General features: G+C 31.9%; 53 protein-coding genes, 1 other RNA gene, 2 pseudogenes and 1 riboswitch (2 of these 57 only partly in view). Of the genes and pseudogenes, 51 read left to right on the top strand and 5 right to left on the bottom strand.

Translation table 11 applies throughout. The features are described from left to right. From KI230_RS07430 to KI230_RS07415, 4 genes and pseudogenes are all read left to right on the top strand, one after another. Positions 1-18: pseudogene (locus KI230_RS07430) on the top strand (hypothetical protein); its annotated part reaches 382 nt to the left of the window's first position; the annotation flags it as partial. A 113-nt stretch (positions 19-131) separates the two neighbouring features. Further along, on the top strand, positions 132-1,058 hold the full coding sequence (locus KI230_RS07425) for a DUF1672 domain-containing protein (RefSeq protein WP_072384888.1): 927 nt from the start codon (positions 132-134) through the stop codon (positions 1,056-1,058). A 77-nt stretch (positions 1,059-1,135) separates the two neighbouring features. Further along, a complete protein-coding gene (locus KI230_RS07420; RefSeq protein ID WP_025174270.1) occupies positions 1,136-2,062 on the top strand; it encodes a DUF1672 domain-containing protein in 927 nt (308 codons plus the stop codon). Positions 2,063-2,472: 410 nt separating this feature from the next. Continuing rightward, positions 2,473-2,607, top strand: a riboswitch (FMN riboswitch). Between the two features lie 61 nt (positions 2,608-2,668). After that, a complete protein-coding gene (locus KI230_RS07415) occupies positions 2,669-3,214 on the top strand; it encodes an ECF transporter S component (RefSeq protein WP_001186912.1) in 546 nt (181 codons plus the stop codon). Between the two features lie 105 nt (positions 3,215-3,319). Here KI230_RS07415 and KI230_RS07410 read toward each other — a convergent pair whose 3' ends face one another. Continuing rightward, the gene (locus KI230_RS07410) at positions 3,320-3,568 is read right to left on the bottom strand and encodes a ferredoxin (protein WP_001151997.1); all 249 of its coding nucleotides are present in this window, start codon (positions 3,566-3,568) and stop codon (positions 3,320-3,322) included. A gap of 107 nt (positions 3,569-3,675) precedes the next feature. On the opposite strand from KI230_RS07410, the gene KI230_RS07405 reads away from it, so the two are divergent. From KI230_RS07405 to ypdA, 5 genes are all read left to right on the top strand, one after another. Continuing rightward, complete coding sequence (locus tag KI230_RS07405) at positions 3,676-4,629, top strand: YpbB family protein (protein WP_001163801.1); 954 nt, start codon at positions 3,676-3,678, stop codon at positions 4,627-4,629. Continuing rightward, positions 4,619-5,998 carry a RecQ family ATP-dependent DNA helicase gene (locus tag KI230_RS07400; protein WP_000902121.1) on the top strand — a complete coding sequence of 460 codons (1,380 nt, stop codon included), beginning with the start codon at positions 4,619-4,621 and terminating at the stop codon, positions 5,996-5,998. Before KI230_RS07405 ends, KI230_RS07400 begins: the two co-directional genes overlap by 11 nt. Before the next feature lie 152 nt (positions 5,999-6,150). After that, positions 6,151-7,611: an elastin-binding protein EbpS gene (gene ebpS, locus KI230_RS07395; RefSeq protein ID WP_045177167.1), complete on the top strand. Its 1,461-nt coding sequence runs from the start codon at positions 6,151-6,153 to the stop codon at positions 7,609-7,611. 124 nt (positions 7,612-7,735) lie between these two features. Beyond that, positions 7,736-7,852: a hypothetical protein gene (locus KI230_RS07390; RefSeq protein ID WP_031864479.1), complete on the top strand. Its 117-nt coding sequence runs from the start codon at positions 7,736-7,738 to the stop codon at positions 7,850-7,852. A gap of 160 nt (positions 7,853-8,012) precedes the next feature. Beyond that, positions 8,013-8,999 (top strand): bacillithiol disulfide reductase YpdA, encoded by a 987-nt coding sequence (gene ypdA, locus KI230_RS07385; protein ID WP_001174260.1) that lies wholly within the window; start codon positions 8,013-8,015, stop codon positions 8,997-8,999. A gap of 114 nt (positions 9,000-9,113) precedes the next feature. Here ypdA and KI230_RS07380 read toward each other — a convergent pair whose 3' ends face one another. After that, positions 9,114-10,082: an asparaginase gene (locus KI230_RS07380; RefSeq protein WP_045177170.1), complete on the bottom strand. Its 969-nt coding sequence runs from the start codon at positions 10,080-10,082 to the stop codon at positions 9,114-9,116. A gap of 76 nt (positions 10,083-10,158) precedes the next feature. Between KI230_RS07380 and cmk the strand changes: the two genes are divergently transcribed. From cmk to KI230_RS07240, 28 genes are all read left to right on the top strand, one after another. Next, complete coding sequence (gene cmk, locus KI230_RS07375; protein WP_000644391.1) at positions 10,159-10,818, top strand: (d)CMP kinase; 660 nt, start codon at positions 10,159-10,161, stop codon at positions 10,816-10,818. A gap of 30 nt (positions 10,819-10,848) precedes the next feature. Then, positions 10,849-10,965, top strand: a complete 117-nt coding sequence (locus tag KI230_RS07370; protein WP_001789945.1) for a hypothetical protein — start codon at positions 10,849-10,851, stop codon at positions 10,963-10,965. 116 nt (positions 10,966-11,081) lie between these two features. Continuing rightward, on the top strand, positions 11,082-11,273 hold the full coding sequence (locus KI230_RS07365; protein WP_001789944.1) for a hypothetical protein: 192 nt from the start codon (positions 11,082-11,084) through the stop codon (positions 11,271-11,273). Positions 11,274-11,529: 256 nt separating this feature from the next. Then, positions 11,530-12,705 (top strand): 30S ribosomal protein S1, encoded by a 1,176-nt coding sequence (gene rpsA / locus KI230_RS07360; RefSeq protein ID WP_000133954.1) that lies wholly within the window; start codon positions 11,530-11,532, stop codon positions 12,703-12,705. A gap of 221 nt (positions 12,706-12,926) precedes the next feature. Beyond that, positions 12,927-14,237: a ribosome biogenesis GTPase Der gene (der, locus tag KI230_RS07355; protein ID WP_000165530.1), complete on the top strand. Its 1,311-nt coding sequence runs from the start codon at positions 12,927-12,929 to the stop codon at positions 14,235-14,237. A 16-nt stretch (positions 14,238-14,253) separates the two neighbouring features. Beyond that, the gene (locus KI230_RS07350; protein WP_000161751.1) at positions 14,254-15,252 is read left to right on the top strand and encodes an NAD(P)H-dependent glycerol-3-phosphate dehydrogenase; all 999 of its coding nucleotides are present in this window, start codon (positions 14,254-14,256) and stop codon (positions 15,250-15,252) included. Between the two features lie 170 nt (positions 15,253-15,422). Further along, complete coding sequence (gene hbs, locus KI230_RS07345; RefSeq protein ID WP_001043863.1) at positions 15,423-15,695, top strand: non-specific DNA-binding protein Hbs; 273 nt, start codon at positions 15,423-15,425, stop codon at positions 15,693-15,695. 430 nt (positions 15,696-16,125) lie between these two features. Further along, positions 16,126-16,698, top strand: coding sequence for a heptaprenyl diphosphate synthase component 1 (locus tag KI230_RS07340; RefSeq protein WP_000450555.1), 573 nt, complete (start codon positions 16,126-16,128; stop codon positions 16,696-16,698). A gap of 2 nt (positions 16,699-16,700) precedes the next feature. Continuing rightward, positions 16,701-17,426: a demethylmenaquinone methyltransferase gene (locus tag KI230_RS07335; protein ID WP_000774684.1), complete on the top strand. Its 726-nt coding sequence runs from the start codon at positions 16,701-16,703 to the stop codon at positions 17,424-17,426. A 1-nt stretch (position 17,427) separates the two neighbouring features. Continuing rightward, positions 17,428-18,387, top strand: a complete 960-nt coding sequence (locus KI230_RS07330; RefSeq protein WP_001096479.1) for a polyprenyl synthetase family protein — start codon at positions 17,428-17,430, stop codon at positions 18,385-18,387. A 91-nt stretch (positions 18,388-18,478) separates the two neighbouring features. Then, a complete protein-coding gene (gene ndk, locus KI230_RS07325; protein WP_000442480.1) occupies positions 18,479-18,928 on the top strand; it encodes a nucleoside-diphosphate kinase in 450 nt (149 codons plus the stop codon). Positions 18,929-19,136: 208 nt separating this feature from the next. After that, positions 19,137-19,337 (top strand): hypothetical protein, encoded by a 201-nt coding sequence (locus KI230_RS07320; RefSeq protein WP_000789522.1) that lies wholly within the window; start codon positions 19,137-19,139, stop codon positions 19,335-19,337. A gap of 387 nt (positions 19,338-19,724) precedes the next feature. Continuing rightward, a complete protein-coding gene (aroC, locus tag KI230_RS07315; RefSeq protein ID WP_001269921.1) occupies positions 19,725-20,891 on the top strand; it encodes a chorismate synthase in 1,167 nt (388 codons plus the stop codon). 25 nt (positions 20,892-20,916) lie between these two features. After that, positions 20,917-21,981, top strand: a complete 1,065-nt coding sequence (gene aroB / locus KI230_RS07310) for a 3-dehydroquinate synthase (RefSeq protein ID WP_045177482.1) — start codon at positions 20,917-20,919, stop codon at positions 21,979-21,981. Positions 21,982-21,990: 9 nt separating this feature from the next. Next, complete coding sequence (gene aroA, locus KI230_RS07305) at positions 21,991-23,289, top strand: 3-phosphoshikimate 1-carboxyvinyltransferase (protein WP_000245899.1); 1,299 nt, start codon at positions 21,991-21,993, stop codon at positions 23,287-23,289. A 6-nt stretch (positions 23,290-23,295) separates the two neighbouring features. Beyond that, on the top strand, positions 23,296-24,540 hold the full coding sequence (locus KI230_RS07300) for a tetratricopeptide repeat protein (protein ID WP_000389534.1): 1,245 nt from the start codon (positions 23,296-23,298) through the stop codon (positions 24,538-24,540). A gap of 13 nt (positions 24,541-24,553) precedes the next feature. Then, complete coding sequence (locus tag KI230_RS07295) at positions 24,554-25,129, top strand: YpiB family protein (protein WP_000005212.1); 576 nt, start codon at positions 24,554-24,556, stop codon at positions 25,127-25,129. Then, the gene (locus tag KI230_RS07290) at positions 25,119-25,706 is read left to right on the top strand and encodes a DUF1405 domain-containing protein (protein ID WP_000154685.1); all 588 of its coding nucleotides are present in this window, start codon (positions 25,119-25,121) and stop codon (positions 25,704-25,706) included. The genes KI230_RS07295 and KI230_RS07290 overlap by 11 nt, the downstream gene beginning before the upstream one ends. A 71-nt stretch (positions 25,707-25,777) precedes the next feature. Beyond that, positions 25,778-26,458 (top strand): zinc metallopeptidase, encoded by a 681-nt coding sequence (locus KI230_RS07285; protein ID WP_001827022.1) that lies wholly within the window; start codon positions 25,778-25,780, stop codon positions 26,456-26,458. A gap of 335 nt (positions 26,459-26,793) precedes the next feature. After that, on the top strand, positions 26,794-27,111 hold the full coding sequence (locus KI230_RS07280; protein WP_000839926.1) for a nucleotide pyrophosphohydrolase: 318 nt from the start codon (positions 26,794-26,796) through the stop codon (positions 27,109-27,111). Positions 27,112-27,354: 243 nt separating this feature from the next. Continuing rightward, positions 27,355-28,497 carry an N-acetyl-alpha-D-glucosaminyl L-malate synthase BshA gene (gene bshA / locus KI230_RS07275; RefSeq protein ID WP_000690025.1) on the top strand — a complete coding sequence of 381 codons (1,143 nt, stop codon included), beginning with the start codon at positions 27,355-27,357 and terminating at the stop codon, positions 28,495-28,497. 4 nt (positions 28,498-28,501) lie between these two features. Continuing rightward, the gene (locus KI230_RS07270; RefSeq protein WP_045177480.1) at positions 28,502-29,704 is read left to right on the top strand and encodes a CCA tRNA nucleotidyltransferase; all 1,203 of its coding nucleotides are present in this window, start codon (positions 28,502-28,504) and stop codon (positions 29,702-29,704) included. Next, a complete protein-coding gene (locus KI230_RS07265) occupies positions 29,691-30,662 on the top strand; it encodes a biotin--[acetyl-CoA-carboxylase] ligase (RefSeq protein ID WP_000049914.1) in 972 nt (323 codons plus the stop codon). Before KI230_RS07270 ends, KI230_RS07265 begins: the two co-directional genes overlap by 14 nt. A gap of 23 nt (positions 30,663-30,685) precedes the next feature. After that, positions 30,686-33,379 carry an ATP-dependent DNA helicase DinG gene (locus KI230_RS07260; RefSeq protein WP_001837941.1) on the top strand — a complete coding sequence of 898 codons (2,694 nt, stop codon included), beginning with the start codon at positions 30,686-30,688 and terminating at the stop codon, positions 33,377-33,379. Positions 33,380-33,700: 321 nt separating this feature from the next. Then, the gene (gene asnS, locus KI230_RS07255) at positions 33,701-34,993 is read left to right on the top strand and encodes an asparagine--tRNA ligase (protein ID WP_000858789.1); all 1,293 of its coding nucleotides are present in this window, start codon (positions 33,701-33,703) and stop codon (positions 34,991-34,993) included. Between the two features lie 328 nt (positions 34,994-35,321). Next, positions 35,322-36,008, top strand: coding sequence for a DnaD domain-containing protein (locus KI230_RS07250; RefSeq protein WP_045177479.1), 687 nt, complete (start codon positions 35,322-35,324; stop codon positions 36,006-36,008). After that, entirely contained in the window at positions 35,998-36,657 is a 660-nt protein-coding gene (gene nth / locus KI230_RS07245; protein WP_000253765.1) for an endonuclease III, read from the top strand. Before KI230_RS07250 ends, nth begins: the two co-directional genes overlap by 11 nt. 4 nt (positions 36,658-36,661) lie before the next feature. After that, positions 36,662-37,003, top strand: a complete 342-nt coding sequence (locus KI230_RS07240; RefSeq protein WP_000182026.1) for a YpoC family protein — start codon at positions 36,662-36,664, stop codon at positions 37,001-37,003. Between the two features lie 564 nt (positions 37,004-37,567). Here KI230_RS07240 and KI230_RS07235 read toward each other — a convergent pair. Both KI230_RS07235 and recU read right to left on the bottom strand, forming a co-directional pair. Further along, the gene (locus tag KI230_RS07235; RefSeq protein ID WP_000138343.1) at positions 37,568-39,751 is read right to left on the bottom strand and encodes a transglycosylase domain-containing protein; all 2,184 of its coding nucleotides are present in this window, start codon (positions 39,749-39,751) and stop codon (positions 37,568-37,570) included. Further along, complete coding sequence (gene recU / locus KI230_RS07230) at positions 39,748-40,374, bottom strand: Holliday junction resolvase RecU (protein WP_001108889.1); 627 nt, start codon at positions 40,372-40,374, stop codon at positions 39,748-39,750. The genes KI230_RS07235 and recU overlap by 4 nt, the downstream gene beginning before the upstream one ends. A 305-nt stretch (positions 40,375-40,679) precedes the next feature. On the opposite strand from recU, the gene KI230_RS07225 reads away from it, so the two are divergent. The 7 genes from KI230_RS07225 to KI230_RS07195 all read left to right on the top strand — a co-directional run bounded on the left by KI230_RS07225 (position 40,680) and on the right by KI230_RS07195 (position 44,390). Continuing rightward, positions 40,680-40,859, top strand: a complete 180-nt coding sequence (locus KI230_RS07225; RefSeq protein ID WP_001788819.1) for a hypothetical protein — start codon at positions 40,680-40,682, stop codon at positions 40,857-40,859. A gap of 54 nt (positions 40,860-40,913) precedes the next feature. Next, positions 40,914-41,264: a YppE family protein gene (locus KI230_RS07220; protein ID WP_001000805.1), complete on the top strand. Its 351-nt coding sequence runs from the start codon at positions 40,914-40,916 to the stop codon at positions 41,262-41,264. Then, a complete protein-coding gene (locus KI230_RS07215; protein ID WP_000241308.1) occupies positions 41,257-41,820 on the top strand; it encodes an SLOG family protein in 564 nt (187 codons plus the stop codon). Before KI230_RS07220 ends, KI230_RS07215 begins: the two co-directional genes overlap by 8 nt. A 13-nt stretch (positions 41,821-41,833) precedes the next feature. Further along, positions 41,834-42,178, top strand: coding sequence for a cell division regulator GpsB (gene gpsB, locus KI230_RS07210; RefSeq protein ID WP_001286320.1), 345 nt, complete (start codon positions 41,834-41,836; stop codon positions 42,176-42,178). Between the two features lie 62 nt (positions 42,179-42,240). Further along, positions 42,241-42,620, top strand: an RNA gene (gene rnpB / locus KI230_RS07205) — RNase P RNA component class B. 208 nt (positions 42,621-42,828) lie between these two features. Next, complete coding sequence (locus tag KI230_RS07200) at positions 42,829-43,974, top strand: THUMP domain-containing class I SAM-dependent RNA methyltransferase (RefSeq protein ID WP_214958244.1); 1,146 nt, start codon at positions 42,829-42,831, stop codon at positions 43,972-43,974. Between the two features lie 83 nt (positions 43,975-44,057). Next, entirely contained in the window at positions 44,058-44,390 is a 333-nt protein-coding gene (locus KI230_RS07195; protein ID WP_000516795.1) for a DUF4889 domain-containing protein, read from the top strand. A 205-nt stretch (positions 44,391-44,595) separates the two neighbouring features. On the opposite strand, the gene KI230_RS07190 is transcribed toward KI230_RS07195, so the two are convergent. Further along, a complete protein-coding gene (locus tag KI230_RS07190; RefSeq protein ID WP_000798991.1) occupies positions 44,596-45,936 on the bottom strand; it encodes a PepSY-associated TM helix domain-containing protein in 1,341 nt (446 codons plus the stop codon). A 303-nt stretch (positions 45,937-46,239) separates the two neighbouring features. On the opposite strand from KI230_RS07190, the gene KI230_RS07185 reads away from it, so the two are divergent. The 7 genes and pseudogenes from KI230_RS07185 to ebh form a co-directional block, all read left to right on the top strand. Beyond that, the gene (locus KI230_RS07185) at positions 46,240-49,680 is read left to right on the top strand and encodes a dynamin family protein (protein WP_045177471.1); all 3,441 of its coding nucleotides are present in this window, start codon (positions 46,240-46,242) and stop codon (positions 49,678-49,680) included. A 19-nt stretch (positions 49,681-49,699) separates the two neighbouring features. Then, the gene (locus tag KI230_RS07180; protein WP_001133025.1) at positions 49,700-50,578 is read left to right on the top strand and encodes a 5'-3' exonuclease; all 879 of its coding nucleotides are present in this window, start codon (positions 49,700-49,702) and stop codon (positions 50,576-50,578) included. 475 nt (positions 50,579-51,053) lie between these two features. After that, positions 51,054-52,172, top strand: coding sequence for an alanine dehydrogenase (ald, locus tag KI230_RS07175; protein ID WP_045173285.1), 1,119 nt, complete (start codon positions 51,054-51,056; stop codon positions 52,170-52,172). 94 nt (positions 52,173-52,266) lie between these two features. Then, positions 52,267-53,307, top strand: coding sequence for a bifunctional threonine ammonia-lyase/L-serine ammonia-lyase TdcB (gene tdcB / locus KI230_RS07170; RefSeq protein WP_000210828.1), 1,041 nt, complete (start codon positions 52,267-52,269; stop codon positions 53,305-53,307). A gap of 30 nt (positions 53,308-53,337) precedes the next feature. Next, entirely contained in the window at positions 53,338-54,660 is a 1,323-nt protein-coding gene (locus KI230_RS07165) for an APC family permease (protein WP_000064778.1), read from the top strand. A 156-nt stretch (positions 54,661-54,816) separates the two neighbouring features. Continuing rightward, on the top strand, positions 54,817-56,208 hold the full coding sequence (gene norB / locus KI230_RS07160) for a multidrug efflux MFS transporter NorB (RefSeq protein WP_000414685.1): 1,392 nt from the start codon (positions 54,817-54,819) through the stop codon (positions 56,206-56,208). Positions 56,209-56,605: 397 nt separating this feature from the next. Beyond that, positions 56,606-57,671: pseudogene (ebh, locus tag KI230_RS07155) on the top strand (hyperosmolarity resistance protein Ebh); it runs 30,057 nt beyond the window's last position.

Raw genomic sequence — 57,671 nt, 5'->3', positions numbered from 1 at the left:
AATGACGCAAATAAATTAAGAGAGTAAAACTATTTGCAAAATGAAATTTTTAAAAACTACTTGTTTTCATTGAGAATAAGTAGTTTTTTTAAACATAAAAGTTTTACAAACACATAAATGGGTGATGATATATGTTTAAAAAGGCGAAATTAATCTTAATAGCAACACTTCTGCTATCAGGATGTTCCGCGATGGAAAATGAATCAAAAAAAGACACAAAAACAGAAACAAAATCAGTACCAGAAGAAATGGAAGCTTCAAAATATGTAGGCCAAGGCTTCCAACCACCTGCAGAAAAAGATGCGATTGAATTTGCGAAGAAGCATAAAGATAAAATTGCTAAACGAGGCGAACAATTTTTTATGGATAACTTTGGTCTAAAAGTTAAAGCTACCAATGTTGTAGGTAGTGGAAAAGGCGTAGAAGTATTCGTGCATTGTGATGACCACGATATCGTATTTAATGCAAGTATTCCATTTGACAAATCAATTATTGACAGTGATAGCTCAATAAAAAGTGAGGATAAAGGCGATGATATGAGTACTTTAGTTGGTACAGTGTTGAGTGGCTTTGAATATCGAGCACAAAAAGAAAAGTATGACAATTTATATAAATTTTTCAAAGATAATGAAGAGAAATATCAATATACAGGATTTACAAAAGAGGCAATTAACAAGACACAAAATAGTGGCTATGAAAATGAATATTTTTATATTACGACTATACCGTATAATTTAACTGAGTATAGAGACTATTTTGAACCATTATTAAACAGAAGTAACAGTGAATTTTCAAAAGAAATGTCAAATGTTAAGAAGCAATTAAAAGATAAGTCAAAAGTTTCGTTAACTACTACTCTATTTAGTAAAAAGAAGAACTATACTAAAAAAAATAATAGTGAAAATGTAATAGAAATGGCAGAAGAAATAAAAAAAGAAAAAGATATTCCAAATGAGATAGATCTTAGTATACAATTTTCAGATAATAGAATAAATACTATTAAACCAAATTATAGCAGTAAAGATAATTCGGAATATGGAGTATTTGATAATGAATAAAATAAATGATAGAGATTTCACAGAGATTGGTGGATATTGGTTTTATCAAGATATAAATGATAAATGGGTGATGAGATATGTTTAAAAAGGCGAAATTAATCTTAATAGCAACACTTCTGCTATCAGGATGTTCCGCGATGGAAAATGAATCAAAAAAAGACACAAAAACAGAAACAAAATCAGTACCAGAAGAAATGGAAGCTTCAAAATATGTAGGCCAAGGCTTCCAACCACCTGCAGAAAAAGATGCGATTGAATTTGCGAAGAAGCATCGTAAAGAATTTGAAAAAGTAGGTGAACAATTCTTTAAAGACAACTTTGGACTGAAGGTAAAGGCTACCAATGTTGTAGGTAAAGATGATGGTGTAGAAGTTTATGTGCATTGTGATGATCATGGCATTGTATTTAATGCTAGTCTACCTTTGTACAAAGATGCCATCCATCAAAAAGGGTCAATGCGTAGTAATGACAACGGTGATAATATGAGTATGATGGTGGGTGCAGTGCTTAGTGGATTTGAATATCGAGCGCAAAAAGAAAAGTATGATAATTTATATGAATTTTTTAAAGATAATGAAAAGAAATATCAATATACAGGCTTTACTAAAGAAGCAATCAACAAGACGCAAAACGTCGGGTATCAAAATGAATACTTTTATATTACATATTTATCAAGAAATTTAAAAGAATATCGTAAATATTACGAACCATTGATTCATAAAAATGATAAAGAATTTAAAGAAGGTATGCAACAAGCTAGAAAAGAGCTAAACTATACTGCAAATAGTAATACTGTAGCAACGTTGTTTAGTACGAATGATAAAAAAAACAGAAAAGAAAAGATAAATAATGTAATAGATTTATCCGAGAAAATTGAAAGGACAAAAGATATGCCAATCAAAAATACTATAACTACTCAATTGGGAAATAAATTTATTGGCACAAAAAAAGCTCGTTTTGATGATAAGAAAGTAGTGTCGTTTGGAGCGTTTGAAGATGAATAAAATTAATGATGAAAATTTAACGGAGAATAGTGTATATTGAGTAGATCAAGAATAAAAAGATAATTCTACTATTGTTGTGAATGGAAATAAGTAGAAGATTTTAAGTATAACTTCTGGCGATTTAATTAATAATATAAATGGAAATACTGATATAAAGCTTTTTGACCTACTAGATTCTTATAATTTGCTTTCCATTTTATGACGATCTTGACCTAATTGTGTGGTAGGTTCAAAAAAGCCATCCCAACAACAGATAAAACCACAAACCAATCAAACCTATCCAAACAATGCTCGCAAATCACCAATGAAACACTTTCCAATTACGTAACCATGATCTATTTTAAGCATAGTTATTGAGGTTTTGTGATATATAGTATAAAATTAATGAGAATTAAATTTAATAATGTAAAATTCATCTTCGGGGTCGGGTGTAATTCCCAACCGGCAGTAAATAAAGCCTGCGACCTGCTAGTATGTATCATATTAGTGGCTGATCTAGTGAGATTCTAGAGCCGACAGTATAGTCTGGATGGGAGAAGATGGAGGTTTTTTGTTGTGCAATAATCCTCCTATTCTTACGAGATGAATGGAAGGAGAAAATTGAATATGCAACAAAATAAACGTCTTATCACAATAAGTATGTTGAGCGCGATTGCGTTTGTGTTAACTTTTATCAAGTTTCCTATACCATTTTTGCCACCATACTTAACTTTAGATTTTAGTGATGTACCGTCACTACTAGCTACATTTACGTTTGGACCAGTTGCCGGTATCGTAGTTGCACTGGTTAAAAATTTATTGAACTACTTATTTAGTATGGGCGATCCAGTTGGACCATTTGCTAACTTTTTAGCAGGCGCAAGTTTCTTATTAACTGCTTACGCCATCTATAAAAATAAACGTTCAACAAAATCTTTGATTACTGGATTAATCATTGCAACAATCGTTATGACTATCGTGTTGAGTATTTTGAACTATTTCGTTCTATTACCTTTGTACGGTATGATATTTAACTTAGCTGATATCGCAAATAATCTTAAAGTAATCATTGTTTCAGGAATTATACCATTCAATATTATTAAAGGTATCGTTATTTCTATTGTATTTATTTTACTATATAGAAGGCTTGCGAATTTCTTGAAAAGAATTTAATCAAATTAAAGCAAAATAATATACACATAATAATAAAAAGCAGGTGACTATCAATAAACGATAGCTTGCCTGCTTTTTCTATGGAACATTTGTCTAAAAAATCAATTATTCAAATTTTAAAGCGTCCCCATCAAATGATTCGTCTGCAATTTTAATAGAATCTGTAGGGCATCCATCAATTGCATCTTCCATATCTTCATATAATTCCTCAGGTACTTCTGCAGTACCTTGGTTATCGTCAAGGATTACGAAAGCAATACCTTCGTCGTCGTAATCATATATATCTGGCGCTGCTGCACCGCATGCACCACATGCAATACAAGTATCCATATCAACGATTGTATATTTTGCCAATGTCTTCGCCTCCTTTGATAAAAATGCTAAAATAGTAATGTGACTAAAATTTTAGACAGCATCATTTTTATTTTCAAATTATCCGTTTTACAGAGTGAGGGTTAAATTTGCAACACATTATAAAAACAGCATTACAACAAACATTTAACTATAAAACAAATAAAAGTATTTACAATATCTTAGTTGGTAAGAAATCTCACCAAACCTTTTTTGACGCTTGTAGTCAACAACAGTTGTCATTATATCACAGTTTACCACTATTAAAATATCCGTCTTTTGAGCTATTTTTAGAAAAAATCAATGAATTTAATGCTGAAATGGAAATCATGTTGCATCCTAGATATACATTTGAAAGCATGGGGCAAACATTTCAAGCAATTCAACTATTAGTGCAAACCATGTCTAATACCAAACAACATGTTTTTCATTTTGTACCAATCTCTCAAAATAATAAGATACAAGAAACTGTAAAGATTGTCTATAACTACATTAAAGAAAACCAATTACAAATTGATTTTGAAAATGAACTACATAACTTGTTTAAAGCAATAACTTTAAAAGGGCCATGTTACTTACATTATTATTTGCAAGGCTATGATGAACCAATGTATACGAGACAGCAAGTTAGTTTAATAGAAAAGCTATCTCAACAGCAATTGTTTGAATACGAAATGAATAATTTAGTGACAATGATGTTTGAATTAGAAAGTGGAGAATATACTATTTTATCAAAAATAATAATGAAACCTACATTATTAAATCAAACTTATATTACTTATACAAAATTGCTTGAACAATTCACGATGGAAGATATAGCGGCTCAACAACAAGTTAAAATCAATACTATCGAAGATCATGTACTTGAAATCTTAATCAAAGGTTACATGTCTAATTACGATGATTATGTTGAACTAGAAGATCAACTCCAGTTTTTGAATTTTTATCAACAGCATCGTGGCGAACGATTAAAATTTTACAAAGAACAATTTGACACGTTATCATATTTTCAATTAAAAGTATTAATCGTTGGATTTGAAAGAGGTGATCTGAATGTTGCATGATATTTTACGAAACAAATTTGGATTCGAGAGTTTTAAACCGGGACAACAGGAAATTATAGAAAGTATAATGTCTCAACAACACACTCTAGGTATACTTCCAACTGGAAGTGGAAAGAGTTTGTGTTATCAAATACCTACGTATTTATCAGGTAAGCCGACATTAATTATCTCACCGTTAATATCTTTAATGGATGACCAAGTTATGCAGTTGAAAATAAATGGAGAAAAACGTGTAACATGTATTCACTCTGGTATGGATGAAATTGAGAAAAAGCATAATATTAAATGTTTACGACATAGCCGCTTCATCTTTCTAAGTCCAGAATTTCTCCTGCAACCGTCAAATTTTAAATTAATATCTATGATAGACTTTGGCATGATTGTTCTAGATGAAGCACATTGCCTATCTGAATGGGGATATGATTTCAGACCACATTATGCTCTAATAGGAAAAGTAACAAAGCATTTTAAAGAAGCGGTTGTCTTAGCATTGACAGCAACTGCACCACCGCATTTACAAGATGATTTGACGGAAATGTTAGCGATTCAATTCAATGTTATTAAAACTACAATGAATCGCCCAAATATAAGCTTTAAGCATCTTAATTTTCATGATGATGAAGATAAAATTGAATGGTTGCTGCCGTTTCTACAACAGTCGGGACCAACGATTATTTATGTCTCATCGAAAAAGATGTGTCTGAATTTAGCGCAACTTATTTATGATTCAGGTTTTCTTACAGGTATTTATCATGGTGATATGAATTATCAAGAGCGACACACAGTTCAACAACAATTTTTAAATAATGATATTCCGATTATAGTCGCAACGAGTGCTTTTGGTATGGGAATTAATAAAAAAGATATTCGCACAATCATTCACTTTCATCTTTCAACAAGTCCTTCTAACTACATTCAAGAAATTGGCCGTGCGGGTCGCGATGGTGAACTAAGTCAGGCAATTAGTTTATTTCAACCGGACGATAAATATATTTTAGAAACGTTATTATTTGCAGATATGATAACAGAAGAAGATGTACAAAATTTCGAAATAGGAGAATTTTTAGCACCCGATAAACAAGACGTTTTGACAACGTTGCATTCATTCTATAGTATCGGCGCCTTGAAACAGATATTTAAGCAATCATTTAAACGAAAGCAATTAGGATTCTTTCGCATGATTGGCTATTGCAAATTGGATCAATGTAGACGGAAGTATTTATTAGAATTTTTCGGTGAATATCCACCGGCACAAGATCGATGTTGTGACAATGATTCTAATATAACTGATATCGTAATTTTAAATAAGAAGAAGGTAATTAGAAGTATTGGATTTGATGAAAAGTTGCAAAATTTATTTCTCAGATAGTATTACTTTACTAAAAGAAAATTGACAAGCTATAATTAGTGTATACACAATTGAAAAATGATTGAAATAATTTTGAAAAATATACATAAACATATGTCATGTGGGTATATTTTATGTAAAATCATTGTAATAGAATAGAAAGGAAGATGGCTATGTCTAATAATTTTAAAGATGACTTTGAAAAAAATCGTCAATCGATAGACACAAATTCACATCAAGACCATACGGAAGATGTTGAAAAAGACCAATCAGAATTAGAACATCAGGATACAATAGAGAATACGGAGCAACAGTTTCCGCCAAGAAATGCCCAAAGAAGAAAAAGACGCCGTGATTTAGCAACGAATCATAATAAACAAGTTCACAATGAATCACAAACATCTGAAGACAATGTTCAAAATGAGGCTGGCACAATAGATGATCGTCAAGTTGAATCATCACACAGTACTGAAAGTCAAGAACCTAGCCATCAAGACAGTACACCTCAACATGAAGAGGAATATTATAATAAGAATGCTTTTGCAATGGATAAATCACATCCAGAACCAATCGAAGACAATGATAAACACGATACTATTAAAAATGCAGAAAATAACACTGAGCATTCAACAGTTTCTGATAAGAGTGAAGCTGAACAATCTCACCAACCTAAACCATATTTTGCAACAGGTGCTAACCAAGCAAATACATCAAAAGATAAACATGATGATGTAACTGTTAAGCAAGACAAAGATGAATCTAAAGATCATCATAGTGGTAAAAAAGGCGCAGCAATTGGTGCTGGAACAGCGGGTGTTGCAGGTGCAGCTGGTGCAATGGGTGTTTCTAAAGCTAAGAAACATTCAAATGACGCTCAAAACAAAAGTAATTCTGGCAAGGCGAATAACTCGACTGAGGATAAAGCGTCTCAAGATAAGTCTAAAGATCATCATAATGGCAAAAAAGGTGCAGCGATCGGTGCTGGAACAGCAGGTTTGGCTGGAGGCGCAGCAAGTAAAAGTGCTTCTGCCGCTTCAAAACCACATGCCTCTAATAATGCAAGCCAAAACCATGATGAACATGACCATCATGACAGAGATAAAGAACGTAAAAAAGGTGGCATGGCCAAAGTATTGTTACCATTAATTGCAGCTGTACTAATTATCGGTGCATTAGCGATATTTGGAGGCATGGCATTAAACAATCATAATAATGGTACAAAAGAAAATAAAATCGCGAATACAAATAAAAATAATGCTGATGAAAGTAAAGACAAAGACACATCTAAAGACGCTTCTAAAGATAAATCAAAATCTACAGACAGTGATAAATCAAAAGATGATCAAGACAAAGCGACTAAAGATGAAACTGATAATGATCAAAACAACGCTAATCAAGCGAACAACCAAGCACAAAATAATCAAAATCAACAACAAGCTAATCAAAATCAACAACAGCAACAACAACGTCAAGGTGGTGGCCAAAGACATACAGTGAATGGTCAAGAAAACTTATACCGTATCGCAATTCAATACTACGGTTCAGGTTCACCGGAAAATGTTGAAAAAATTAGACGTGCCAATGGTTTAAGTGGTAACAATATTAGAAACGGTCAACAAATCGTTATTCCATAATATAACTATATAAATTGTAACTGAACTGCTATATACAAACGTGCATATTATAAGTATCTCTAAATATTTTGGAGAACTTAAATTGCGCTTATAAGTATGTAGCGGTTTTTTCATTTTTCAAAGTTTGTTATTTAACAAGGTCTTGTCTCGAATATTGGCATATCAATTAAACTTTTTAAATAGTCATCAAAAAGATAAAACACCACAATCAACAAATTTAACGAGGAAGAATAAAAAATAAATCAACATATTAAATTGTAGTGTTATTCAACTCCGTAGCTAACAATTCTCTATGCACATTAAACAAATTGTCAAAAATATATCATAAATCTTCAAGCACAGACTTAGCGCATCAATCACTGAACTGTTATAATAGTTTGGGATTAAAGGAGGCCGAAACAATGCAAAAAGTTGAAAGTATCATAATTGGTGGAGGGCCATGCGGATTAAGTGCGGCTATTGAACAAAAAAGAAAAGGTATTGATACCTTAATTATTGAAAAGGGTAATGTCGTTGAATCAATCTACAATTATCCTACTCACCAAACATTTTTCTCATCAAGTGATAAATTAAGTATTGGGGACGTACCGTTTATCGTTGAAGAAAGTAAACCAAGACGTAATCAAGCGCTAGTTTATTACCGAGAAGTTGTAAAACATCATCAATTAAAAGTAAATGCATTTGAAGAAGTATTAACTGTTAAAAAAATGAATAATAAATTTACTATTACTACGACGAAAGATGTTTATGAATGTCGATTTTTAACAATCGCGACAGGCTATTATGGTCAGCATAATACATTAGAAGTTGAAGGTGCGGATTTACCTAAAGTGTTCCATTATTTTAAAGAGGCACATCCGTATTTTGATCAAGATGTTGTAATTATCGGTGGTAAGAATTCGGCTATCGATGCTGCTTTGGAGTTGGAAAAAGCTGGTGCTAACGTGACGGTTCTATATCGTGGTGGAGATTATTCGCCTTCAATTAAACCGTGGATACTTCCAAATTTCACAGCATTAGTAAATCATGAAAAAATTGACATGGAATTTAATGCTAATGTTACCCAAATAACTGAAGATACTGTGACTTATGAAGTAAATGGTGAAAGTAAAACAATACACAATGATTATGTATTTGCGATGATTGGTTATCATCCCGATTATGAATTTTTAAAATCTGTAGGCATTCAAATTAATACAAATGAATTTGGAACAGCGCCTATGTATAATAAAGAAACATACGAAACAAATATCGAAAATTGCTATATTGCAGGTGTAATTGCTGCAGGGAACGATGCGAATACCATTTTTATTGAAAATGGTAAATTCCACGGTGGCATTATTGCTCAAAGCATGCTAGCTAAGAAACAAACGCCCTTAGAATCATAAAAATAAAGGTCTATGTACTAAATATCTTAGTTTTACAACGACTGACATTCATGATATGTCAAATGAGGTTGATGACTAATTATTGTACATAGACCTTTTTATGTTAAGTAATCATTATAATTCAAAATATGATTTGATTTCAGCTTTATCTAAATTGTTGCTTAACGCGACTAATAATTTTAATCTTGCTTTTGGACCATTCAAACCGTTAGAAAAAATAAAACCTTGTTGTGCGAGTTGGTAACCACCACCATCGTATGCGTAAGTTGGACTCACAATACCATTAAAGGAACGTGAAACTAGCACAATAGGTATATTTAAAGATACTAATTGTTGAATGCCTTCTAATGCGCTTGGAGGTATGTTGCCTTGTCCTAACGCTTCAATAACCATACCATCGATACCTTCACGACTATAAAAACTAAAAATGTCACCTGGCATACCCATATATGCTTTTACTAATGGTACATTTAGTTTCTCATTGACAGTTTCCAATGCTTGTTGGCGATATGGCATATGATGGAATTGCACACGATCCTTTGTCAATACACCTAGCGGACCATGATTTGGACTTTGAAATGTGTTTGTATTAGACGTATGTGTTTTGGTAACATTACGGGCCGTATGTATTTCATCATTAAATACAACCATCACGCCTTTATGACGGGCCTTTTCATCAGAGGCAACGCGAATAGCGGAAATATAATTATATAATCCGTCAGAACCAATTTCATTAGACGAGCGCATTGCGCCAGTAATAACAACAGGTTGCTCGATACCTAATATTAAATCAAGTAAAAAGGCAGTTTCTTCTAACGTATCGGTACCATGCGTGATAACGAAACCATCATAATATTTATTTGTTACTGCTTCTAAAATAATATCCTTTAATTGTTTAACATGTTGGATTGTCATATGAGGTGATGGTACATTAAAAGGATTTAATTCATCTATTTGTGCATATTGATTTATGACATCTTGATGCATTGAAATAGGGTTGATATCATTTGTTACTACTTTATTAGATTGGTCTTGTGACATACTAATGGTGCCACCAGTATGAATAACAAGTAGATGTTTCATATATTTCCTCCTATATTTCGTTTACCTAATTATGATAAAATATTATTCATAAAACGACAAGGAAGGGAAATGACGCATGAAAGCCATTAATATTGCATTAGATGGTCCAGCTGCTGCCGGAAAAAGTACAATTGCAAAACGTGTAGCCAGCGAACTATCAATGATTTATGTTGATACAGGAGCAATGTATCGTGCATTAACATACAAATATTTAAAATTAAACAAAACTGAGGACTTTGCAAAACTAGTTGACCAAACAACATTAGATTTAACTTATAAAGCAGATAAAGGTCAATGTGTCATTTTAGATAACGAAGATGTAACAGACTTTTTAAGAAATAATGATGTGACGCAACATGTTTCATACGTTGCATCTAAAGAGCCAGTACGTTCATTCGCCGTTAAAAAACAAAAAGAGTTAGCTGCAGAAAAAGGTATCGTAATGGATGGTCGCGATATCGGAACTGTAGTGCTACCAGATGCAGATTTAAAAGTATATATGATTGCATCAGTTGAAGAGCGAGCAGAAAGAAGATATAAAGATAATCAATTAAGAGGTATCGAATCAAATTTTGAAGATTTAAAACGTGATATTGAAGCTCGTGATCAATATGACATGAACCGTGAAATATCACCATTAAGAAAAGCAGATGATGCAGTGACATTAGATACGACAGGCAAGTCGATTGAAGAAGTTACTGACGAAATTTTAGCGATGGTGAGTCAAATTAAATAATCTAATAAGTCATAACTATCTATTTGTAATGTGCAACGCTTAACGCATATACAAAATGAATGTGCTGATAATGATTTACTCAAATTAAAAGGTGATTTTTATTCAATGATGAATGAAAGTTGCCTTTTTATTTTTGGTAAAAGTTAATGCGTCAGTGAATTGTGTAAGTTTTTCAAAAAGTAAAAAGAAATAATAAAGGTGAATTATTAGAATTCCAAAAATAATTCATTACATTCATAAAGCATTTTACAAATGGTAAGAAAATGAGTGTTACAAATCTAAATATTGCAAAAGAAGCTGATTTAGTCACAAAAAATGTCCTATGTAATAATTCGAGAAAGATGCACTATATACGGTCTTCTTACTATTCAAATGTAAAAGTTGCTTATTTGCGTGGCTTTTTGTTTTATAAAAGTATAAAATTTTACTATAATATATCTTGTAGAGAACAATGAAATGACAGACTTATAAAACAAAATAGTAAGCTATGCTAATTTTTATACAAAAAATATGTATAAACATAGCAAACTGTATTACTTTGATACAAAAATGGTTGTAATAAATATTTATCGATATGACGACTTGAATATGATAAAGTGACATATTTATGTATATGACTATTTCGCAAAATGTAATCGAGGTAGAATTTCTTGACAATTCTGTCAGTTTATAAGATGTTATAAATATGTAGTGTATAAGGAGGCAAACAAGATGACTGAAGAATTCAATGAATCAATGATTAACGATATTAAAGAAGGTGACAAAGTCACTGGCGAGGTACAACAAGTTGAAGACAAGCAAGTTGTTGTTCATATCAACGGTGGTAAATTTAATGGGATTATTCCTATTAGTCAACTATCTACGCATCATATTGATAGCCCAAGTGAAGTTGTAAAAGAGGGCGACGAAGTTGAAGCATATGTCACTAAAGTTGAGTTTGATGAAGAAAATGAAACTGGAGCTTACATCTTATCTAGAAGACAACTTGAAACTGAGAAGTCTTATAGTTATTTACAAGAAAAATTAGATAATAATGAAATCATCGAAGCGAAAGTAACAGAAGTAGTTAAAGGTGGTTTGGTTGTTGATGTAGGACAAAGAGGTTTTGTTCCGGCTTCACTAATTTCAACAGACTTCATTGAGGATTTCTCTGTGTTTGATGGACAAACAATTCGTATTAAAGTTGAAGAATTGGATCCTGAAAATAATAGAGTCATTTTAAGCCGTAAAGCAGTTGAACAAGAAGAAAACGATGCTAAAAAAGATCAATTATTACAATCTTTAAATGAAGGCGATGTTATTGATGGTAAAGTAGCGCGTTTAACTCAATTTGGTGCATTTATAGACATTGGCGGTGTTGATGGTTTAGTGCATGTATCTGAACTTTCTCACGAACATGTTCAAACACCAGAAGAAGTAGTTTCAATTGGTCAAGATGTTAAAGTTAAAATTAAATCTATTGATAGAGATACAGAACGTATTTCATTATCAATCAAAGATACGTTACCAACACCTTTCGAAAATATTAAAGGTCAATTCCACGAAAATGATGTCATTGAAGGTGTCGTAGTAAGATTGGCAAACTTTGGTGCATTTGTTGAAATTGCACCAGGTGTACAAGGACTTGTACATATTTCTGAAATTGCACACAAACACATTGGTACGCCAGGTGAAGTGTTAGAACCTGGTCAACAAGTAAATGTTAAAATATTAGGTATTGATGAAGAGAATGAAAGAGTATCACTATCTATTAAAGCAACATTACCAAACGAAGATGTTGTTGAAAGTGATCCTTCTACGACTAAGGCGTACTTAGAAAACGAAGAAGAAGATAATCCAACAATTGGCGATATGATTGGTGATAAACTTAAAAATCTTAAACTATAATTTAATATTTAATAGTCAACTCCACATGTTTATGATTGCATGTGGAGTATTTTTATGTAACAAAATATACTCGGAATGATAACGTGGACAAATTTAACTAAGTGTTTAAAGAGATAAAGTTTTAAGTGCTGATTTTTATCATTACAGTAATAAACTCATTTTGAATACACAGTCTCATGTGATATTATTAAAAAGATATAAGAAAGAGAGGAAGTTAGCTTATGACTAAACCTATAGTAGCTATTGTAGGTAGGCCTAATGTAGGTAAATCTACAATTTTTAATAGAATAGTTGGAGAACGTGTTTCGATTGTGGAAGACACGCCAGGTGTAACACGAGATCGTATTTATTCTTCAGGTGAATGGTTAACACATGATTTCAATATTATTGATACAGGTGGTATTGAAATTGGTGATGCACCATTCCAAACACAAATTAGAGCGCAGGCAGAAATCGCCATAGATGAAGCGGATGTTATTATTTTTATGGTTAACGTGCGTGAAGGATTGACACAAAGCGATGAAATGGTCGCTCAAATTTTATACAAATCTAAAAAACCGGTCGTATTAGCGGTTAACAAAGTAGATAATATGGAAATGCGTACAGACGTGTATGATTTCTATTCATTAGGATTTGGTGAACCGTATCCGATATCAGGGTCACATGGTTTAGGTCTTGGTGACTTGTTAGATGCAGTTGTTTCTCATTTTGGTGAAGAGGAAGAAGATCCTTATGATGAAGATACAATTCGACTATCCATTATTGGACGACCAAACGTAGGTAAATCAAGTTTAGTAAATGCTATTTTAGGTGAAGATCGCGTTATCGTTTCTAATGTTGCAGGGACAACGAGAGACGCTATTGATACAGAGTATAGTTATGATGGACAAGATTATGTTTTAATCGATACTGCTGGTATGCGTAAAAAAGGAAAAGTATATGAATCAACTGAGAAATATTCAGTATTAAGAGCTTTAAAAGCGATTGAACGTTCAAATGTTGTTTTAGTGGTCATAGATGCAGAACAAGGCATCATTGAACAAGATAAACGTGTTGCAGGATATGCACATGAACAAGGTAAAGCAGTCGTGATTGTCGTAAATAAATGGGATACTGTGGAAAAAGATAGTAAAACGATGAAGAAATTTGAAGATGAAGTACGTAAAGAATTCCAATTTTTAGATTATGCACAAATTGCTTTTGTGTCTGCTAAAGAACGCACAAGATTACGTACATTATTCCCTTACATCAATGAAGCAAGTGAAAACCATAAAAAACGTGTTCAAAGTTCAACTTTAAATGAAGTTGTTACTGATGCAATTTCCATGAACCCTACACCAACAGACAAAGGTAGACGTTTGAATGTCTTTTATGCAACACAAGTTGCTATAGAACCACCGACATTTGTTGTATTTGTTAATGATGTAGAATTAATGCATTTTTCTTATAAACGCTATTTAGAGAATCAAATCCGTGCCGCTTTTGGTTTTGAAGGTACACCAATTCATATTATAGCTCGAAAGAGAAATTAACGATTGGGGGATAACAATGACTAAAATTACCGTTTTTGGTATGGGAAGTTTTGGGACAGCCCTTGCCAATGTTCTTGCAGAAAATGGACATGATGTTTTGATGTGGGGTAAAAATCAAGATGCTGTTGATGAATTAAATACATGTCATACAAATAAAAAGTATTTAAAATACGCGAAATTAAATGTTAACATCATCGCTACTTCAGATATGACCAAAGCAATTCAATTTGCAGATATTTACTTAATGGCTTTACCTACTAAAGCAATGCGAGAAGTTGCTACTCAAATTAATGATAAGCTGACATCTAAAAAGACTTTTATACATGTTGCTAAAGGTATTGAAAATGGGACGTTTAAACGTGTGTCAGAAATGATTGAAGATTCTATTTCACCCGAATATAATGCAGGTATTGGCGTGTTGTCAGGGCCAAGTCATGCGGAAGAAGTTGTAGTCAAGCAACCAACTACAGTTGCTGCATCATCAAAAGATAAAAGTGTAAGTAAATTAACGCAAGATTTATTTATGAATGATTATTTGCGTGTGTACACGAATGATGACTTGATTGGTGTTGAACTTGGTGGTGCATTGAAAAATATCATCGCAGTAGCAAGTGGTATCGTTGCTGGAATTGGCTACGGTGATAATGCAAAAGCTGCATTAATGACTCGTGGCCTAGCGGAAATTAGTAGATTAGGTGAAAAGTTAGGTGCCGATCCTATGACATTTCTAGGTTTAGGTGGTATCGGTGACTTAATCGTTACTTGCACATCAACACATTCTCGAAATTTCACATTAGGATATAAACTTGGACAAGGTGAATCAATGGATCAAGCATTATCTGAAATGAATATGGTTGTTGAAGGTATTTATACAACTAAATCAGTTTATCATTTAGCTAAAGAAAAAAATGTGGATATGCCAATTACAAATGCATTATATAGAGTATTATTTGAAAATATCTCAGTAAAAGAATGCGTAAAAGATTTAATGGAGCGCGATAAAAAATCTGAATAAAATGTGTATTATTACACATATACGGCTAATAATTACGTAAAATGAATAGAAATGGCTTAAATTCAACGTTTTTGCCACATAAATGATTGCGATTTATGTAATGCTTGTGTTAAAGTTTTACCATAATGATATAAACATATCATTATCAAACCTCAGGAGGTGAATGTCTAATGAACAAAACAGATTTAATCAATGCAGTTGCAGAGCAAGCTGATTTAACTAAAAAAGAAGCTGGTTCAGCAGTAGATGCTGTATTCGAATCAATCCAAAACTCACTTGCTAAAGGTGAAAAAGTACAATTAATTGGTTTCGGTAACTTTGAGGTACGTGAACGTGCTGCACGTAAAGGTCGTAACCCTCAAACTGGTAAAGAAATTGATATCCCAGCAAGTAAAGTTCCAGCATTCAAAGCTGGTAAAGCATTAAAAGATGCTGTAAAATAATTTTACTTAAAAAGCCCTGAATAAGGGCTTTTTATTTTGCTTTTAATACTTACAACCTGTACATAAATTGTAATGTTCTTCTAAGTTTTTAATCTTTGGAACATTCATTGTTTAAGCGTTCAAAATATTACATGACATAATAGTTTTGATAAAAATAGCAACTACAAAATATACATATGAATAATGAGATTAATTGTTAGCGTTGAATTTACTTAAAAGGTAACCATGTCTACTATAGTATTTTACGTTATTTAAAAAGATGAATAATGTAAATGAAGTAAAGGTTATTATGAGAATTACAAAAGCTACATAAATTACTGTTAGTTTAAATTGAAATTTAAAAATGATAAGTAATCTTAATGCTTCAAAAGATTTTAATTTCTTACATATAATGTTAATATGAATAGTGATAATATCGTGAGGTGTAGACATGGAAACAACTGTTAGCAAATTGGAAAGACAAATAGAAGAAAGATTAAAGGGTGTATCAGAATATGAATCCATTAATATTAATCATCGGTTAGGTAAGTTACTTGATTCATATGATATTCCAGATGTTGCCAAAGTAGCATGCCTCACAATTGACACATCAATGAGACACCTTGATGACATTACATATAATCATTTGTCTAAACATTCCATTTTGATTGGAGATTTAATTAGTGCACATTTTTATACGCTACTAGCAGAAATCAATGATTTATCATTTCAAAATGAAATTAGTAAAGCAATTGTTGAAATTAATGAATTGAAATCTTCATTACATCATCAAGCTTTAAATGATTATGAAATTTCTCAAGCAATAGTAAAAATTGAAACACTTTTCCCATATATTACGTTATCTCATTTCGGTATCAATATTGATGAGTCGGAAATATATAATTATTTATTTGAAGATATGTCTGATTACTATCCATCATACTTCAAGAAATATAATCAAAGTGAAGTAAAGCATTACTTACACGATATCCAAAAAAGTTATTTAAAAAGTAGAGGTAATTAAGCATGGCTGACAATAAAGCAAATAAAGAGCAAGTACATCGCGTTTTTCAAAATATTTCAAAAAAATATGATAGATTAAATAATATTATTAGTTTTGAGCAGCATAAAGTATGGAGAAAACGCGTCATGAAAGACATGGGCGTTAGAAAAGGGACGAAAGCATTAGATGTTTGTTGTGGTACTGGTGATTGGACAATCGCATTAAGCAAAGCTGTAGGACCAACAGGTGAAGTTACTGGTATTGACTTTAGTGAGAATATGTTAGAAGTAGGAAAAGAAAAAACTGCTTCAATGGAAAATGTTAAACTTGTTCATGGTGATGCAATGGAATTGCCGTTTGAAGACAATTCTTTTGATTATGTAACAATTGGGTTTGGATTAAGAAATGTGCCAGACTATTTAGTCGCGTTAAAAGAAATGAATAGAGTACTTAAACCAGGTGGTATGGTGGTATGTCTTGAAACGAGCCAACCAACTTTGCCAGTCTTTAAACAAATGTATGCATTATACTTTAAATTTGTTATGCCTATTTTTGGAAAATTATTTGCAAAATCAAAAGAAGAATATGAATGGTTACAGCAATCTACGTTTAATTTTCCTGGAAAAGAAGAGTTGAAGCGCATGTTTGAAGAAGCGGGTTTCATAAATGTAAGAGTACGTAGTTTTACAGGGGGCGTTGCTGCAATGCACCTTGGCTATAAAGAAAAAGATAATACCAAAGGTGATTAACGTGGCAAAGTTAAACATGAACAATGAAATTAAGAAAGTGGAACAACGACTTGAAAAGGCAATAAAAAGTAAAGATTCTGTATTAGAACAGGCATCATTACACTTATTGTCTTCTGGTGGTAAAAGAGTACGCCCAGCATTTGTTATTCTGAGTAGCCAATTTGGCAAAGATGAACAAACGTCTGAACAAACGTATCAAGTTGCAGTCGCATTAGAGTTAATTCATATGGCAACACTTGTTCATGATGACGTTATTGATAAAAGCGACAAGCGTCGAGGCAAGTTAACCATATCAAAGAAATGGGATCAGACAACTGCTATTTTAACTGGGAATTTTTTATTGGCATTAGGACTTGAACACTTAATGGCAGTTAAAGATAATCGTGTACATCAATTAATATCTGAATCTATCGTTGATGTTTGTAGAGGGGAACTTTTCCAATTTCAAGACCAATTTAACAGTCAACAGACAATTATCAATTATTTACGACGTATCAATCGCAAAACAGCACTGTTAATTCAATTATCAACTGAAGTTGGTGCAATTACATCTCAATCTGATAAAGAGACTGTACGAAAATTGAAAATGATTGGTCATTATATAGGTATGAGCTTCCAAATCATTGATGATGTATTAGACTTCACAAGTACCGAAAAGAAATTAGGTAAGCCGGTCGGAAGTGATTTGCTTAATGGTCATATTACGTTACCGATTTTATTAGAAATGCGTAAAAACCCAGACTTCAAATTGAAAATTGAACAATTACGTCGTGATAGTGAACGTAAAGAATTTGAAGAATGTATCCAAATCATTAGAAAATCTGACAGCATCGATGAGGCTAAGGCAGTAAGTTCGAAGTATTTAAGTAAAGCTTTGGATTTGATTTCTGAGTTACCAGATGGACATCCGAAATCACTACTTTTAAGTTTGACGAAAAAAATGGGTTCAAGAAACACGTAGTATTTATGAAAAGTATTGAAAGCGCTTTACCAACCTGTTAATATATAATAGTAATATACATAAACCTATTAAACACAGGGGGATACATAAAGTGGAACGTACATTTTTAATGATTAAACCAGATGCAGTACAAAGAAATCTAATTGGTGAAGTAATTTCAAGAATTGAAAGAAAAGGACTAAAACTTGTCGGTGGTAAATTAATGCAAGTACCAATGGAACTTGCTGAAACACATTATGGTGAACACCAAGGTAAACCATTTTATAATGATTTAATTTCATTTATTACATCAGCACCAGTGTTCGCAATGGTAGTTGAAGGTGAAGATGCAGTTAATGTATCTAGACATATTATTGGCAGCACAAATCCTTCAGAAGCTTCACCAGGATCAATTAGAGGTGATTTAGGTTTAACTGTTGGTAGAAATATCATTCACGGTTCAGATTCATTAGAGTCTGCTGAACGTGAAATTAATCTATGGTTTAATGAAAATGAAATTACTAGCTATGCTTCACCACGTGATGCATGGTTATATGAATAAAATTTAAACTGTAAACCTTTACGATTTATTTATAAAGGTAGAAAGGGTTTTGTTATGTGGTTAGTCATTATGATTATACATAACAAGGCCCGTTTTTTATGTTGTAGTAAATTACTTGAAAAATTTTATAGTTTTTTGGTAACACGTATTAAAAAGAGAGGAATATTCTTTATCAAATGAAACTAAACAGAGAGAAGGGGTTGTTAAAATGAAGAATATTATTTCGATTATTTTGGGGATTTTAATGTTCTTAAAATTAATGGAATTACTATATGGTGCTATATTTTTAGATAAACCACTTAATCCTATAACAAAAATTATTTTTATACTGACTCTCATTTATATTTTTTATGTATTAGTAAAAGAATTGATTATATTTTTGAAGTCAAAGTATAACAAAAGCGCTTAACATATGTATATTTTTAATATCATAATTTTTTTTAAACGGACTGATTAACTTTATTAATAATTAACAGTTCGTTCTTTTGTATTAAGAAATGTAGTCAGTATATTATTTGCTAAAGTTGCGATACGATTATATTAAAACGGCTAATCATTTTTAATTAATGATTATATGATGCAACTGTTTAGAAATTCATGATACTTTTCTACAGACGAATATATTATAATTAATTTTAGTTCGTTTAATATTAAGATAATTCTGACATTTAAAATGAGATGTCATCCATTTTCTTAATTAAGCTTGAAAACAAACATTTATGAATCCACAATGAATGTGATAAGATTAACAACATATTATAATGTTATTGCGGAAGTATGAAAGGAGCGAGTGTGTATGAGATATCTAACTTCAGGAGAATCACATGGACCTCAATTAACAGTTATTGTCGAAGGTATACCAGCAAATTTAGAAATTAAAGTTGAAGATATTAATAAAGAAATGTTCAAGCGTCAAGGGGGTTATGGTCGTGGCCGACGCATGCAAATTGAGAAAGATACAGTAGAAATAGTATCAGGCGTTAGAAATGGTTATACATTAGGTAGTCCAATTACTATGGTTGTAACCAATGATGACTTTACGCATTGGAGAAAAATTATGGGAGCAGCTCCAATAAGTGAAGAAGAACGTGAAAATATGAAACGTACTATTACAAAACCAAGACCTGGTCATGCAGATTTGGTTGGAGGTATGAAATATAATCATCGTGATTTACGAAATGTGCTAGAGCGATCATCTGCTAGAGAAACAGCAGCTCGAGTTGCAGTCGGTGCCTTATGTAAAGTGTTATTACAACAGTTAGATATCGATATATACAGTCGTGTTGTTGAAATAGGTGGAATTAAAGATAAAGATTTTTATGATTCAGAAACATTTAAAGCAAATCTTGATCGTAATGATGTTCGTGTAATTGATGACAGTATCGCACAAGCAATGCGAGATAAAATTGACGAAGCTAAAAATGAAGGAGATTCAATTGGCGGTGTCGTTCAAGTTGTAGTTGAAAATATGCCTGTTGGTGTTGGTAGTTATGTGCATTATGATCGTAAGTTAGATGGTAAGATTGCACAAGGTGTTGTCAGCATAAATGCTTTTAAAGGTGTAAGCTTTGGTGAAGGATTTAAAGCAGCTGAAAAGCCAGGTAGTGAGATTCAAGATGAAATTCTATATAATAGTGAAATTGGTTATTATCGTGGATCTAATCATTTAGGTGGTTTAGAGGGTGGTATGTCAAATGGTATGCCAATTATTGTAAATGGTGTAATGAAACCTATTCCTACGTTATATAAACCATTAAATTCAGTTGATATAAATACTAAAGAAGACTTTAAGGCAACAATTGAACGTTCTGATAGTTGTGCTGTACCTGCAGCAAGTATCGTGTGTGAACACGTTGTTGCATTTGAAATAGCGAAAGCATTACTTGAAGAGTTTCAATCAAACCATATTGAACAACTTCAACAACAAATTGCTGACCGCAGACAATTAAATGTTGAGTTTTAACAACGAGAACAATTGAGGTGTGATCATGAAATTACAAACAACCTATCCTTCAAACAATTATCCAATATTTGTTGAACATGGTGCAATTGACCATATTAGCACGTATATTGATCAGTTTGATCAAAGTTTTATATTAATTGACGAGCATGTAAATCAATATTTTGCTGATAAATTTGATGATATTTTATCATATGAAAATGTGCATAAAGTCATTATTCCAGCTGGTGAAAAGACGAAAACATTTGAGCAATATCAAGAAACATTAGAATACATTTTGTCACATCATGTAACGCGTAATACAGCGATTATAGCTGTTGGTGGTGGTGCGACAGGAGATTTTGCAGGATTTGTAGCAGCAACACTATTAAGAGGTGTCCATTTTATACAAGTTCCTACAACGATTTTGGCGCATGATTCTAGTGTTGGCGGTAAAGTGGGTATTAACTCAAAACAAGGTAAAAACCTTATCGGTGCATTTTATCGTCCAGATGCTGTAATTTATGACTTAGACTTTTTAAATACTTTGCCATTTGATGAAATATTGAGTGGCTATGCGGAAGTATATAAGCATGCCTTATTAAATGGTAAATCTGCTACACATGACATCGAGCAACATTTTAAAGATCGAGCGTCATTACAATCATTAAATGGTATGGATAAATATATTGCTAAAGGTATTGAAACGAAGTTGGATATTGTTGTTGCAGATGAAAAAGAACAAGGTGTACGTAAATTTTTAAATTTAGGTCATACATTTGGGCATGCTGTTGAATACTATCATAAAATACCTCATGGTCATGCAGTGATGGTTGGCATTATCTATCAATTTATAGTTGCGAATGCTTTGTTTGATTCTAAGCATGATATTAATCATTATATTCAATATTTAATACAACTCGGTTATCCTTTAGACATGATAACTGACTTGGATTTTGAAACGTTATACGAATATATGCTAAGTGATAAAAAGAATGATAAGCAAGGTGTACAAATGGTCTTGATTAGACAATTTGGTGATATCGTTGTACAACATGTTGATCAACTAACATTACAACATGCATGTGAACAATTAAAAACATATTTTAAGTAGGTGAATGAAATGGTAAATGAACAAATCATTGATATTTCAGGTCCGTTAAAGGGCGAAATAGAAGTGCCGGGCGATAAGTCAATGACACACCGTGCAATCATGTTGGCGTCGCTAGCTGAAGGTGTATCTACTATATATAAGCCACTACTTGGCGAAGATTGTCGTCGTACGATGGACATTTTCCGACTGTTAGGTGTAGAAATCAAAGAAGATGATGAAAAATTAGTTGTGACTTCCCCAGGATATCAATCTTTTAACACGCCACATCAAGTATTGTATACAGGTAATTCTGGTACGACAACACGATTATTGGCAGGTTTGTTAAGTGGTTTAGGTATTGAAAGTGTTTTGTCTGGCGATGTTTCAATTGGTAAAAGGCCAATGGATCGTGTCTTGAGACCATTGAAACTTATGGATGCGAATATTGAAGGTATTGAAGATAATTATACACCATTAATTATTAAGCCATCTGTCATAAAAGGTATAAATTATCAAATGGAAGTTGCAAGTGCACAAGTAAAAAGTGCCATTTTATTTGCAAGTTTGTTTTCTAAGGAACCGACCATCATTAAAGAATTAGATGTAAGTCGAAATCATACTGAGACGATGTTCAAACATTTTAATATTCCAATTGAAGCAGAAGGGTTATCAATAACTACAACCCCTGATGCCATTCAACATATTAAACCTGCAGATTTTCATGTTCCTGGCGATATTTCATCTGCAGCGTTCTTTATTGTTGCAGCACTTATCACACCAGGAAGTGATGTAACGATTCATAATATTGGAATCAATCCAACACGTTCAGGTATTATTGATATTGTTGAAAAAATGGGCGGTAATATCCAACTTTTCAATCAAACAACTGGTGCTGAACCTACTGCTTCTATTCGTATTCAATACACACCAATGCTTCAACCAATAACAATCGAAGGAGAATTAGTGCCAAAAGCAATTGATGAACTGCCTGTAATAGCATTACTTTGTACACAAGCAGTTGGCACGAGTACAATTAAAGATGCCGAGGAATTAAAAGTAAAAGAAACAAATAGAATTGATACAACGGCTGATATGTTAAACTTGTTAGGGTTTGAATTACAACCAACTAATGATGGATTGATTATTCATCCGTCAGAATTTAAAACAAATGCAACAGTTGATAGTTTAACTGATCATCGAATAGGAATGATGCTTGCAGTTGCTTCTCTACTTTCAAGCGAGCCTGTCAAAATCAAACAATTTGATGCTGTAAATGTATCATTTCCAGGATTTTTACCAAAACTAAAGCTTTTAGAAAATGAGGGATAATATAAAATGGAAGATATCTATAAATTAATAGACGATATCAATCTACAAAAACTAGAAAATTTAGACTCTCGTGTTAATGAAGCAATAACTACTGACAACGATGACGCATTATTTATTCTAGGAGAGACACTTTACAATTTTGGATTAATGCCACAAGGTTTGGAAGTATTCCGCGTGTTATATCAAAAATATCCAGACGAAAGTGAATTGCTGATTTATTTTATTGAAGGTTTAATGTCTGAAAATCAAACTGACGAAGCGTTAGAATATTTAAGTTATGTTGAACCATCACCTGAAAAGTTGATGTTAGAAGCAGATTTATATCAACAAATTAATATGATGGAAGTTGCTATTGATAAATTACAAGAAGCACTTGAACTAGAGCCAAATGATCCAATAATCCATTTTGCATTGGCTGAAATGTTATATTATGATGGTCAATATTTACGTGCTACCTCTGAATACGAAACCGTTTTAGAAACTGGTGAATATCAAGTTAATGGTGTAAACTTATTCTCTCGTATGGCAGATTGTAGTTTACAAAGTGGTAACTATAGTGATGCGATTCGCTTATACGATGAAATTAATGAAGATGAAATGACTTCAGAAGATTATCTCAAAAAAGCCATTTCTTACGATAAAAATGACATCACTCAAGAAGCAATTAAAATAATGACTACATTACTTTCTAAAGATCCTGATTATATTCAAGGCTACTTGTATTTACAATCATTATATGAAAATGAAAAAAATTATCCAGATGCCATTGAGACGGGTAAAGAAGGATTACGACTAAGTCAATTTTATAAAGAGTTAATGTATACAACTGGATGTTTGGAAATAGAACACGGCGATGCTAATGAAGGTGTATTATTGTTAAAACAAGCATTAGAGGTTGATAATGCTTACCAAGAACCTTTATTGATTTTAAGCGATTTATATCGTAATGAAGAAGATTATGAAGCAATCATTGAATTATTAACATATGTAGATGAAGAAGATTTGGATCCTACATTCATGTGGCATTTAGCGTTCGCCTATGGTCAAGAAGAGCGAGATAAAGAAGCTCAACATTTCTTTGAATTAGCATATCCAACGATGAAAACAAATATTGATTTTATGAGTGATTATTATTTCTATTTAATTGAAATTGGTCAAAAGGAACAAGCAATTACTATTTTAAATCAATTGTTGGAACTAGAACCAAGTAACGAAAATTGGCATGACGAATTATCAAGATTGCAATCTTAAAATGGGGTATTTGATGTCAGAGACACTCAATCAAATTAAAGAAAGTTTTATTGAATATTTACTTTTTCAATATCGATTTAAGTCGCGTATTGCAGTTTGGGTGCTTAACTATATAAAAGTGAATGAGGCGAAATTGGCAAACATTCATTTTGTAGATACAAAAATTAATCATCATGAAACATTAGAAATTGCAGAAGTGGGAAGTCACGCTTCTGCAATTCAATTTACTAAGCGTAATATAAAGTTAATGAATACAAATGAAATATTTGATTATATCGCTAATCATAACTGTGCTTTTGATATTCAAATTCACTTCGCAAACGTGTCAAAGCGTGAGCAAAGGCTAGATGATTTAATAGTTGCTCAACTAACGGAATCGCCCAGTTATCAAACTTATCTTCATGACTTAAATAGTATGGCTATAGATCGGCATAAACATGCGTTATTAATAGATTACTTGCTACATAATATTGATTTAAGTTTACAGATGAATGAAAAGCAACGTTTTTATCAACTAACGCAAATTTTAAATACACTCAAGCTAGTAAATAAACATAATCAATTTGAGGACTTAGCAGATGACGATTAATACATTTTGGCAATATACACTTTATCAACGTTCTTGGTTAATGATGCTACTCATTTGTAATATATTAGGGATGATTTATGGTTATATATGGTATGGTGAACAATTAAGTCATACGCCGTGGCATTTTAAGATTTTTGTTCCAGATAGCCCAACTGCAATATTATACTTAGTTATTTCTATCACATTGATATTAATTCAAAAACAAAATAGTATTATCGATGCACTGGCATTTGTAACATTATTCAAATATGGGATTTGGGCAGTTATAATGAATATATTATTTATTATTGAACAAGGTGATATTACAGTAAATGGTTTGGTATTAATGTTTTCCCACAGTATAATGGCTATTCAGGCAATTTACTTCTATCCTAGGTTTAAACGTTCTATGATTGGAATCAGTGTAGCGATGATTTGGGTATTTTTGAATGATTATATTGACTATTTTCACCTTCAATTTCCATATTATGATTTTATAACTACACATGTGTGGCAAATTGGTGTATTATCATGTTGTCTAAGTGTTTTTGGACTTTTGCTTTATATTGAATTAAACAAATTATTAAAGTGTAAATGATTTGATAAAAACGGCAAATGACAGTAAAATATTTATAAAGGAGAGTGAGTTTATTGTCTTCAATTTTTACTATGATAATTTATTTCGTAATATTAATGGTGCTTCCTTTATGGGCACAACACAAAGTTAAATCTAACTATGAGAAATATTCACAAGTTAGATCAACTAGTGGTAAAACGGGTCGTGAAGTTGCATTAGAAATTTTACATGCAAACGGTATTTATGATGTCGAAGTTGTTAAAGGTGAAGGATTCTTAACAGATCATTACGATCCTAAAAAGAAAGTTGTTTCACTATCTCCTGCAAACTATGACAGACCATCAGTTGCTGGAACTGCAATTGCAGCCCACGAAGTTGGTCATGCCATTCAAGATCACCAAGGATATTGGTTCTTAAGATTCAGAGCAGCATTAGTACCTGTTGCAAACCTAGGGAGTTCATTAAGTTATATGATCATCATGTTAGGTATTATCTTAACAGCGATAGGTAGTGCATTTGGTTCAACTGCTTTATGGATTGGTGCTGGTTTAATGTCATTAGCGGTATTATTCTCAATTGTTACGTTACCAGTTGAGTTTGATGCGAGTTCAAGAGCGATGAAACAAATTACGGCATTGAACATTGTAAATGAAAAGGAATACAAGCATGCGCGTAAAGTATTATCTGCAGCAGCAATGACTTATGTTGCAGCAACTGCTGTCGCTGTAGCAGAGCTTGTACGTATTATTTTGATTGCGCGTTCAAGTGATTAATCTTATAGATTAACAATTAACTTAAATTAGACACTTATTAACTAGCTAATCACATTTTGTGTGATTGCTAGTTTTTTTGTGCTTATTTTTCTAATGGTAGATTATTCATTATATTATTTTATTGTAGTGGTACGAATCATAAAGTTATAATCCCAATTTCAATTGATTTAATTTAGTTAGGAATGCATTACATTTATATAAACTGAATTATTAAACTTCTAAAATAAACAACTTGTCATCTAGTTTAGCTAGAGTCAGTAGATTGCACTAAACATGCATGAGACTTCAAATTGATATATACTATATTAGAAATGCAATATAAGGAGAACGTAGAAATGAAATCAATGGTAGAAATGCAACGTGAAGTTGATGAATATATTGGACAATTTAAAACAGGATATTTTTCACCATTAGCTAACTTAGCTAGATTGACTGAAGAAGTGGGCGAACTTGCACGTGAAATAAATCATACCTATGGTGAAAAAAAGAAGAAAGATTCAGAGGAAGCAAATACGATTAAAGCAGAATTAGGTGATAATTTATTTGTGTTGTTATGTTTAGCGAATTCAATGGGAATAGATATGACAGAGAGCTTTAATGAAACTATGGAAAAGTTTAATACAAGAGATAAAAATCGATTCGAAAGAAAGTGAATATAAAAATATATGCTTTATTTGGATTTGATTAAGATTAAAAACATCCATCAATGAATTGCATCGCATGAAATCATATTATTTTTAAAGTAAATATAACTAGATAAATGAATATATATACAACACCTGTTTTTTAGATATTTGAAATTATAAACTCAACATTACTATAAACTTAAATTTAAACAATTATCTACGCATCGAGAATAATAGAAAGAGAAATAGAAAGAAAGGATGGGCAAGCGAATGAAGATAGGTATAACATGTTACCCGTCCATGGGTGGTTCTGGAATTATTGCCACAGAATTAGGAATTAAATTAGCAGAGCGAGGTCACGAAGTACATTTTATCACTTCAAATATCCCATTTAGAATAAGAAAACCATTACCGAATATGATTTTTCATCAAGTTGAAGTGAATCAATATGCAGTATTTCAATATCCACCGTATGATATTACGTTAAGTACTAAAATCGCTGAAGTTATTAAAGAATATGATCTTGATTTGTTGCATATGCACTATGCTGTACCTCATGCAATTTGTGGGATTTTAGCTCGTGAGATGTCAGGTAAAGATATAAAGATTATGACAACGTTACACGGTACTGATATTACTGTTTTGGGCTATGATCATTCACTCCAAGGTGCAATTAAATTTGGCATTGAAAAAAGTGATATTGTGACAAGTGTGAGTAAATCTTTAGCGCAAGAAACACATGAAATTATTGAAACTAACAAAGAGATTATACCGATTTATAATTTTGTACGTGAAAATGAGTTTCCAACTAAACATAACACAGCATTAAAATCACAATTTGGTATAGCACCAGATGAAAAAGTGTTAATACATGTATCGAATTTTAGACAAGTAAAACGCATAGATACTATTATAGAAACATTTGCAAAAGTACGTGAAAAGATACCTAGTAAATTAATTTTACTTGGTGATGGTCCTGAATTAGTGCCAATGCGTCAATTGACGAAAGAGTTAAACGTAGAAGAGGATGTTTTATTTTTAGGGAAACAAGATTGCGTAAGTGAATTTTATCAATTATCTGACTTAGTATTATTATTAAGTGAAAAAGAAAGCTTTGGACTAACTTTACTTGAGGCTATGAAAACAGGCGTCGTTCCAATTGGTTCAAATGCCGGTGGAATTAAAGAGGTTATTAAACATGGTGAAACTGGATTTGTTGTAGATGTGGGTGATTGTGATTCAGCGAGTGACTATGCTATCCGATTACTTGAAGATAAGGCGTTATACAACAAACTTCAGAAAAACATGCTAGCAGATATTGCTGAACGTTTTGGATCAGAACTCATTACAGATCAATATGAGTATTATTATCAAAAAATGCTAAATGAGCATAACAAAAGTAAAGGCGAGTAATAATATGGATAAATCATTATTTGAACAGGCAAGGCCTATATTAGAACAAATTCAAGACAATGGTTTTGAAGCATATTATGTAGGTGGCTCTGTAAGAGATTATGTCATGGGAAGAAATATTCATGATATAGATATCACAACAAGTGCAACGCCAGATGAAATAGAATCTATCTTTAGTCATACGATACCTGTAGGTAAAGAACATGGCACGATAAATGTAGTTTTTAATGATGAAAATTATGAAGTGACAACATTCCGGGCTGAAGAAGATTATGTCGATCACCGTAGACCAAGTGGTGTTACATTTGTTCGGGATTTATACGAAGATTTGCAACGAAGAGATTTCACGATGAATGCGATAGCAATGGATACAACATACAAATTGTATGATTATTTTGATGGTCAACAAGATATTAATAATCGAATAATAAGAACTGTAGGTATAGCTGAGGAACGATTCCAAGAAGATGCTTTACGTATGATTCGATGTTTAAGATTCCAGTCACAATTATCATTTGATATTGCAACGGAAACATTCGAAGCGATGCGTACACAAATGGCAGATATTAAATTTTTATCAATTGAGCGTATAGTGATTGAACTAACTAAATTAATGCGAGGTATTAATGTTGAAAAGAGTTTTAATCATTTAAAATCGCTGAAAGCATTTAATTATATGCCATATTTCGAACATCTTGATATGAATCAAATTAATGTGACTGAAGCAATTGATTTAGAATTGTTGATTGCTATAGCATCAGTTAAATTTGATATTAATTACTCATTGAAGCCTTTAAAGCTAAGTAACCGACAAGTAAAAGATATCAATCAATATATTCAAATTATGAATGCATTACCAAGTATTATTACAAAAGAACAATTAAAAATGTTTGTTTATGATTATGATACGAATCTCATTAAAAATGTAATGGTTGCAGCAGACGTGTTAAAGGCAAATGATATTCAAGGACATGAACCATTAATCGTTAACCTTCAAACGATTAATGAAACATTACATCGTTTACCTATGCATAATAGAAAAGACATGATGGTTAATGGCGGTGTACTTATGGCACATTTAAATGCCAAAAGTGGTCCGTGGTTAAAAGATGTACTAAGACAAATTGAGATAGCGATTGTAACAGGTAAAGTAAGCAACGAAGAAACTGAAATTTTGAAATGGGTGGATAATCATGTCAAAATATAGTCAAGATGTACTTCAATTACTCTATAAAAATAAACCGAATTATATATCTGGACAAAGCATTGCGGAATCACTTAATATTTCACGCACTGCAGTAAAAAAGGTGATTGACCAATTAAAGTTAGAGGGATGTAAAATTGATTCAGTAAATCATAAAGGGCATTTATTACAACAACTCCCAGATATTTGGTATCAGGGTATAATAGACCAATATACAAAAAGTTCTGCTTTGTTTGATTTTAGTGAAGTATACGATTCAATAGATTCTACACAACTTGCTGCGAAAAAGTCACTTGTTGGAAATCAATCTTCATTTTTTATCTTGAGTGATGAACAAACTAAAGGTCGTGGGCGATTTAATAGACATTGGAGTTCTTCAAAAGGGCAAGGACTTTGGATGTCTGTCGTGTTAAGACCTAACGTTGCATTCTCAATGATATCTAAATTTAATTTATTTATTGCATTAGGGATAAGAGATGCGATTCAACATTTTAGTCAAGATGAAGTCAAAGTGAAATGGCCGAATGATATATATATTGATAATGGTAAAGTGTGTGGTTTCTTAACTGAAATGGTTGCTAATAATGATGGTATAGAAGCAATAATATGTGGTATAGGTATTAATTTGACGCAACAACTAGAAGACTTTGATGAAAGTATTAGACATAGAGCAACAAGTATACAATTACATGATAAAAATAAATTAGATAGATATCAATTTTTAGAAATATTACTTGAAGAAATTGAAAAAAGATATAATCAATTTTTAACGTTACCTTTTTCTGAAATTCGTGAAGAATATATTGCAGCTTCTAATATTTGGAATAGAACGTTGCTATTTACAGAAAATGATAAACAGTTTAAAGGACAAGCAATTGATTTAGATTACGATGGCTATCTAATTGTTAGAGATGAAGCGGGTGAATCACACCGTTTAATTAGTGCAGATATAGATTTTTAACACTAAAGCAAGGAGAGATAGCTATGGGTATGGCAACCTATGCCGTTGTGGATTTGGAAACAACAGGCAACCAATTAGATTTTGACGATATCATTCAAATTGGTATAACGTTTGTGCGCAATAACCAAATTATTGATACATATCATTCTATGATTAGAACAAATTTAGAGATTCCGCCGTTCATTCAAGCGTTAACATCCATTGAAGAAAATATGCTACAACAAGCGCCATATTTTAATCAAGTTGCACAAGAAATCTACGATAAGATAAAAGATTGCATTTTTGTCGCTCATAATGTAGATTTTGATTTAAATTTTATTAAAAAGGCATTTAAAGATTGTAATATTCAATATCGTCCCAAAAAAGTTATAGATACACTAGAAATCTTTAAAATAGCTTTTCCTACAGATAAAAGTTATCAATTAAGTGAATTAGCAGAGGCACATGGTATTACCTTAGCAAATGCCCATCGAGCTGACGAAGATGCCGCTACTACTGCTAAATTGATGATATTAGCTTTTGAAAAATTTGAAAAGTTACCGTTAGATACTTTGAAGCAATTATATTATTTAAGTAAACAGTTGAAATACGATTTGTATGATATTTTCTTTGAGATGGTTAGGCAATATGATGCAAAGCCATTGGATAAATCGTACGAAAAGTTCGAACAGATTATCTATCGTAAGCAAGTTGATTTTAAAAAGCCGACAACAAATTATAATGGCAGCTTGAAGTCTTTATATAGCAAAGCTGTAGATCAACTTGGCTTAACATATCGACCGCAACAATTATATTTAGCGGAAACTATATTAGATCAGCTCATGCATAGTGAAAAAGCAATGATTGAAGCATCACTAGGCAGTGGTAAATCATTAGCATATTTACTTGCGGCCTTGATGTATAATATTGAAACTGGGAAGCATGTCATGATTTCTACCAATACTAAATTACTGCAAAGTCAATTGTTAGAAAAAGATATTCCAGCAATGAATGAAGCGTTAAATTTTAAAATTAATGCACTATTGATTAAAAGTAAAAGTGATTACATTTCATTGGGACTTATTAGTCAAATTTTAAAAGATGACACAAGTAATTACGAAGTGAATATCTTGAAAATGCAATTGTTGATTTGGATTACAGAGACGCCGTCCGGAGATATACAGGAATTAAATTTAAAAGGTGGTCAAAAGATGTATTTTGACCAGAAAATTGAAACATATGTACCGGCACGTCACGATGTTCATTATTATAATTTTATTAAGCGAAATGCACAGAACATTCAAATTGGTATTACAAATCATGCACATTTAATTCATTCTGATGTTGAAAATTCAATATATCAATTGTTTGATGATTGTATAGTGGATGAAGCACATCGCTTACCAGACTATGCCTTAAATCAAGTGACAAATGAGTTGAGTTATGCTGATATTAAATATCAGCTTGGTTTGATTGGTAAAAACGAAAATGAAAAATTGTTAAAGGCAATCGATCAACTGGAAAAGCAGCGAATTTTGGAAAAATTAGATATTGCACCAATTGATATTTTTGGCTTGAAGGCTAGTATGAATGAGATTCATGAGTTAAATGAGCAATTGTTCTCGACGATATTTACGATTATCAATGATTCTGATGTTTATGATGATGATATTCATCGCTTCCATAATGTATTTACTTTTGAAACAAAAGACATTTTGAAGGATTTACATGCAATTATCGATAAGTTAAATAAAACGCTAGAAATATTCAATGGCATTAGTCATAAAACAGTTAAATCATTACGGAAACAGTTGTTGTATTTAAAAGATAAATTTAAAAATATCGAACAAAGTTTAAAAGCTGGACATACTAGTTTCATTTCGATTAAAAATTTATCTCAAAAATCAACAATACGTTTATATGTGAAAGATTACGCTGTAAAAGATGTATTAACGAAACAAGTATTGGAAAAATTTAAATCACTCATTTTTATATCTGGTACTTTAAAATTTAATCATTCGTTTGAAGCTTTTAAACAGTTATTCAACAAAGATGTTCACTTTAATACATTTGAAGTTAACACGTCGTTACAAAGTGCAAAAAATACAAGTGTATTTATACCGAGTGATGTAGCATCTTATCAATATAAAAATATAGATGAGTATGTAGCATCGATTGTAAGCTATATTATTGAATATACGACTATAACGTCATCAAAATGTTTAGTCTTATTTACGAGTTATAAAATGATGCATATGGTACAAGATATGCTAAATGAATTGCCAGAATTTGAAGATTATGTTGTATTAACACAACAGCAGAACCAAAATTATAAAATAGTACAACAGTTTAATAATTTTGATAAGGCCGTACTGCTTGGTACGTCAACATTTTTTGAAGGCTTTGATTTTCAAGCAAATGGTATTAAATGTGTGATGATAGCGAAGTTACCGTTTATGAACAAGCATAATGCAAAATATTGGCTTATGGATTCTGAATTCACTTCAACTTTCAAGGAATATGTATTACCTGATGCAGTTACACGTTTTAGACAAGGACTTGGAAGATTAATTAGAAATGAAAATGATCGCGGCATAATAGTTTCATTTGATGATCGACTCATAAACAGTAATTATAAAAACTTTTTTGAACAAACACTTGAAAATTATCGTCAGAAAAAAGGCGACATTCAACAGTTTGGAAAATTATTAAGACAAATTCAAAAAAAGAAAAAGTGAAATACAAAGTAAAATTCTTGTGACATGACATGTGCTATGTTCTGTTACAAGAATTTTTGTTTGGTCGTCAAAATTTGAGTTTTATAATTAAACTTGAATGTTAGCACAAAAAACAACCTTCATACTAATAATATTGAGGCTTTATTATATATTTTGTCTGAAACTGATGATTGTATTGTCTTAATATGAATTAATGTTCAAATCTGTGCTTAAATCATTACCATTTACACGTTATCTTTTAGTCTAGTTCTAGAACTTGAAAGCGGATTTTGTTAAAATGAATGAGTATTGTATAACGAAAAAATAAATAGGAGAATGGTTATGAAAACAACGATTAAACAAGCGAAAGATCATTTAAACCAAGACGTTACAATTGGTGCTTGGCTAACAAATAAACGTTCAAGTGGTAAAATCGCCTTTTTACAATTACGTGATGGAACAGGCTTTATGCAAGGCGTAGTAGTTAAATCAGAAGTTGATGAAGAGGTATTCAAACTTGCGAAAGAAATTACTCAAGAATCATCTCTATACGTTACAGGCACAATTACAGAAGATAATCGTTCTGACTTAGGATACGAAATGCAAGTGAAATCAATTGAAGTTATTTCAGAAGCGCATGACTATCCGATTACACCTAAAAATCATGGTACAGAATTCTTAATGGATCACCGTCATTTATGGTTACGTTCTAAAAAACAACATGCTGTAATGAAAATTAGAAATGAAGTTATTCGTGCAACGTATGAATTTTTCAACAAAGATGGATTTACAAAGGTTGATCCACCAATTTTGACAGCAAGTGCGCCAGAAGGTACAAGTGAATTATTCCATACTAAATACTTTGATCAAGATGCGTTTTTATCTCAAAGTGGTCAGTTATACTTAGAAGCTGCAGCTATGGCACACGGAAAAGTATTTTCATTTGGTCCAACTTTCAGAGCTGAAAAATCAAAAACACGTAGACACTTGATCGAGTTCTGGATGATTGAAGGGGAAATGGCTTTCACAAATCATGCTGAAAGTTTAGAAATTCAAGAACAATATGTAACACATGTTGTAAAATCAGTTTTAGAAAATTGTAAACTAGAGTTGAAAATTTTAGAGCGTGATACATCAAAACTTGAAAAAGTTGCGACACCATTCCCTAGAATTTCATATGATGATGCAATTGAATTCTTAAAAGCAGAAGGCTTTGATGATATTGAATGGGGCGAAGATTTTGGTGCGCCACATGAAACAGCCATTGCTAATCATTATGATTTACCGGTGTTTATTACTAATTATCCAACTAAAATTAAGCCTTTCTATATGCAACCAAATCCTGAAAATGAAGAAACTGTATTATGTGCAGACTTAATTGCACCTGAAGGATACGGTGAAATTATTGGTGGATCTGAACGTGTGGATGACTTAGAATTGTTAGAACAACGCGTTAAAGAACATGGATTAGACGAAGAAGCATATAGTTACTACTTAGACTTACGTCGTTATGGTAGTGTGCCACACTGTGGATTTGGTTTAGGTTTAGAGCGTACAGTAGCATGGATTTCTGGTGTTGAACACGTTCGTGAAACTGCGCCATTCCCAAGATTATTAAACCGTTTATATCCATAAGTTTTAGGATCGTTACTTAAAATTTATATTATGATAATAAAAAGAATCGTCCAGCCTATATTAATAGCTGGGCGATTTATGCTTGGAAAATGAAGATTGATAACGGCTTATATTAATCATGAACAAACTTTTGTTTAGTAACTAGATTTGGAAAATAAATAGCTCATCTGATTATACATAAAGTTCATTGTTAAAAACTAGGTTTAAAAAATTACTGTTATTTAAAATTTGTTTGCTACTAGTTAAATATATTAAGCATTTTAGTCGAAAATTAAAGAAAATGATTTATACTATTAAGTAATGGTTAAATTTAAAAGGGGGCACGAACATGGATAAATATCAATTAAAAGCAAGACCTGTAGTGATACGAAGAGAATTATTAGACCATTACAGTGACTTAGGTTTAGATGAGCAAGATTTAGTCATTTTGCTTAAATTGATTTATGCTTCCGAAACATCAAATAAACAGCCTTCAATTGAATTACTTCAGAAGGGCTCAACTATGCAACCACGAGATATTACAATGGTTATTCAAAATTTGATACAACGTGAATTGCTAGAATTACAAGTTCAAAAAGATGAAGAAGGTAGATTTACCGAATATATGAATCTAGATCCTTTTTTCGAAAAATTAAGTCATATATTGAAGCAACAAAGTATGGAAACGAAAGAGCAAAATAGTAAAGAAAAATTTAAACAATTATTTAGAGTTTTAGAGGATACATTTGCAAGGCCGTTATCTCCATATGAAATAGAAACGTTAAATCAATGGATTGATGTTGATAAACACGATAGTGAAATTATACAAGCGGCATTAGACGAGGCGAATAGTTTGAATAAACTTAGCTTTAAATATATGGATCGTATTTTACTTAATTGGAAGAAAAACAATGTCAAAACAATTGACGATTCTAGAAAAATAAGAGAAAAATTTAATAAACCGAAAATGACGCACACAGTTAAAACGGTACCTAAATTTGATTGGTTAAACGGGGAGAACCTTGATGGTAAGTAAGAAAAAAGCATTAGAAATGATTGATGTTATAGCAAATATGTTTCCGGATGCAGAATGTGAATTAAAACATGATAATCCGTTCGAATTAACTATTGCTGTATTATTGTCAGCGCAATGTACAGACGTTCTAGTAAATAGAGTAACAACTGAGCTGTTTAAAAAATACAAAACGCCTGAAGATTATTTGGCAGTCAGTGATGAAGAACTTATGAATGATATTCGTTCTATCGGTTTGTATCGTAACAAAGCTAAGAATATTAAGAAACTTTGTCAATCTTTGATTGATCAATTTAATGGAGAAATACCACAAACACATAAGGAATTAGAAAGTTTAGCAGGTGTAGGACGTAAAACTGCTAATGTAGTCATGAGTGTAGCATTTGATGAACCTTCATTAGCTGTTGATACGCATGTAGAACGTGTTTCTAAACGCTTAGGTATTAATCGTTGGAAAGATAATGTGAGACAGGTAGAAGACCGTTTATGTTCTGTCATACCTAGAGATAGATGGAATAGGAGCCATCATCAACTCATTTTCTTTGGAAGATACCACTGTTTAGCCCGAAAACCTAAATGCGATATTTGTCCACTATTAGAAGATTGTAGAGAAGGACAAAAACGTTATAAAGCTAGTTTGAAAGAAGCGTGATAACATGACAAATATTACAAAAGAGGTATTTGATAATTTAGAACAAGAGATTGATGTATTTGCCAAAAATAAGACATTAGGTTCTAGTGAAGCAAAGCCCTACTTGGATGAATACCATAGTAAAATTATTGATTATTTTAAGCAGGTTAATGACATAACTGGCAATATTGATTTTGATAAATTAAATCAATATCCTGTTGTGCCAATGAATTTTAAAGAAAGATATGATTATATGATTGAACGTAAATATCATTTTATGGGCTATCGACAAATGAAGACCTTTAAAACTGAATTGATTAAAATGAATGCTAGTTATCAAACAAGGTTAAAGAATAAGCAGGTATAGACAAGATTGATCATTTCCTAATGTTGAAAATATATAAAACTAATTCATGCACACATATTTGTATTTATGTTAGGTGTCGTGTCATTACAACGTCTTAATATAAAAACTGTCCATCTACATCATAATGGATATCTTGAGGTATGCTTTAAGATATCTATTTCGAATCGTAGGTGGATTTCTTATATTTATGATTGTGAAAATATGTTGCAAACATCTTGATATTTCACTGATTAACGTAAACAGGGAATTGATAAACATATCAATTTAAAACAGCGTCTAAGATGACTATGAGAAAATATAATCATAATTTTAAAAATGGGAACAACCACTTATTCAAATTCAATAATTTTACATAGCTAAAGATGTGAATATGAAAAACTATTTAGATGTTTCAAAATGTATGTGAATGACTGATTTTAAGGTTTCTACTAATATAGCAATAGCGTATGAATACTTATAAAAAAAGCAGGAAGTTTTACCTTCCCACCATAAAAGATGAAGAACCTAAAAAATCCTCAGCTACGCCATAAATATGGTATAACTGAGGATTTTATGTTGTGTGGATTAGTTGAATATACCTGTTAATCCACCGCTGTTTCTAGATTGTTGAGATCTAGTATTGTTATTTGATTGTGCAGTACCACTGCTGTTTGCTGATGTGTCACTACCACCGTGTGTACTACGATTTGTAGTGTTGTTATCTTGACTACCAGAAACATTGATTGATGGGATACTACCACTTACTGAGCTAGGACGTTTAAAGTCTTCGCCATCTCTAGATGAAATTTTTGACATCACATTTTCATATAAGAACTGTGGATATTCTTGTTGGCTATGTCCCACAAATGAGTTTTCACCATATTGTTTAACTTTACTGAAGCCCATCCACACTGACATAGTGTATTGAGGTGTAAAGCCGTTAATCCACACGTCTTTCGCTGCATTATCAGGTAAATTATATTGTGAATAAGTTTCAGCACCGTAAGTACCAGTACCTGTCTTAGCACCCATATTTACTCCAGATACACCATGGCCATATGCAGAACCATATGGTTTAAATGTACCTTTTAGCATCTCAGCTAACATGTATGCAGTGTAATCACTCATCGCTTTATGGCTAGTATGATCGTATTCGATTGTTTCACCATCACGAGTAACTACTTTTTGAATTGAATGCGCGTTGTTATAAGTACCACCGTTAGCGATTGCAGCAAATGCTGATGCTAATTGTGTTGGTGAGAATTCTGAAGCAGAACCACCAAGTACTTCAGATGGACCAATATCGCCTTCGTAGTTTAAGCCAAGTTTGGCAGCGAATTTCTTAGGTGCATCATTACCAGCATTTTGCTTAACTGATTGCCAAGCTTTTAAAGCTGGTATATTGAAACTTTGTCGTAAAGCATCATAAATAGATACAGTACCGTGACTCTTCGTATCATAGTTTCTAAATGTAGAACCATCAACTTGATATGAAGATTCATCTTGAATCGCATGGTTTGTTGCCCATTTCATATTTTCAATGGCAGGTCCATACGCTAAGAAAGGTTTTAAAGATGAACCAGTAGGGTGAGGATCTGTTGCTTGGTTTCTGTTAACGACGTCTTTGAAATCACGTCCACCAGATATAGCAACTAAACCACCAGTTTTACTATCAAGAATCGTTGCACCAACTTGTTGGTCTTTATTCTTGTAGAAGCTACCATTATCAACATCATTTTGTAATGTTTTTTGAACATCTTTATCCATGTTTGTATAAATTTTAATACCACTTTGTAATACATTACCTAAATTTTCATCTTTGAATGCTTTATTATTCATTAATTCAGATTTTACAAAGTTAACGTATGAATTATACTCAGAATCTTGATTTGTATCAATGTTTTGACGTTCTTCAGCAGTACGATTTACTAAGTTCGCTTTTAAATCGATTTTCTTAGCATCTTCCCACTGTTTATCTGTAATGCGTTTATGATAATGCATTAAGTATAAAACAGTGTTTTTACGATCTTCAGCAGCTTTTGGATGATCATAAATATTATAGTTGTTTGGAACCTGAGGTAAACCGGCTAAATAAGCTTCTTCCGCTAAGTTTAAATCTTTTAAATCTTTATTAAAGTAATACTTAGCAGCAGCTTTAATACCTGTTACGCCATCAGAATAGTAAATTTTATTTAGATATACTTGGAAGATATCATCTTTACTATACTCTTGTTCTAAACGATATGATAAGTATGCTTCTTGAGCTTTACGTCCAATAGATTTATGTTGTGATAAAAATGCATCTTTAACAACTTGTTGTGTTAATGTTGAGGCACCTTCAGAACCAAATCCACCAGTCAAGTTCTTACCAATTGCACCGAATAAACGTTTATAATCAAGTGCGCCATGTTCGTAGAAACGATTGTCTTCAGTTGCAAGTACTGCGTCTTTCATTGATTTCGGCACGTCTTTTAAATTTACATGCTCATGTCTTTGGCCATTATCTAATGTTTTAACAAGTTCTCCGTTCTTGTCATATATCTTTGCAGGAATCGGATCTTGTAATTTAGCTTCGGTAAAAGCAGGTGCTTTCCAAGCATAATAAGCAAACAATAAGATACCTAGTAAAAGAACAACGAAAAATGCAATAATCATGAAGCCAATAATCTTAATAATCGTTCTCTTCACATTTCTATTCTTTTTTGAGTTGGATTTCCCACCATTATTACCATTTTTCTTAGGCTGAGAAGATCCTTTGTTTTCCGTCATACGCGGTCCTCACTTTCATCTAATATCAACTTATCAACTGCTTTTAGATAGTCTAATCTTGGTTGATACTGATAAGGAATATGGTAACCATTTTTTCGTATTTCATCAACTGTTATAGACTTTTTAATATTATCTTTATATCTCTTCCAAAATACTTCGAATTTTGAATAGGGTAAAAGATAAACTTCATCTAGCGTTTTAAAACGAATCATTAAAAACACAATACCTTTTTGTTGATATGCATTTTTCATATGTTCGACTTGATGGTCATGAATATTATTTAAAGGAAAGGACGTCTTGTTTTTAGTTTCCTTTGCTTCAAAATCAATATAATAACCTTGATAAACGCCGTTGTAATCAGTTGTTGAAGGTGTACGAAAATAAGCTTCGTTAATCACAGCTTTACTCCGCTTAGGATAGTTGACATTAACTATTTGTACTGGCGTAGGCTTTTTGTGAATAACTGCAATGTCGCTTTTAAGATAAAACGTATTTGAATGTTCGATATCTTTTTCAAGTGACATACCACGTCCACCATACTCAATATTACTAAAGGCAGCGGTCTTTTTCCCTCCGTCTATAGCACTATTTTTACGATATGGTTTACCATTTGGATAATTCATAAATTTCACCACACAAGTTTGGTAGTAAACGTTGTTTATTATACACAACATTATAGTGAAACACCAAACTTAAATTAGTATAAATGCGAAAGACACAATACACCAAAGCTTATTTTAACGTGATTTCAGCATTAACACAATAATATTATAATACATTTACCGTTAATGTTGGAATTTTACACACAATTTTAATTAATTGAAAAGTTTTGCTTATAAAAATGAATACTCATTACAATATTTTTGAATTTTGTTATAAAAGTCAAATCATGATCAGTAATTTTTATTTTTGAGGCAAGTACAAGTATGTGTTGTTAATCAGCAGAGGTGTATTTGATTTAAATGATTTTATTAGATTAAAAGTATTTTCATCGTATAACAACATACACGATAAAATTTTGTATTTATATAGGAAGTTTTTAGATTTACTTGATTTAACAGATAACACATTTGAAAAAATAGTTAAATCAAATTATATAGAGTGTTAAAACATGACGAATACAGTATATTGTGATAAATTAAAAAATGTAGGAGGCGTCCTCATGAATGATGTAGTCGAATCACTAATTTATGAAGTTAACAACATGCAACAAAATTTTGAAAATGTGAAATCACAACAACAAGATCATGATTTTTACCAAACTGTAAAGCCATATACTGAACATATTGATAGCATGCTCAATGAGATCAAATTACATCGTGAATTTATTATAGAAGTACCTTATATGAATTCAAGGAAATTTGAGCTACTGATTGCTAACATTGAACAACTTTCTGTCGAATGTCATTTTAAGCGAACAAGTCGAAAGTTATTTATAGAAAAGCTTAAAAGTGTTCAATATGATTTACAAAATATATTAGATGGCGTAACAAAAGAGGGTACTCATGGTTAAAACAGTTTATGTAACAGGTTACAAATCATTCGAATTAAACATTTTTAAAGATGACGCACCTGAAGTACATTATTTAAAACAATTTATAAAACATAAAATTGAACAACTGTTGGATGAAGGATTAGAATGGGTGTTAATACAAGGGCAAATGGGTATAGAATTATGGACTGCAGAAGTTGTTATTGAATTACAACGAACATATGATTCGTTAAAGTTTGCTGTAATTACACCGTTCCAAGGACATACAGAAAAGTGGAATGAACATAATCAAAGTAAGTATGCCAACATAATTAAGCATGCAGATTATGTTGATAGTATTTTTCATACGTCGTATCAGGGTCCTTTTCAATTTAAACAAGCAGATCAATTTATGCTTGAACATTCGGATCAAACATTGCTCATTTATGATGAGGAACAAGAGGCAAGTCCTAAGTTCTTCAAGCAGATGTTAGTTGATTTTATGGATAAAACAAACTATACTTGTGATATTGTGACGTTCGATGAATTAACAGCATTCATCAATGACTTACAGTGGTCTGAAGATCAAAGTTTCTAATGAGGTGGAAAAAATGTCAGATGTTTCATTGAAATTATCAGCAAAAGATATTTATGAAAAAGATTTTGAAAAAACGATGGCTCGTGGCTATAGAAGAGAAGAAGTAGATGCATTTTTAGATGACATTATTGCTGATTATCAAAAAATGGCCGATATGAATAATGAAGTTGTAAAATTATCAGAAGAGAATCATAAACTTAAAAAAGAATTAGAAGAATTAAGACTACGTGTAGCAACATCAAGACCTCAGGACAATAAAAGTTTTTCTTCGAATAATACAACAACAAATACATCTTCAAATAATGTAGATATTTTAAAACGTATTTCAAACTTAGAAAAAGCTGTATTTGGTAAATAATTACTAAATACAAAAGTTTAACTGTCTTACTAATAATGACTATGTTATAATTTTAAAAGTGATATTTTGGGTAATCGCTATATTATATAGAGGAAAGTCCATGCTCACACAGTCTGAGATGATTGTAGTGTTCGTGCTTGATGAAACAATAAATCAAGGCATTAATTTGACGGCAATGAAATATCCTAAGTCTTTCGATATGGATAGAGTAATTTGAAAGTGCCACAGTGACGTAGCTTTTATAGAAATATAAAAGGTGGAACGCGGTAAACCCCTCGAGTGAGCAATCCAAATTTGGTAGGAGCACTTGTTTAACGGAATTCAACGTATAAACGAGACACACTTCGCGAAATGAAGTGGTGTAGACAGATGGTTATCACCTGAGTACCAGTGTGACTAGTGCACGTGATGAGTACGATGGAACAGAACATGGCTTATAGAAATATCACTACTAGTTTAGCTCTCCTAGATGATGGAGAGCTTTTTTCATGAAAAGAACACTTAAAATTAACGCCTTGTCTTGATATAATGACACTGCCTTGTTTTAAAATAGTAAGCGGATGCGTTAATGTATCAGCGATTAAATTTGTTGGAAATGTATAAAAAACACAAGCTAAGAATAAAATACCTGTATAAAAGGAGAATCATATATGTTTCAATTACTTGCAGTTTGTCCGATGGGATTAGAAGCTGTTGTTGCTAGGGAAATTCAAGAATTAGGCTATGAAACAAATGTTGAAAATGGTCGTATATTTTTTGAAGGAGACGCAAGTGCAATTGTAAAGGCAAATTTATGGTTGCGCACAGCAGACCGAATCAAAATTGTTGTTGGACGTTTTAACGCAACAACGTTTGACGAATTATTCGAACAAACCAAAGCGCTCCCTTGGGAATCTATAATTGATAAAGAAGGTAACTTCCCAGTTCAAGGTAGAAGCGTTAAATCAACACTACATAGTGTGCCAGATTGTCAGGCGATAACTAAGAAAGCTATTGTTGAACGATTACGTCGCGCATATAACGAAAAAGGTTGGTTAAATGAATCAGGTGCCAAATACCCTGTTGAAGTTGCCATTTTAAAAGATAATGTATTATTGACTATAGACACATCAGGTTCTGGTTTGAACAGACGTGGATATAGATTAGCACAAGGTGAAGCACCAATTAAAGAAACGTTGGCAGCAAGTTTAATCCGTCTTGCAAACTGGAAAGGTGATACACCTTTAATTGATCCATTTTGCGGTTCGGGTACAATAGCTATAGAAGCTTGTTTAATTGCTCAAAATATCGCACCTGGTTTTAATCGCGAGTTCGTATCAGAGCAATGGAACATCATGCCAGCAAATATTTATGATGATTACCGTGATGAAGTGGATAAGATGGCTGATTATGATAAAGAAATCGAAGTATATGCTTCTGATATTGATCCAGAAATGGTAGAGATTGCTAAGCGTAACGCTGAAGAAGTTGGGTTGTCTGATATTATTAAATTTAGTGTAAAAGATGTCAATACATTAACAATTGATACAGAAGAACCGGTGGCGTTAATTGGAAATCCTCCATATGGTGAACGTATTGGTGATCGTGAAGAAGTTGAAGAAATGTACCGTTATATTGGTAAACTAATGAAACAACATCCATTTTTATCTACATACATTTTAACAAGTAATAAAGAATTTGAATATTTAGTAGATCGTAAAGCAACAAAGCGACGTAAGTTATTTAATGGATATATAGAATGTACTTATTATCAATACTGGGGTAAAAAGACAGAACGTAAAACTATTGAAAACTAAAGTGTTTCTAATGCGTGACTAAAATTAGTAATAATTAAGTTCTCATGATAATAGGTATTTTTGAAAAATGGAGGAGTCTATAAATGGGTAAAAAAATGGGTCTAGGTTTATCTATTGCATTGATTGTTATTGGTATTGCCGTTGTATGTTTAATGATTTTTTCTAGTCAAAAAACGACTTATTTTGGTTATATGAATAGTAATACAAATGCAGAAAAAGTTGTCAGTGAAAAAGATGGATTAGTCAAACATAATATCAAAGTAGAACCATCTAATGATTTCAAGCCGAAAAAAGGAGACTTTGTAAAATTAGTTTCTAAAGATGATGGGAAGACATTTTATAAACAAGAGATTGTTAAACATGATGACGTCCCACACGGTTTAATGATGAAAATTCACGACATGCATATGAATTAATAAAAAAGCATCTATAACGTAATTTTGAAGAAGTAGAGTTATCTTCTTATGCGTTTTAGATGCTTTTTTATCTTCAAATTCAAAAAATCTGACAGATAAAAAGTAAAAACTTTCCATCAGTACGATTTATTATAGAACCCGTTTTAAGTAATTAGAGAGACGAGAATCATTTTGTAAATTTCGTCAGTTCAAAACTTTAAGTGCATTATTGTTTAGCACGACGATCTTTAATATATAATATTAATTCAATTATAAATACAAGGATAAGTGATAATCCAAATAATGGCATTAATAATCCTAATACAATTAAACATATTATGAGTGATATAGATGCTGGTTTTTTTACGCGATGTGGTACTTTTACTGCAGTATTTTTTGTACGCTTTATCCAAGAGACAAACCCCATGCCAATGGCTACTAATAAAGCGATACATACAAATAAATTAATGATTTTATTTAAAATGCCGAATAAATGACCTTCGTGAAGCGGAATGCCCCATGTAAACCATTTAGCAATAATACCGTAGTCATCATATTTAATCGTACCTAGCTTTTTACCGCTATATTGATCGAAATAAAGTGTTTGTTCCTTGTAAGGTGATACATCTAGCCCAGTAACACCTGAATTACTAGTATTAGATACAATAAAGGCACCATTTTTATCACTTGGATATACGATTGAAAACGGCTTTTTAATACCAGATTTTTGCGCCTGTTCAACGACCTTATCAATAGATATTTGATAATCTAATTTGGTTTGAGGCATTGCTGCATTACCATGATGACCACTTGAACCTTTTTCGGATGAAGCTGGCTGTTTATTTTTACGTGTAGCCCAAGGTAATTCGTTCAAATCTGATTTAGGTGGATTAATCGCTAATTCACCTTGACCAAGGTCACCGTTTGTGTCCATCATACCGGCAATTTTACTGCCCATAAAACCAGACCATGGCAATCCAGTTAAAACTAATACAAATACTGGAATTGCAATGATAACTCCAATCATTGCGTGCCACTTTTGCCAACGAAGTGCCTTACTTTTGTTAGAAATTAAATGCTTCTTAATGAGTAAATAAGTACCAGATAAAATCATGAATATCGTCCAACATGCGGTTAACTCTACTAAATAATTAATAATAGTATTTTCAGTAAACAAAGAACTATGTATACTTCGCATCACATTAGAATACGTATGTTTCGCATTTTGATCTGCAACAAATTGATTGTTATGATCTAGAAAGACGTAACGTTGATTTCCTACCATATCACTCAGTGTAATTCGTTTGTTATATGGTTCATCAAGTATGCTAACTTTACTTACAAAGAATCCTTCATATTGTTGTTCAACTTGATGTACTGCATCATTTAATGTTTGATGCGTTTTTACATCACTGTCACCAAAAAACTCATTCTTATAAATATTATTTTCAACTTCTGGAAAGAACAAGTAACCAATGCCCGAAATGGTTAAAGTGATTAACAGTGGAGCAATAAATATTGCTGCATAGAAATGTAATCTTTGTAATGGATTAAATGTATTTTTCATATTTCCCTCCCAATTGGCTATTATACGGTGTCAATTCTGTGACGTGTGTGAACAAACTGTGACAATATTTATTTTCTAGAAAAATTTAACGATGATTTGTGATTTTTAGAAATATGAACTTTTAAGTTGGAATGTTTGAAGAAAATTGATTATTCGTATGTTTTATCAAGCAGCTATGATAAAATTTAAACATAATACAATGCGAGCCATTTAACGATCTATGTTTAAATGGACATCGATATTGTATGAATTCGTTTTAACAAGCAAGCATTTCTATGTGAACGAACCAAAGGGGAAAGTAACATGATTAATAAAGAACAATTAGATCTTTTATATAAATTAAAAAAAGAAGTTGAAAAGTCGCGAAATGAAGCACTTTTACATACAATTAACCAAGTAATTAAGAAAGTATATTTGCAGCAATATACATGTTCGTTCGTTGGACATTTTTCTGCAGGTAAATCGACACTGATAAATTTATTAATTGAACAAGATATCTTACCAAGTTCACCTGTACCAACGACAAGTAATACTGCTATTGTGTCAGTTTCAGACAATCACGATATTATTGCTAATTTGCCGAATCAAACGTATGCCAAATTATCTAATTATGATGAAGTAAGGGAAATGAATCGCCAAAATGTCGACGTTGAATCTGTAGAAATTAATTTTCAATCAGCTAAATTTGAAAATGGGTTTACGTTGCAAGATACACCAGGTGTTGATTCAAATGTTGCATCACATCAGTCAATAACAGAACAATATATGTATACAAGTAATATGATATTTTATACGGTTGACTATAACCACGTTCAATCTGAACTTAACTTTAAGTTTATGAAGCATATAAATGATGTTGGAATACCTGTTGTGTTTATCATTAATCAAATTGACAAGCATCAAGACGATGAATTGTCATTCTCTACGTTTAAATCACGAGTTGAAAAATCAATTGCAGATTGGGGCATTAAATTAGAACGCACCTTTTATGTATCTAAATTTGATCACCCTGAAAATGAACTTGAAGTATTATCAAGTTATCTAATTTCATTAGATCAACATAGAGGGACAATAGAGGATTATACATCAAGAACGGTTGAATACATTACCGAAGCTCAGCTAGATTACATTCAGTCTGAAATTCAGGAAGTACTAGAAGATTTAGGTATCGAAGAAGCGGAGTTTGAACAAGCATTTTTAAATAGTCAACAACATCAAGCAATTAGTGAAGAGGCACAACTTTTAAATAATCCAGATGAATTAATGGCATTTTTAAAGAATAAGCGTAAAAATATTTTAGAAAATGCATACATTATGCCGCATAATATGAGAGAAATGTTACGAAGTTATTTGGAAAGTATGTCTCAAGACTTTAATGTTGGTGGGTTTTTTAATAAAAAGAAGAAAAAGCTACAAATTCAACAACAGCGATTATTAACAGCGACAGATGCGTTACAAGAACATGTTAATCAACAAATTCGTCAACCAATGCGAGAAGATATGTCATTTGTAACGCGTTTTATCAATAAAAAAGAAGCTTCAGATAAAGTATTAAATCAGCATTATGACGTTAAGCCGGAAATGATTGAAGATTTATATCAACCACAAACATCAATCAGCAATACTTATGTACTTACATTTTCAGACGAAGTGGTTAAAGCCATTAAGAAATATGTTGAACAACAATCAACACCAATTTTTAAAGAAATAATAGAAAATGTGCAGGCAGATGAATTACCAACAGAAGAAAGTGATGATTTAAAAGAATATCAACGTTATACAGAATTAAATGAGCTGCGTCAGTCATTGACGACTAAGAATTATCGTCACTACTATATTCATTTAGATGAATCTCTAGATAAATTAATAGGTCGACAAGAGACAACATATCAAGTGGCTACTGATAATGCTCAGGATAATCGTGATAATCAGCAGCTAAATCAAAATACAGCTACAACAAATATGTCTATAGATATTCAAAAAGCGCTTGATATAATTTCGGATGTGCCTTTGTTCAAGCGTACAAAGCAAGATATCCACGAAACATTAACACGTATAGATAATAAATTAATAAAAATAGGTGTATTTGGAACATTTAGTGCGGGTAAAAGTAGTTTGATAAATGCATTATTAGGCGAGCATATTTTAGTGAGTTCTCCAAATCCTACTACAGCAGCTACTACAGAAATATCTTATGGAGACGAGAGTTATATAACGCTAAAATCACAATCGCAATTATTAGATGAAATTAATGCAGTAGTTGAATACCAAGATATATCTTTTTCAACTATAGAAGAATTTATTAATTGGGATTTAGAAAAGTTAAAATCACATTTAAATAAAAATCAACTCGCTTTTATTCAGGCAGTTGAAAAACATTATAAATTGTATGTCAATATGTTGGAAAATGGAGAAAAACATGCCATTAATCAACAGGAATTGAAAAAGTGGAGTGCAGAAGATGAATATGCAACATTTGTTAAGACAGTACACATTGCATTAATGCATGATTGGTTAAAAGGTAAAATAATTGTTGATTCATTAGGGCTACACTCAAATAACCAAAGGCATACAAATGAAACCGAACAAATTTTAACTTCTTCAGACTTAATATTGTATGTAAGTTATTTTAATCATTCATTTACTGATAATGACAAAGCGTTTATAGAACACATGAAAGATATGAACCAGTTGAATGAAAACCAAGCATTTAAAATGGTAATTAATGCTGCTGATTTAGCAGAAAGTCAAGATGATCTTGAAGCAGTTGAAACATATGTATCAGATGCATTAAGACAAGTACACTTACAATCAGACATTTTTGCTGTATCAAGTCGAAATGCATTGCAAGCTGAAGATAAGGGCATTGATCAATTAAAACAAAGCATACAACAATTTGTTGATGTTGAATCTAAATCAATTTTAGAACAACAAATGATTCATCAGCTTCAACAAATGGATCGTTCTTATGTAGAGATGATTACAGAATTTGAAACAAATAAAGCTGATATTTCACGTCGCCAACAAAGGTTAACAGATTATAAAGATAAACAGCGTTTACAACATCAATTAATTGATGCGACGCTACAACATACAGACAACGAAGTTGAAGAACAAGTTTATCATTTAAATGCACGTTTAAAATTACAACTACTTGACGATGTTAAATCAGTGTTTAATTCTCAAATGACGCAAAATAGTGATTTTAATGAAGAAAAGAAAGTGTCTACGAAAGTATACTTAGATCAAATTCATCAACGATTGTTTTTAGAGCAATCTTTAATTACAGAACGTATAAAAAAATACTTTAATAAGCAACTCATTGAGCAAATTGCACCAATCGTTCAACAATTAGCAGATTTACATGTCATTGTTAATCCTCAGTTTAACTTTGAATCAGCTAATATAGAGCAACCATTATTGCACATCGATTTCAATGATATGCTAAATGCATTGCCTAAACAATTAACAAAACGTAAAATTTTGAATCCAAATGGGCAAAGAGATATACATGAATCAATTTGTCAAAGTACGTTAGGATTATTACAACCACAAATGGGATTATTGAGGCAACAGCTTGAATTATATGTAAAGCAAATGGCTGTAGAAGCTGAATCGCAATTTGAAAGTTTTGAAGCTAATATTCAAACGCAAATAAACGATTTATTAGCATTTGATTTAGATACAACACTTATCAATCAATTGAAAGATAAACATCAACAACTGAAAACTATTTTATATTAAGAAAGAAGGAACGTTTTAAATGCCTAATAAAATATTACTTGTAGATGGTATGGCGCTATTATTTAGACATTTCTATGCTACAAGTCTTCATAAACAATTTATGTACAATTCACAAGGTGTACCTACAAATGGAATACAAGGATTTGTGCGTCATATCTTTTCGGCAATACATGAAATACGCCCTACACATGTAGCTGTATGTTGGGATATGGGACAATCAACTTTTAGAAATGATATGTTTGATGGTTATAAGCAAAATCGTTCTGCACCACCAGAAGAATTGATACCACAATTTGATTATGTTAAAGAAATTTCAGAGCAATTTGGCTTTGTAAATATTGGCGTTAAAAACTATGAAGCGGATGATGTTATAGGTACATTAGCACAACAATATTCAACTGATAACGATGTCTATATTATTACGGGCGACAAAGATTTACTGCAATGTATTAATGACAATGTTGAAGTTTGGCTAATTAAAAAAGGTTTTAACATTTATAATAGATATACATTACATCGTTTTAACAAAGAATATGCCCTTGAACCACAACAACTAATCGATATTAAAGCGTTTATGGGTGATACAGCAGATGGATATGCGGGTGTTAAAGGTATTGGAGAGAAAACGGCTATTAAGTTAATTCAGCAATATCAAAGCGTTGAAAATGTGGTTGAAAACATTGATGCATTATCAGCTGGTCAACGTAATAAGATAAATGACAATTTAGATGAACTATATTTATCGAAGCGACTTGCTGAAATTCACACACAAGTACCAATTGATAGTGAATCGCTTTTTGAGAAAATGTCATTTGCAACAACACTTAATCATATTTTATCAATTTGTAACGAACATGAATTACATGTTTCAGGAAAATATATTTCATCCCATTTTTAAAAAAGTATAAAATTTTATGAAAAATTAAACCAATTAAGTATAAAAAGACTATTTCTATCGATACAAGGTAGAAATAGTCTTTTTGCGTATTTGGATATGTCAGAGTGAATAAATAAGCCGAATTTTGATAGATACATATTTGATTAATCAATAGAGTTTACAGAATTATATTTCATCCAAATAAATTACCATACACTACAAAATAGTACAGTTACAACTTTATTAATCTAAAAAACATATTTGATTAATTAGTTTTTGAGTCAATGTATTAATACAACTATAAATCAAATGGAGTATAAGAAATAAATATAGTGGTATAATTGCACATAATATTTAAGAATAAGAATAATATATTAAATATTTATTAACAAATTATAGATAAAATATGAATAATTAATTAATGGTATTTACATATTCATAACCAAAGGATAAAATAATTGTGAAATTATTCACAAATGAAAGAGGAGTGTTGCAAATGTTAGTTGCAGTAGTCAAAGAATTAAAACAAGGTGAAGGACGTGTAGCTTGCACACCCGAAAATGTGCGTAAGTTAACGGATGCAGGACATAAAGTAATTGTTGAAAAAAATGCTGGCATTGGTTCAGGATTTTCTAACGATATGTATGAAAAAGAAGGCGCTAAGATCGTAACTCATGAACAAGCATGGGAAGCTGATCTTGTTATCAAAGTAAAAGAACCTCATGAAAGCGAATATCAATATTTCAAAAAGAATCAAATTATCTGGGGATTTTTACATTTAGCATCTTCAAAAGAAATAGTAGAAAAAATGCAAGAAGTTGGTGTAACTGCGATTAGTGGTGAAACCATTATAAAAAATGGAAAAGCAGAATTATTAGCGCCAATGAGTGCTATAGCAGGTCAACGCTCAGCAATTATGGGAGCTTACTACTCTGAAGCACAACATGGTGGTCAAGGTACTTTAGTGACTGGTGTACATGAAAATGTGGATATACCTGGTAGTACATATGTGATTTTCGGTGGTGGAGTAGCAGCAACAAATGCAGCAAATGTTGCCTTGGGACTAAATGCTAAAGTAATCATTATCGAGTTAAACGATGACCGCATTAAATATCTTGAAGATATGTATTCAGAAAAAGATGTCACAGTAGTCAAATCAACACCAGAAAATTTAGCAGAACAAATTAAAAAAGCAGATGTATTTATTTCTACAATTTTAATTCCTGGTGCGAAACCGCCAAAATTGGTTACTCGTGAGATGGTTAAATCAATGAAAAAAGGTTCAGTATTAATCGATATAGCTATTGACCAAGGTGGAACTATTGAAACAATTAGACCAACTACAATTTCTGATCCAGTGTATGAAGAAGAAGGTGTGATTCATTATGGTGTACCAAACCAACCAGGAGCAGTCCCAAGAACTTCAACAATGGCATTAGCACAAGGAAATATTGATTATATATTAGAAATTTGTGACAAAGGCTTAGAACAAGCAATTAAAGATAATGAAGCCTTAAGTACTGGTGTAAACATTTACCAAGGACAAGTGACAAATCAAGGATTAGCTTCATCACATGACCTAGATTATAAAGAAATATTAAATGTTATCGAATAGATAATAATTTAAATGAAATTGAGTGAAATGAATATTTTAAATATAGCATTATAGTTTGGACTAAAAATTTATAAAACGGAAGGATGTAATTATTATGACAACCAACACAGTTACATTACAAACAGCACATATTGTAAGTTTAGGAGATATCGAAGAAGCTAAAGCAAGCATTAAACCATTTATTCGTCGAACACCTCTAATTAAATCAATGTATTTAAGCCAAAGTATAACTAAAGGGAATGTATTTCTAAAATTAGAAAATATGCAATTCACAGGATCTTTTAAATTTAGAGGCGCTAGCAATAAAATTAATCACTTAACAGATGAACAAAAAGAAAAAGGCATTATCGCAGCATCTGCTGGGAACCATGCACAAGGTGTTGCTTTAACAGCTAAATTATTAGGCATTGATGCAACGATTGTAATGCCTGAAACAGCACCACAAGCGAAACAACAAGCAACAAAAGGCTATGGGGCAAAGGTTATTTTAAAAGGTAAAAACTTTAACGAAACTAGACTTTATATGGAAGAATTAGCGAAAGAAAATGGCATGACAATCGTTCATCCATATGACGATAAGTTTGTAATGGCAGGCCAAGGAACAATTGGTTTAGAAATTTTAGATGATATTTGGAATGTGAATACAGTCATCGTACCAGTTGGCGGTGGAGGATTAATTGCAGGTATTGCCACCGCATTAAAATCATTTAACCCTTCAATTCATATTATCGGTGTTCAATCTGAGAATGTTCATGGTATGGCTGAGTCTTTCTATAAGAGAGATTTAACTGAACATCGAGTGGATAGCACAATAGCAGATGGTTGTGATGTAAAAGTTCCTGGTGAACAAACATATGAAGTAGTTAAACATTTAGTAGATGAGTTTATTCTTGTTACTGAAGAAGAGATTGAACATGCTATGAAAGATTTAATGCAGCGTGCCAAAATTATTACTGAAGGTGCAGGCGCATTACCAACAGCTGCAATTTTAAGTGGAAAAATAAACAATAAATGGCTTGAAGATAAAAATGTTGTTGCTTTAGTTTCAGGCGGGAATGTTGACTTAACTAGAGTTTCAGGTGTCATTGAACATGGACTGAATATTGCAGATACAAGCAAGGGTGTGGTAGGTTAAAACATTTAATCTTAAAAATGAGGTGTAATTATGTCAAATGGTAAAGAATTACAAAAAAATATAGGTTTCTTCTCAGCGTTTGCTATTGTTATGGGGACAGTTATTGGTTCAGGAGTATTCTTTAAAATATCAAACGTAACAGAAGTAACAGGAACAGCAGGAATGGCCTTGTTTGTATGGTTCCTAGGCGGCATCATTACCATTTGTGCGGGGTTAACAGCAGCAGAACTTGCTGCTGCAATCCCTGAAACAGGTGGCTTAACGAAGTATATAGAATATACATACGGTGATTTCTGGGGCTTCCTATCAGGTTGGGCGCAATCATTTATTTATTTTCCAGCTAACGTAGCAGCATTGTCTATCGTATTTGCGACACAGCTAATTAATTTATTCCATTTATCTATAGGTTCGTTAATACCAATAGCAATCGCATCTGCGTTATCTATTGTGTTGATAAATTTCCTAGGTTCAAAAGCAGGCGGAATTTTACAATCAGTTACTTTAGTAATTAAACTGATTCCAATCATCGTTATTGTAATTTTTGGTATTTTTCAATCTGGAGATATCACTTTTTCATTAATTCCAACTACAGGTAATTCAGGAAATGGTTTCTTTACAGCAATTGGTAGTGGTTTATTAGCAACTATGTTTGCTTATGATGGTTGGATTCATGTAGGAAATGTTGCGGGGGAACTTAAAAATCCTAAACGCGATTTACCTTTAGCGATTTCAGTTGGTATCGGTTGTATTATGGCTGTGTATTTATTAATTAACGCTACATTCTTATTAACGTTGCCAATAGAACTACTTGCTGGTAATTTAAATGCAGCTTCAGATACATCAAAAATATTATTTGGTGAAAATGGCGGTAAGATTATTACAATCGGTATATTAATTTCTGTTTATGGTACGATCAATGGCTATACTATGACTGGTATGCGCGTACCATATGCAATGGCTGAAAGAAAATTATTGCCATTTAGCCACTTATTCGCAAAATTAACAAAATCTGGCGCACCATGGTTTGGCGCAATTATACAACTTATAATCGCTATCATCATGATGTCAATGGGAGCATTTGATACGATTACAAATATGTTAATCTTTGTTATTTGGTTGTTCTATTGTATGTCATTTGTTGCGGTAATAATTTTAAGAAAACGTGAACCAAATATGGAACGACCATATAAAGTACCGTTATATCCGATCATACCTTTAATTGCTATTTTGGCAGGATCATTTGTATTAATTAATACACTGTTTACACAATTTATATTAGCAATCATTGGAATTCTAATAACAGCACTTGGTATACCAGTTTATTACTATAAAAAGAAACAAAAAGCAGCATAAGGTAAGATAACTAGCATTGAGAATAAATGGATGGACTACTAATAAATTTAAAGTTTTACACATTAAAATCAAAAACCATTCAATTATTCTATGGAACAGACAAATTTCTGTTATGGAATTTGTCTGTTTTTCAAAAGTATAGGGAGGCAAATAGAGATGGAAAAGCCGTCAAGAGAGGCATTTGAAGGCAATAATAAGTTGTTAATAGGAATTGTTCTAAGTGTAATAACGTTTTGGCTATTTGCACAATCATTGGTTAATGTTGTACCAATACTTGAAGATAGTTTCAATACAGATATTGGAACGGTTAATATCGCCGTTAGTATAACTGCTTTATTTTCAGGAATGTTTGTAGTAGGAGCAGGTGGTCTTGCTGATAAATATGGCAGAATTAAACTCACGAACATTGGTATTATCTTAAATATATTAGGTTCATTATTAATCATTATTTCAAATATTCCTTTATTACTTATTATAGGAAGATTAATTCAAGGACTTTCAGCAGCATGTATTATGCCTGCAACTTTGTCTATTATTAAGTCATATTACATTGGGAAAGATAGACAACGCGCTTTAAGTTATTGGTCAATTGGCTCATGGGGCGGCTCTGGTGTTTGTTCATTTTTTGGAGGTGCAGTTGCAACGCTTTTAGGTTGGCGTTGGATTTTCATCCTATCAATTATAATTTCATTAATTGCACTGTTTCTTATTAAAGGCACACCTGAAACTAAATCTAAATCGATTTCTCTAAATAAATTTGACATTAAAGGTCTGGTTCTTTTAGTCATTATGCTCCTCAGTTTAAATATTTTAATTACTAAAGGATCAGAATTAGGTGTAACCTCACTTCTTTTTATTACTTTATTAGCTATTGCAATTGGATCTTTTAGTTTATTTATAGTTCTTGAAAAGCGTGCTACAAATCCTTTAATCGATTTTAAATTATTTAAAAATAAAGCTTACACAGGTGCAACAGCTTCAAACTTTTTGTTAAATGGTGTTGCAGGAACATTAATAGTAGCCAACACATTTGTTCAAAGAGGTTTAGGATATTCTTCATTGCAAGCAGGAAGTTTATCAATCACTTATTTAGTAATGGTACTAATTATGATTCGTGTTGGTGAAAAGTTACTTCAAACACTCGGATGCAAGAAACCAATGTTAATTGGAACAGGAGTTCTTATTGTCGGAGAATGTCTCATTTCATTAACTTTCTTGCCAGAAATATTCTATGTCATTTGTTGTATTATAGGTTATTTATTCTTTGGTTTAGGACTAGGGATATATGCTACACCATCAACAGATACAGCAATTGCAAATGCACCGTTAGAAAAAGTAGGCGTTGCTGCAGGTATCTATAAAATGGCTTCTGCATTAGGTGGAGCATTTGGCGTCGCATTGAGTGGTGCAGTATATGCAATCGTATCAAATATGACAAACATTTATACAGGTGCAATGATTGCATTATGGTTAAATGCAGGTATGGGAATATTATCATTCGTTATCATTTTGTTACTTGTGCCTAAACAAAACGACACTCAATTATGATAATTGAGAATTAAATTGAAATCATACAAGTCGCTACAATATTAAACAAAAATATAAACCGATTCTTATGTGTCATTATTTTAAATGAACATAGGGATTGGTTTTTTATTACTCTTTTACGCTACTTTATTTATAATTATTATAAATTGTCACAAATTCAATTTACCTTACAATATATTTTGTGTTGTTATATTCTGGAGCATAAATAAATTGTTCAACACATAGTTGTAATGTGTTTCAATACTTTTTGGATAGATTGCGAAATTGTATTGAATCGTCATCGTTTTAAATTTTTAAATGAGAATGGAATGAGCATTACAATACACAAGCAATCAAAAGTAAATACATTCACAACACAACAGAGACATAACAACAAGATAAGGAGTGAACAATAGCTGTGAATTATCATGATAAAATTCAAAAGTTTAGTATTCGTAAATATACAGTTGGTACATTTTCAACTGTCATTGCGACATTGGTATTTTTAGGATTCAATACATCACAAGCACATGCTGCTGAAACAAATCAACCAGCAAGCGTGGTTAAACAGAAACAACAAAGTAATAATGAACAGACTGAGAATCGAGAATCTCAAGTACAAAATTCTCAAAATTCACAAAATGGTCAATCATTATCTGCTACTCATGAAAATGAGCAACCAAATATTAGTCAAGCTAATTTAGTAGATCAAAAAGTAGCGCAATCATCTACTACTAATGATGAACAACCAGCATCTCAAAATGTAAATACAAAGAAAGATTCGGCAACGGCAGCGACAACACAACCAGATAAAGAACAAAGTAAGCATAAACAAAACGAAAGTCAATCTGCTAATAAAAATGGAAACGACAATAGAGCGGCTCATGTAGAAAATCATGAAGCAAATGTAGTAACAGCTTCAGATTCATCTGATAATGGTAACGTACAACATGACCGAAATGAATTACAAGCATTTTTTGATGCAAATTATCATGATTATCGCTTTATTGACCGTGAAAATGCAGATTCTGGCACATTTAACTATGTAAAAGGCATTTTTGATAAGATTAATACGTTATTAGGCAGTAATGATCCAATAAACAATAAAGACTTGCAACTTGCATACAAAGAATTGGAACAAGCTGTTGCTTTAATTCGTACAATGCCTCAACGTCAACAGACTAGCCGACGTTCAAATAGAATTCAAACGCGTTCGGTTGAGTCAAGAGCTGCAGAGCCTAGATCAGTATCAGACTATCAAAATGCAAATTCATCATATTATGTTGAAAATGCTAATGATGGTTCGGGCTATCCTGTTGGTACATATATCAATGCTTCTAGTAAAGGGGCGCCATATAATTTACCAACTACACCATGGAATACATTGAAGGCCTCTGACTCAAAGGAAATTGCTCTTATGACAGCGAAACAAACTGGAGACGGGTACCAATGGGTTATTAAGTTTAATAAAGGACATGCTCCAC

This window comes from Staphylococcus sp. MZ3, from assembly GCF_018622755.1.
Taxonomy (GTDB): domain Bacteria; phylum Bacillota; class Bacilli; order Staphylococcales; family Staphylococcaceae; genus Staphylococcus; species Staphylococcus aureus.
Note: the sequence above shows the minus strand (reverse complement) of the source record. Positions and strands in the feature narration are given on the sequence as shown.

Excerpts from the sequence above, each read along its gene's own strand:
- KI230_RS07425 (WP_072384888.1), top strand. The coding sequence starts at position 132 with ATGTTTAAAAAGGCGAAATTAATCTTAATAGCAACACTTCTGCTATCA.
- KI230_RS07420 (WP_025174270.1), top strand. The coding sequence starts at position 1,136 with ATGTTTAAAAAGGCGAAATTAATCTTAATAGCAACACTTCTGCTATCA.
- KI230_RS07415 (WP_001186912.1), top strand. The coding sequence starts at position 2,669 with ATGCAACAAAATAAACGTCTTATCACAATAAGTATGTTGAGCGCGATT.
- KI230_RS07400 (WP_000902121.1), top strand. The coding sequence starts at position 4,619 with ATGTTGCATGATATTTTACGAAACAAATTTGGATTCGAGAGTTTTAAA.
- ebpS (WP_045177167.1), top strand. The coding sequence starts at position 6,151 with ATGTCTAATAATTTTAAAGATGACTTTGAAAAAAATCGTCAATCGATA.
- ypdA (WP_001174260.1), top strand. The coding sequence starts at position 8,013 with ATGCAAAAAGTTGAAAGTATCATAATTGGTGGAGGGCCATGCGGATTA.
- KI230_RS07380 (WP_045177170.1), bottom strand. The coding sequence starts at position 10,082 with ATGAAACATCTACTTGTTATTCATACTGGTGGCACCATTAGTATGTCA.
- cmk (WP_000644391.1), top strand. The coding sequence starts at position 10,159 with ATGAAAGCCATTAATATTGCATTAGATGGTCCAGCTGCTGCCGGAAAA.
- KI230_RS07365 (WP_001789944.1), top strand. The coding sequence starts at position 11,082 with ATGAGTGTTACAAATCTAAATATTGCAAAAGAAGCTGATTTAGTCACA.
- rpsA (WP_000133954.1), top strand. The coding sequence starts at position 11,530 with ATGACTGAAGAATTCAATGAATCAATGATTAACGATATTAAAGAAGGT.
- der (WP_000165530.1), top strand. The coding sequence starts at position 12,927 with ATGACTAAACCTATAGTAGCTATTGTAGGTAGGCCTAATGTAGGTAAA.
- KI230_RS07350 (WP_000161751.1), top strand. The coding sequence starts at position 14,254 with ATGACTAAAATTACCGTTTTTGGTATGGGAAGTTTTGGGACAGCCCTT.
- hbs (WP_001043863.1), top strand. The coding sequence starts at position 15,423 with ATGAACAAAACAGATTTAATCAATGCAGTTGCAGAGCAAGCTGATTTA.
- KI230_RS07340 (WP_000450555.1), top strand. The coding sequence starts at position 16,126 with ATGGAAACAACTGTTAGCAAATTGGAAAGACAAATAGAAGAAAGATTA.
- KI230_RS07335 (WP_000774684.1), top strand. The coding sequence starts at position 16,701 with ATGGCTGACAATAAAGCAAATAAAGAGCAAGTACATCGCGTTTTTCAA.
- KI230_RS07320 (WP_000789522.1), top strand. The coding sequence starts at position 19,137 with ATGAAGAATATTATTTCGATTATTTTGGGGATTTTAATGTTCTTAAAA.
- aroC (WP_001269921.1), top strand. The coding sequence starts at position 19,725 with ATGAGATATCTAACTTCAGGAGAATCACATGGACCTCAATTAACAGTT.
- aroB (WP_045177482.1), top strand. The coding sequence starts at position 20,917 with ATGAAATTACAAACAACCTATCCTTCAAACAATTATCCAATATTTGTT.
- aroA (WP_000245899.1), top strand. The coding sequence starts at position 21,991 with ATGGTAAATGAACAAATCATTGATATTTCAGGTCCGTTAAAGGGCGAA.
- KI230_RS07300 (WP_000389534.1), top strand. The coding sequence starts at position 23,296 with ATGGAAGATATCTATAAATTAATAGACGATATCAATCTACAAAAACTA.
- KI230_RS07295 (WP_000005212.1), top strand. The coding sequence starts at position 24,554 with ATGTCAGAGACACTCAATCAAATTAAAGAAAGTTTTATTGAATATTTA.
- KI230_RS07290 (WP_000154685.1), top strand. The coding sequence starts at position 25,119 with ATGACGATTAATACATTTTGGCAATATACACTTTATCAACGTTCTTGG.
- KI230_RS07285 (WP_001827022.1), top strand. The coding sequence starts at position 25,778 with ATGATAATTTATTTCGTAATATTAATGGTGCTTCCTTTATGGGCACAA.
- KI230_RS07280 (WP_000839926.1), top strand. The coding sequence starts at position 26,794 with ATGAAATCAATGGTAGAAATGCAACGTGAAGTTGATGAATATATTGGA.
- bshA (WP_000690025.1), top strand. The coding sequence starts at position 27,355 with ATGAAGATAGGTATAACATGTTACCCGTCCATGGGTGGTTCTGGAATT.
- KI230_RS07270 (WP_045177480.1), top strand. The coding sequence starts at position 28,502 with ATGGATAAATCATTATTTGAACAGGCAAGGCCTATATTAGAACAAATT.
- KI230_RS07265 (WP_000049914.1), top strand. The coding sequence starts at position 29,691 with ATGTCAAAATATAGTCAAGATGTACTTCAATTACTCTATAAAAATAAA.
- KI230_RS07260 (WP_001837941.1), top strand. The coding sequence starts at position 30,686 with ATGGGTATGGCAACCTATGCCGTTGTGGATTTGGAAACAACAGGCAAC.
- asnS (WP_000858789.1), top strand. The coding sequence starts at position 33,701 with ATGAAAACAACGATTAAACAAGCGAAAGATCATTTAAACCAAGACGTT.
- KI230_RS07250 (WP_045177479.1), top strand. The coding sequence starts at position 35,322 with ATGGATAAATATCAATTAAAAGCAAGACCTGTAGTGATACGAAGAGAA.
- nth (WP_000253765.1), top strand. The coding sequence starts at position 35,998 with ATGGTAAGTAAGAAAAAAGCATTAGAAATGATTGATGTTATAGCAAAT.
- KI230_RS07240 (WP_000182026.1), top strand. The coding sequence starts at position 36,662 with ATGACAAATATTACAAAAGAGGTATTTGATAATTTAGAACAAGAGATT.
- KI230_RS07235 (WP_000138343.1), bottom strand. The coding sequence starts at position 39,751 with ATGACGGAAAACAAAGGATCTTCTCAGCCTAAGAAAAATGGTAATAAT.
- recU (WP_001108889.1), bottom strand. The coding sequence starts at position 40,374 with ATGAATTATCCAAATGGTAAACCATATCGTAAAAATAGTGCTATAGAC.
- KI230_RS07220 (WP_001000805.1), top strand. The coding sequence starts at position 40,914 with ATGAATGATGTAGTCGAATCACTAATTTATGAAGTTAACAACATGCAA.
- KI230_RS07215 (WP_000241308.1), top strand. The coding sequence starts at position 41,257 with ATGGTTAAAACAGTTTATGTAACAGGTTACAAATCATTCGAATTAAAC.
- gpsB (WP_001286320.1), top strand. The coding sequence starts at position 41,834 with ATGTCAGATGTTTCATTGAAATTATCAGCAAAAGATATTTATGAAAAA.
- KI230_RS07200 (WP_214958244.1), top strand. The coding sequence starts at position 42,829 with ATGTTTCAATTACTTGCAGTTTGTCCGATGGGATTAGAAGCTGTTGTT.
- KI230_RS07195 (WP_000516795.1), top strand. The coding sequence starts at position 44,058 with ATGGGTAAAAAAATGGGTCTAGGTTTATCTATTGCATTGATTGTTATT.
- KI230_RS07190 (WP_000798991.1), bottom strand. The coding sequence starts at position 45,936 with ATGAAAAATACATTTAATCCATTACAAAGATTACATTTCTATGCAGCA.
- KI230_RS07185 (WP_045177471.1), top strand. The coding sequence starts at position 46,240 with ATGATTAATAAAGAACAATTAGATCTTTTATATAAATTAAAAAAAGAA.
- KI230_RS07180 (WP_001133025.1), top strand. The coding sequence starts at position 49,700 with ATGCCTAATAAAATATTACTTGTAGATGGTATGGCGCTATTATTTAGA.
- ald (WP_045173285.1), top strand. The coding sequence starts at position 51,054 with ATGTTAGTTGCAGTAGTCAAAGAATTAAAACAAGGTGAAGGACGTGTA.
- tdcB (WP_000210828.1), top strand. The coding sequence starts at position 52,267 with ATGACAACCAACACAGTTACATTACAAACAGCACATATTGTAAGTTTA.
- KI230_RS07165 (WP_000064778.1), top strand. The coding sequence starts at position 53,338 with ATGTCAAATGGTAAAGAATTACAAAAAAATATAGGTTTCTTCTCAGCG.
- norB (WP_000414685.1), top strand. The coding sequence starts at position 54,817 with ATGGAAAAGCCGTCAAGAGAGGCATTTGAAGGCAATAATAAGTTGTTA.